Below are 42,120 nucleotides of genomic sequence, written 5' to 3' on the forward strand. Positions count from 1 at the left end.
GGGGCCGCCGGGGCACTCGCGGCATGGGCCACGGGCGCGGCGGGGCGACGGGTCGCGGCGCTCGCACGGAGGGACGACGGGGACCGGGGCGACAGGGGTGGGCACGGCGGCGGACGTGGCGCATGAAGCCGCCGATCATGCGAGGGGTGACGCCTCGGCGACCGGGACATGAACGTTCCGCCTCGGGTGGCCGTCCACGGTGCGGGCTGCCGCGCACACCGCGGGAAAGGCCGGATACGGTGGGAAGACCATGAGCACATCGCGGATCCCCCCCGTCACCGCCGTCCTGGACGACGATGTCCCCACCCTCCTTGTCAAGATCTTCGGCAAGGACCGCCCCGGTATCACCGCCGGGCTCTGCGACACCCTCGCCGCCTACGGCGTGCACATAGTGGACATAGAGCAGGTCGTCACCCGGGGCCGCATCGTGCTGTGCGTCCTGGTCACGGCCCCGACGGCCGATGGCGCCGAGGGTGATCTGCGGGCCACCGTGCATAGCTGGGCGGAGTCGATGCGGCTCCAGGCCGAGATCATCTCCGGCCGGGGCGACAACCGGCCGCGTGGCACCGGCCGGTCGCATGTCACCGTGCTGGGGAATCCACTGACCGCCGAGTCGACCGCCGCCATCGCCTCCCGGATCACCGGCACCGGCGGCAACATCGACCGGATCTTCCGGCTGGCGAAGTATCCGGTGACGGCCGTGGAGTTCGAGGTGTCCGGCGCCGAGACGGAGCCGCTGCGCACCGCACTGGCCGTCGAGGCCGCCGATATCGGCGTCGATGTGGCCGTGGTGGCGTCGGGGCTCCAGCGCCGGGCCCAGCGCCTGGTGGTCATGGACGTGGACTCCACCCTGATCCAGGACGAGGTGATCGAGCTCTTCGCCGCGCATGCGGGCTGTGAGGCCGAGGTCGCCGAGGTCACGGCGCGGGCGATGCGCGGTGAGCTGGACTTCGAGCAGTCGCTGCACGCGCGGGTCGCGCTGCTGGCCGGGATCGACGAGTCCGTGGTGGAGAAGGTGCGCGCCGAGGTCCGGCTGACCCCCGGCGCCCGTACGCTGATCCGCACCCTGAAGCGGCTCGGCTATCAGGTGGGCGTGGTCTCCGGCGGCTTTACGCAGGTCACCGACGATCTCAAGGAGCGGCTGGGGCTGGACTTCGCCTCCGCCAACACCCTGGAGGTCGTGGACGGCAAGCTGACCGGCCGGGTGGTCGGCGAGGTGGTGGACCGGGCGGGCAAGGCCCGGCTGCTGCGGCGCTTCGCGGCCGAGGCGGGGGTGCCGCTGGTGCAGACGGTCGCGATCGGCGACGGGGCCAACGACCTGGACATGCTGAACGCGGCCGGGCTGGGCGTCGCCTTCAACGCCAAGCCGGTGGTCCGGGAGGCCGCGCACACCGCGGTGAACGTGCCGTTCCTCGACACGGTGCTGTATCTGCTGGGCGTGACCCGCGATGAGGTCGAGGCGGCGGACGCGCACGTGGACTGACAGGCCCAGGGCTGACGGGCCCTGGGCTGACGGGCTCAGAGCTGACAGGCCCAGGGCTGACAGGCCCAGGCCCGGAACGCGCACCGGCCCCCGCTCCCCGTACGACGGCGGAGCGGGGGCCGGTGCGCTGAGATCACGCCCGGGAGATCACCCGGGGTCACCCGGGGATCAGCGGAGGGACCCGGGAATCGGGCATCACTCGTGAGGCGCCCAGAAGCCGGCGAGGCGCCCGCAGCCGATCTCGACCGACTTCCACGAGCCGCTGAAGGTCACGACGGCGAACGCGGAGGTGGGGAAGGCACCACGCTCCATCCACTCCCTGGCGCCCTCGTCGGCCTCGCCCGCCAGCGCGTCGGCGAGGCCGTGCATCCCGGGGTTGTGGCCGACGACCAGCAGATCGGTGACATCGTCGCCGGTCTCATTGATCACCTCGATGAGCTGACCGACCGGGGCGTCGTACAGCCGCTCCTCGTAGACGGTCTTGGGGCGGTGCGGCAGCTCGTGGACCACCAGCTTCCAGGTCTCACGGGTGCGCAGCGCGGTGGAGCAGAGGGTGAGTTCGGGGGTGAGACCGGCCTCCGCGATCCGGCGCCCGGCGAGCGGGGCGTCATTGCGGCCGCGCTCCGCGAGCGGGCGCTCATGGTCGGCCACCTGGGGCCAGTCGGCCTTGGCGTGTCGAAGGAGGACAATCCTGCGGGGCACATCGACGCTCATGCGTCCCAGCTTCGCATGAATCGGTGCACGAGGCGCAGGGTGTTGGAACGACCTCGTCAAACGTGAGCACACCCGCGATATGGCGGACACGGCTGATCACCACCGCCTACGGTGGGTCACGGCGCCGCGTCCCCGAAGGTCCGGTGCACCAACTCCACGACCTGCGAGACCGGCCCGGAGACGCCGCTGTCGGCATGGGCGGCGGTGGGCCCGGTGAGCAGGAGCAGCAGCGCCGCGAAGGCGACGGTCGGGAGCACGATGGCCCACCACGGCAGCCGGACGTCCATGCCGCTGTCCACCGGGTGTGCGGGCCGGGTACGGGTGCGGGCGGACATGGGATCGCCTCCGGGTCGCCGAACGTGTCGATGGTTCGACGGTACGGAGCGGGCGGGGCGGCTCCCATCCGGTGAGCCACCCACTTACCCCTGAGCCCAGCCCCCTAGGGGATGGTGGGGCCAGCCCCACCATCCGGTCCCGCGCCGCGGGTCAGGGCGAGGCGAGGCTGGCGACCACGCCGACGATCACGGTGATGCCCAGCATCACGCCGAGGATGATGAGGAGCTTCTTCTGGCCGTCCGGGGGGTTCTCATCGAGCACTGGCATGGCACCAGTCTCCCATCCCCCGTACGCGACCCCGAGCAGCCCCCGTACCCGACACGGATCAGCCTTCGTACGCGGCCCCGATCAGCCCTCGTACGCGAGCCCGATCAGCGCTCATCCTCGAGGGTGCGGTCGCGTCCGGCCAGCACGCCCGCGATGATCTGCGGCACCATGAACCCGGCCATCAGCGCGATGGGCTGTCCCCAGCCGCCGCTGTGCTGGTAGAGCACACCGACCAGCAGCGGGCCCGGGATGGACAGCAGATAGCCGACGGACTGCGCGAAGGCCGACAGCCGGACCACGCCCGCGTGGGTCCTCGTCCGCATGCCGATCATGGTGAGGGCGAGCGGGAAGGCGCAGTTGGCGATGCCGAGCAGCAGGGCCCAGGCCCAGGCTCCCCCGGCCGGGGCCAGCCACAGCCCGGCGTAGCCGGTGAGGCCGAAGACGCCGAGGATGACGACCAGGACGCCCTGGTGCCGCAGCCGGGCGGCGATCCGCGGCAGGACGAAGGCGAGCGGCACACCCATCGCCATCATCACGGCCAGCAGCAGTCCGGAGGTGGAGGCGGAGACCCCCGCGTCCCGGAAGATCTGCGGCATCCAGCCCATGGAGATATACGCGGCGGTGGCCTGGAAGCCGAAGAAGACGGCCATCGCCCAGGCGAGGGGGCTGCGGGTGATGCGGATCGCGGGCCCGTCGGCCGGGGCGGCGGTCTCGGCCGTGGCGACGCTCTCGGCCGTGGCCGGTGGTGCGTCCGCGTCCGTACGGCCCGCCTCCTTACCGCCCGTCTCGCTGCCGGTCGTCCCGGCGCCGTCCGCCCCCGAACCGCCCGTACCGCCGCGGGCGAGGAACAGCCACGCCACCAGCGCCACCGCGGCGAGCAGCGCCCACACCCCGAGCCCGGTCCGCCAGGAGCCGCCCAGCGCGTCGGTCATCGGCACGGTGACCGCCGCGGAGGCGGCCGTGCCCAGCGACAGACCCATCGAGTACAGCCCGGTCATCGAGCCGACCCGGTCCGGGAACCAGCGCTTGACGATCACCGGCATCAGGACGTTGCTCACCGCGATCCCGGCCAGGGCGAGCGCGCTGGCGGCCAGGAACGCCACGGTCCCGCCGGCCATGGGGCGCAGCAGCAGACCGGCGGCGATGGCGGCGAGCCCGGCGCAGACGATGGCCACCGGCCCCCAGCGCCGGGCCAGCCGGGGTGCGGTGAACCCGAAGAGCGCGAAACACGCCGCGGGCACGGAGGTGAGCACTCCGGCGACGGTGCCGCTCATCCCGAGGTCGGCACGGACCTCTTCGAGCAGCGGACCGAGACTGGTGACGGCGGGGCGGAGATTGAGCGCGGCGAGGATGAGCCCTGCCGCCATGACGCGGCCTCGCCAGGGTGAGGCGGCCCGGCGCGGCCCTCCCGGTTCCGCCGGGAGGGCCGCGGAGTCGGCGGAGTCGGCGGTGTCGAGCGTCGCGAGATCGTCAGACGGGGGCGTGTGCATGCCGACCATCATAGAATGATGGGATGAATGCCCGTCCAGTGGTGAGCGACCACCCGGTAACGGCCTGACGGCATCATGGAAGGGCCCGTTCGTTCACCCCGGGCCACATCCGCCCCATGCACAGGAGAGTCATGCCGCTGACCTCGCCCCGGCGCTCCGCCCTCGCCGACCAGGTGATCGCCCAGCTTCGCGCGCAGATCACCTCGGGCGAATGGCCGGTGGGCTCGCGGATCCCCACCGAGCCCGAGCTGGTCGAGCAGTTGGGGGTCGCGCGCAACACCGTGCGGGAGGCCGTACGCGCCCTCGCGCACAACGGGCTGCTGGACATCCGCCAGGGCTCGGGCACCTATGTGCTGGCGACCAGCGAACTGGCCGGGGTGATGCACCGCCGCTTCGCCGCCGCCGACCCCCGTCATGTGGCCGAGCTGCGCAGCGCCCTGGAGACCAAGGCGGCCCAGTTGGCCGCGGAGCGCCGCACCGAGCAGGACCTCAAGCAGCTCGACGCCCAGTTGGACCGGCGCGAGCGGGCCTGGGAGGCGGGCGACCCGGACGCGTTCGTCGAGGCGGACGTCACCTTGCACATGGCGGTCGTCGCCGCCTCGCACAACGATGTGCTGGCGGAGCTGTACGCGGATCTGGGCGCGGTCGTACGGGACTTTCTGCGCGCGGACGTGGACAGCGGGATGGGCCCGGACACGTACGTGGACCACGGACGGCTGGTGGAGGCGATCCGGGAGGGGGACGGGGAGCGGGCGGCGGGCGAGGCCAGCACCCATCCGTTCGGCTGCCGCTTCCGCACGCGCTGAGCGACCGGCGCGTGTGATCAGCGACGCGCATGGGTTCAGCAACGCGCATGGGTTCAGCAACCTGCGCATGGGTTCAGCAACCTGCGAAGGGTTCAGTGACCGGCACGTGGGGTCAGCGCTCGGCATGGTGGCTCACCCAGGCTTTTCCTATCTCCTTCCAGCAGCGCTCGGCGACGTCCACGCGCTGGGCCGGGCCGACCTCCACCGGGCGGGTGTCCATGTCCGGGTCCCACCAGCGGGCGCATTCGACATGCAGTTGCACCCGGTCCGCGTTGGGGTTGGGGTTGAAGCAACTGGCCGTGGCGTGCGAGCCGCGCACCGAGGTATTACAGGCGGCCTCGCGCTTCCGGGGCCGTTCCTGCGCGGCGGAGCTGGAGGCGGCGATGACCAGACCCACCGTGGCGACGAGCAGCAGCGCGGCCACGACACGGCGGGTCGTACGCATGCGGGACCTCCTCGGCCGTGCCGCTGGTGCTGGCGCTCCGGTGAGTCGGTTCGTCGTATGACTCCACAGTGCGTATGCCCACCACCCGGACGCGCGTCCTGCTCCCCCGAACGGGTGAACGCACATGCGGAACGGCCGCCGTCCCGGACCCCCCGTTCGCGGGGGCGGGACGGCGGCCGTCGCGCGCAAACGCCGTGGGCTCAGGCACCCATCATGTGCACACCGCCGTCGACATGCACGATCTCGCCCGTGGTGCGCGGGAACCAGTCGGACAGCAGCGCGACGACGCCGCGCCCGGCCGGCTCCGGGTCGGTCAGATCCCAGCCGATCGGGGCCCGGTGGTTCCACACGTCCGCCAGCTCCTCGAAGCCGGGGATGGACTTCGCGGCCATGGACTTGATCGGCCCGGCGGAGACCAGGTTGCAGCGCACGTTCCGCTCGCCGAGGTCGCGGGCGAGGTAGCGGCTGGTGGACTCCAGCGCGGCCTTGGCCACGCCCATCCAGTCGTACTTCGGCCAGGCGAACTGGGCGTCGAAGGTGAGGCCGACGATCGAGCCGCCGCGCGGCATCACCGGCAGGCAGGCCATGGTCAGCGCCTTGAGGGAGTAGGCCGAGACATGCACGGCGGTGCCGACGTCCTCCCAGCTTCCCTCGAGGAAGTTGAACGCGCCCTGCGGGCCGAAGGCGATGGAGTGCACCACACCGTCGAGGTCGACCCCCTCGCCCAGGTGCTCGCGCACCTTGTCGGCCAGGCCGTCGAGCTGCTCCTGGTTCTGCACGTCCAGCTCGATGACCGGGGCGGGCTTGGGCAGCCGCTTGGCGATCCGCTCGACGAGGGAGACCCGGCCGAAGCCGGTGAGGATGACCTCTGCGCCCTCCTCCTGGGCCAGTTTGGCGGCGTGGAAGGCGATGGACGCCTCGGTGATGACGCCTGTGACCAGGATGCGCTTGCCGGCGAGAATTCCACTCATGACGTTCAGTGACCCATGCCCAATCCGCCGTCGACAGGGATGACGGCTCCAGTGATGTACGCGGCCTCGTCGGAGGCCAGGAAGCGGACCGAGGCGGCGATCTCCTCGGGCTGCGCGTAACGCGCGAGCGGTACCTGCTTCACGATGTTCTCGCGCTGGTCGTCATTGAGCGCGCGCGTCATGTCCGTGTCGACGAAACCGGGCGCGACCACATTGACGGTGATGTTGCGCGAGCCCAGCTCACGGGCGAGGGAGCGGGCGAAGCCCACCAGGCCCGCCTTGGACGCGGCATAGTTCGCCTGACCGGCCGAACCCATCAGCCCGACGACCGACGAGATCAGCACCACGCGCCCCTTACGGGCCCGCAGCATCCCCCGGTTGGCCCGCTTGACCACGCGGAACGTACCGGTGAGGTTGGTCTCGAGGACGGTGGCGAAGTCCTCCTCGGACATCCGCATCAGGAGCTGGTCGCGGGTGACCCCGGCGTTGGCCACCAGGACCTCGACCGCGCCGTGCTTCTCCTCGATCTCCTTGTACGCCTGCTCGACCTGCTCCGGCTCGGTGATGTCGCACTTGACCGCGAGCAAGCCGGCCGGCGGCTCGCCGGACCGATAGGTGATGGCGACCTTGTCGCCAGCATCGGCGAAGGCACGGGCGATGGCGAGGCCGATGCCGCGGTTGCCTCCGGTGACGAGAACCGAGCGGCTCAAGGGACCACCTTCTCTTGTCGATCTCCGTCGACGGCTGTCGACGATGTCTGTCGAGGTCTGACGCGGTCTGACGCGGTCCGTCCATGGACCGCCGGACGTCACGATGCGTGCCGACCCCTACCTCCGCAAACTATCGGTCCCAGGCCGTCGAGGAGGAATCGGGCACCCACAGGGGCTTGTGTCCCTCCCTGTCGACTTCCTACAGAAGCCCAGTGGTCACCGACCTCCGCCGGACTCTGTCCCGGCCGCCCCCTCACCACCGGACGGCCGTGAAGTCGATCGGCCGGGGCCGCAGCAGCCCCGTGCGCTCCGCCAGCGCCCGCAGCCGCCGGGACATCTCGTCGGCGTCCAGATGGCACCGGTCCCCGTGGCCCGGCAGGATCCACTCGCAACGCAGCCGTCCGACCACCCTCGCCAGTGAGGCGGCCAGCTCCTCGATGGAGTGCCAGGTCACGCTCTCCGCCACGGCCAGATCGCCGAGCGCACGCGACCAGTAGATGCTGTCACCGCTGAAGCAGTACCGGTCGTCCGCGAGGTAGAGCACACTGCCCAGAGTGTGGCCCGGCAGCGGATGGGCGGTGACCCCCGGGCCGATCTCCACAGGCTCCAGGCCCCGGATCACCCGGTCCGCGTCGGGTGCCGCGTCCAGGTCGCCCTCGTGGATCCACAGCCGCGCGCCGAAGTGATCGGCGTAGCGACGGCCGTGTGCGGCGTGGTCGCGGTGGGTCAGCAGCACATCGGTGACGGGGCCCGACGCCGCGTAACGCCCGGCCAGCTCCCGGCTCCAGCGCGGCGTGTCGATCATCATCGCCGTGCCGGACGGCCGCGGCAGCAGATAGGAGTTGGCCCCGGCGGTGTGCTGGGAGTTGTGGCCGCAGATCAGTACACCGTCGTCCAGGGCCATGGGGAACGGGTCGAACGCCCGGTCCGGCCGCCCGGACGCCGGGCGGATCGAGCGGGTGGGGCAGGCGAAGACGGCGGCATGCAGGCGCCGGGCCTCCCCCTCGTCGCGCGGTTGACGCACGACCTCCGACCGCCCGCCGACCTCACTGATCAGCTCGGGCGCGAACTGCCGGGCGACATCGCAGTTGGTACAGCGGTCGTCCACGTACCAGTTGTCATGCCAGTCGTCCATGACGGACTCCTTCCGGGAATGCGGCCCCGACCGGGACCGCCCTTCCAGGGATAACCAGTCGCGGACAAAACCGGTAGGCCCTGCCGATCTTGTACTTTCGGGCCGGGACCTATCTGACCGGCCCGAAAGCTCCCGGGCAACCTGTCGCGAAAAGCGTTGACATTTACGGCTCCGACATCTCCCGTGGCCTGCTGCGACCGGCACTCGTCGGGAGCGAAAACGCATTCGCACCACACCGTCTTGCCGACGCCCCGCTCCGCCACCCCCCACTTCGACGCGAGCGCGTCCACGAGCAACAGCCCGCGCCCGCCCTCCGCCTCGTCGTCCCGGTCACGGAGCACCGGGCGCCGCTCGTCACGGGCGTCGGACACCTCGATACGGGCCGAGACGGGGCCGCCCGGCCCTCCGGGCCGGGCGGGGGCTGCACGCTGAGCCGCAGATGGAAGTTCCGGCCGGGCACATGCCCATGGCTCGCGGCGTTCGCCGCGAGTTCGCCCATCTCGAACGTACCGCTAGGGGAATTTTCGCCATTCACGTCACCGAGCGTGGCGAAGCGCACCTAGCCTGACCAGAGGGGCGCCGGGTACGCAGGGTCGCGGCACGGACACACGCGATGCCCGTACGGGAGTCATGCCGTGCCGCCGAGCGGCAGCGGGGCGTTCCTCGGCCGTCTCACGGCCGGGGAGTTCGGCGCGTAACCATCCGTTTTCAGGCCGCCCTGGGCAACCGGGGCGGCCACTGTCGCGTGATCGCACAGAGCGGTGTGGCGGTCACCCGTGGTGTCGTTCCCCTGTGTGAAAATAACCCTCATGTTTGGGGGAGGGGACGGTAGGCCGCCTGGTCAGGGCGGCAAAATAACGCTGGCGGATCTCGTCCGCCAGGAGACCGCCGCGCGGCTGACGGAGCGCGAGAAGTGGGTGGCGCTGCGGACCGCGCGGCTGTACTTCCAGCGCCCGGAGCACCCGGGCTTCCTGATCTCGGAGACCGCCGAAGGCGGCCCGCTGGTCCCGGTCTTCACCTCGCTCGAAGGGCTCGCGCTCTTCGCGGGGGCGTGCGGCTGGGCGTCCACGACGGTCGAGGACCTGGTGGACCTGCTGCCCGAGGGCGTACGGGCGTTGGTGGATCCGCTGGGTGAGCGCCCCTTCCTGCTGGACGCGCGGACGCTGCGCGAGGCGGAGGACCAGGAGGCGGACGAGGACCAGGTGGAGGGGGCCGACGGTGGCGGATCCTGACGCGCGGAATGTGAACCGCGCCCCCAGCGAGGGCGGTGAACACGGCAAATACGGCGGAAACGAAGGCGCCGACGGCTACAAGATCGAGATCGCGTCGGTGAAGGGCCTGATCGCCCCGCTGGAGGAGTCGGTCGTCGGAGCCCGCGCCGTGAAGAACGGCCAGGAGAAGCTGACGGCCTACCTCCAGTACTGCGGCGCGCCCGAACTCCTGGAATCCGGCAAGGGATTCCTCAAGGAGTGGGGCTTCGGCATGGGGGAACTGGCCGATCACGCGGATGCGGTCGTGGAGCGGCTGTACGAGGCCGTGGCCGCTTACATGCTGGCGGATCTGCTGCGGGTGAAGGACTTCTGGCCCTCGGACGAGAACATGGCCAAGCTCCCCTCGGGCGGCGCGGGCAAGTGGTCCTGGGAGCATGTGGGCGCGCCCGAGATGGAGAAGCGCCCGGAGGACACGGCGTTGTCGAAGTTCGCGCGCAAGTTGCAGAGTGAGTACGGGGACGAGTCCTGATGGGCGATCCGGACGCGGGGCGGGCCCCGCAGATACGGATACCGGTGGATGCGCGGCCCAAGGACCTGATCCCCGGCAATCCGGATGACATCGACGACCTGGTGCTGGAGCTGCGCGCGTACGCGGGCGCCTTCCAGGACGGCAAGGACAAGCTGAGGCCGCTGGAGCTGGCGGAGTGGTCGGGCGAGGGCGCGAGTGAGTTCCGTAAGTCGGTCGACCGGCTGCCGAAGGAACTGACCTCGGGCCATGACCAGTTCACCCATGCGGCGAGTGCGCTGGCGGCGTACGCGACCAAGCTGCGGTCGGTGCAGAAGCGCTGTGAGCCGATCATCGAGGACGCGGACGCGGCACGGGCGGCGTCCAAGTCGCACAACACGAAGGTCGAGACGTACAACGACGCGGTGAAGCGCGGCGACGAGCAGTTGCCGGACCGGCCCTCGGAGACCGATCCGGGCATCGCCGCGATGGAGTCGTGTGTCGGTCGGCTGGACAAGCTGATCGAGGAGTTACAGCTCGTCGTCGACGCGTCGAAGAAGAAGATCGACAAGGCGGCGGAGAAGGCTCCCAACAAGCCGAGCAACTGGCACAAGCTCGGCGACAGCTTCAAGGACGGGCTGTGGAAGGTCCACCACGGCATCCTGGGCCTGGGCGAGATCCCCGCCTCGATCGTCAAGGGCGACGGCAAGGGCCTGGCGATGCAGTTGGCCGGTATGGCGGACGGCGCGGCGTACGCGGCCCAGCACCCCAAGGAGTTCGCCAAGGCGGTCACGAACTGGGACATGTGGTCCAAGGACCCGCTGCGCGCGGCGGGCGAGATCACCCCGTCGCTGCTGCTGGCCCTGGCCACAGGCGGTGCGAGCGCGCTGCGCAAGGAGCTCCGGACGGGCCAGACCGCCGCGCAGCGGCTGGCGCTCCGCAAGAGGGACCTGGGCCGGGACGGCGAGGCGTCCCGCCGGGCGGACAGCGACGGCACGCACGACCGGCATACGCACGACAAGGACTGCGAGACCGACCCGGTCGACGTCGCCACCGGCGAGATGGTCATGCCGGCCACGGACGTGTCCCTGCCCGGGGCGCTCCCCCTGGTCCTGGAGCGCACCTTCGTCTCCGGGCACACCTGCGGCGGCTGGTTCGGCCGCACCTGGGCGGCCACGCTCGACCAGCGCCTGGAGCTGGACGCGGACGGGATCGTGTTCGTCACGGCCGACGGCATGGTGCTGCGCTACGGGGTGCCGACGCCCGGCGAGGACACGTATCCGGCGCGGGGCCCGCGCTGGCCGCTGCGCTGGGACGGCGCGGCGGGCGGCACGATGCGGATCGAGATCCCCGAGCGGTCCCGCACGCTGCACTTCACCCCGCTGGGCGGCAACGGCAATGAGCTCCCCCTCGAGGTGATCGAGGACCGCAATGGCCGGTCCATCACGTTCACCTACGACGAGGAGGGCACCCCGCGCGAGGTGGCGCACTCCGGCGGGTATCGCATCGCGATCGACACCGATCCGGAGCTCGCGCGCATCACCGGACTGCGGCTCCTGGGCGTCGGCGCCGCCGAGGGGGGCACCACGCTGGTGTCCTTCGGCTACAACGGCGCGGGCGACCTGACCGAGGTCTTCAACTCCGCCGCCGAGCCGATGCGGTTCACCTACGACGACCAGCACCGCGTCACCTCATGGACCGACCGCAACGGCACCAGCTTCGGGTACGTCTATGACCACCGGGGCCGGGTGCTGCGCACCATCGGCTCGGACGACATGATGACCGGCCGCTTCCACTACGACGAGGCGTCCCGCACCACCGTCTACACGGACTCGCTCGGCCATCGCATCACGTACGTCTTCGACGAGGCGTACCGGACGGTGTCCCGCACCGACGCGCTGGGCCGCACCACCCACACCGAGTGGGCTCCGGGGACGCGCCGCCTGCCGCTGTCGGTGACCGACCCGCTGGGCCACACCACGCGTTACGCGTACGACGACTCCGGCAACCTGATACGCGTCGACCGCCCGGACGGCACGTCGGCCACGGCCACCTACGACGGGGACGGCCGGCCGCTGGAGGTGCGCGAACCGGACGGCGCGGTGTGGCGCCACGCGTACGACGAGCGGGGCAACCGCGTCCGGACGACGGACCCTGCGGGCGCGGAGACGCACTACGCGTATGACGAGTCGGGGAACCTGACCTCGGTCGTCGATCCGCTGGGCCATGCGGTGACGGTGGTGTGCGACGCGGCGGGCCTGCCGGTGGAAATCACCGACGCGCTGGGCAACACGACCACCGTCCGCCGGGGCACCCACGGCCGCATCACCCGCGTCACCGATCCCCTGGGCCATGTCACCCGCCAGGGCTGGACCATCGAGGGCAAGCCCGCCTGGCGCACCCGGCCGGACGGCAGCCGCGAGACCTGGACCTGGGACGCCGAGGGCAACCTCACCGAACACACCGACCCGGCGGGCAACACCACCCGCCACACCCACACCCACTTCGACCTCCCGGCGACGCGTACGGACCCGGACGGGGCGACGTACGCCTTCGCCTACGACACCGAGCTGCGCCTGACGGCGGTGACGAATCCGCAGGGCCGGACGTGGACGTACGCCTATGACGGGTCGGGACAGGTCACCTCCGAAACGGACTTCAACGGCCGCACGCTGAGGTACGAGCACGACGCGGCGGGCCGCCTGATATCCCGGGAGAACGGCGCGGGCGAGGCGCTGGCCTACACGCGTGACGCGCTGGGCCGCACGCTCGCCACACGCACGGCGGACGGCACGGAGACGACGTTCGCGTACGACGCGGCGAGCCGCCTGACGCGGGCGGCGAACCCGGACACCGAGCTGAGCCGTACGTACGACGTGCGGGGCCGGGTCGTGACGGAGACGGTGGGCGACCGTACGACGTCGTACGCATACGACGCGGCGGGCAACCGCACCGAGCGGATCACCCCGAGCGGCCTGCGCTCGACCTGGACCTACGACGCGGCAGGCCGCCCCACGACGCTCACCACGGCGGACAACTCCGTGCACTTCGCGTACGACGCGGCGGGCCGGGAAACGTCCCGCACCTTCGGCGACGACGTGACCCTGGCCCAGGCGTGGGACGCCCTGGACCGCATGACGGGCCAGACCGTCACCGGCCCGGCCAACGCCCTCGTCCAGCACCGGGCGTACGGCTACCGGCCCGACGACCACCTCACCGAAATCCGCGAGCTGACGTCCGGGACCCGCCGCTTCGACCTCGACCCGGTCGGCCGCGTGACGGCGGTCCACGCCCACGGCTGGACCGAGACCTACGCCTACGACGCGGCGGGCAACCTGACGCACGCCACGGCCCCGGCCCACGAGGCGTCCGGCGACCGGGAGTTCACGGGCACGGTGATCCACCGAGCGGGCCGCACCACATACGAACACGACACCCAGGGCCGCCTGACCCGCCGCACCCGCAAACTCCTCAACGGCCAGACCCGCACCTGGACCTACACCTGGAACGCGGAAGACCGCCTCACCAAGGCCACCACCCCCGACGGCGACCACTGGCACTACACCTACGACCCACTGGGCCGCCGCACCGCAAAACAACGCGTCGCGAAGGACGGCACGGCCGCCGACCGAATCGACTTCACCTGGGACGGCACCCGCCTGGCCGAACAGACGGCGGCCGAGGGCCCGACGCTGACCTGGGACTACGCCCCAGAAACCCACCGCCCGATAACCCAGACGGAGCACCGCCCGCCGCGTGAGCCGGTGGAGGAAGCGTCATCGATTCTCCGCCGCCTGACCGACGCGACTGCCCAATCGGAATACGACGCCCGCTTCCACGCCATCATCACCGACCTGGTCGGCACCCCCACCGAACTGGTCTCCCCCGACGGCACCCTCGCCTGGCAACACCGCACCACCCTCTGGGGCACCCCCCTCCCCGCCCCACCCGGCTCAGCCGACTGCCCCCTCCGCTTCCCCGGCCAATACGCCGACCCGGAAACCGGCCTCCACTACAACTACTTCCGCCACTACGACCCAGAAACCGCGCGCTACACCTCGCCCGATCCGTTGGGCCTTGAGCCTTCGCCAAACCACCACGCCTATGTCGAAAGCCCCTTTGCTTGGATCGATCCGCTGGGATTAGCACCGGATTGCCCGGATAAGCTGTCCCGCGGCGAGAAGGTACAAAGAGCCCAAGGGTTGGGCGAACTCAATGAAGCACAACTCAAAAACCTCAAGCGATTCATGAAGGGGAGTCCTGCGGTCGCAGAAATCCCCATCATCAAACAGCTTCCCGATGGGAATGTCGAGTTCAGCTACAAGGTTCCCGGCAGGGTCCCCGGATCCTATGCGGTATACACGAAGGAAGTCGACATCGACGGCAATACGATCAACGCCTACAAGACCACTTGGGATCCAGACGGGAATGTGGTACACGTGAAACCTAAGTAAGTCTCGCAGCACCCACCCCGAAGGAACTCCGTGCATCAACAAGAGGTCCGAAACCTTCTCGATCTGCTTAATCTGAATGGACGCATCGATGACCTGACCGCCGCCGCACAGTCGGCAAGTCGCGGCCAAATCGACGAGGCTGTCTATCTCAATCCAGAAATCGCGATTGCCGCTCTAGCAAAATTCATCGCCGGTGACATCTCGGCGCAGGATCTTATCGACTGGGCGGAGGTTGTGCATTCTTTGGACACCATTGGCGTCACCGAAGAGCATCAGGATTTGCTACTTCAATTCATCTTTGAAATCTCCACTCCAGAGCTATTTGACGAGATCAACGTGGAGACCTGTTCCCGGTGGGTCGGTAGGCTGCAGCGGGCGATTCCGTGACCCTGAAGAGTACTTGCCAGTAAAAGCGACTGCCGCCGCAGGGCCCCAGGCGCGTCGCCGCCTGGAGCCCCGGGCTCCGGGGCAAATACCGCGCCCCGTGTCGTAGCGGCATGGTTCACTGCCGACAGGCAGAACGCTCCGCACACAGACCACAGACACGACGAACACGACTGAAGGGGAGTCGCCCGTGGCGCACGAGATTGATCCGTCCTTCCTCGCGCTGCCGCTGAGGGCGCTCGCCGATGCGGCGCTCGCGCGGGCTCGGGCGCTCGGGGCCGAGCATGCCGACTTCCGGTTCGAGCGGGTGCGCGGTGCCGCATGGCGGTTGCGGGATGGCCGGCCGTCCGGGGCCTCGGACAGCACCGATCTGGGGTATGCGGTGCGGGTGGTGCACGGTGGGGCGTGGGGGTTCGCCTCGGGGGTGGACCTCAGCATGGACGCCGCCGCCCGCGTCGCCTCGCAGGCCGTGGCGATGGCCAAGCTGTCGGCCAAGGTGATCGAGGCCGCGGGCTCCGATGAGCGCGTGGAGCTCGCGCCGGAGCCGGTGCATGCCGACAGGACCTGGGTGTCGTCGTACGAGATCGACCCGTTCGAGGTGCCGGACGCCGACAAGACCGGGCTGCTCGCCGAATGGAGCGACCGGCTGCTGCGGGCCGAGGGGGTCGCGCATGCGGACGCGTCGCTCCTCACCGTCCATGAGAACAAGTTCTACGCGGACACCGCTGGCACCACGACCACCCAGCAGCGCGTCCGGCTCCATCCGCAGCTCACCGCCGTCGCGGTGGACCCGGCGAGCGGGGAGTTCGACTCGATGCGCACGCTGGCCCCGCCGGTCGGGCGCGGCTGGGAGTATCTGACCGGCGGGCCCGGGGCGGGCGGCTGGGACTGGGACGCGGAGTTGGCGCAGATCCCGGAGCTGCTGGCGGAGAAGATGCGTGCGCCGTCCGTCGAGGCCGGGTCGTACGACCTGGTGGTGGACCCGTCCAATCTGTGGCTGACCATCCATGAGTCGATCGGCCACGCCACCGAGCTGGACCGCGCGCTCGGCTACGAGGCGGCGTACGCGGGCACCTCCTTCGCCACCTTCGATCAGCTCGGGTCGCTGAAGTACGGCTCCCAGGTGATGAACGTGACCGGGGACCGGACCGCCGAGCACGGGCTGGCCACCATCGGCTACGACGACGAGGGGGTGGCGGCGCAGTCCTGGGATCTGGTGAAGGACGGCACCCTCGTCGGGTATCAGCTCGACCGCCGGATCGCCCGGCTGACCGGTTTCGAGCGGTCCAACGGCTGCGCGTTCGCCGATTCGCCGGGCCATGTGCCGGTGCAGCGGATGGCGAACGTATCGCTCCAGCCCGCTCCCGGCGGCCCCTCGACGGAGGAGCTGATCGGGGATGTCGAGAACGGTCTGTATCTGGTCGGCGACCGCTCCTGGTCGATCGATATGCAGCGGTACAACTTCCAGTTCACGGCGCAACGGGCGTACCGCATCAGGAACGGCGCGCTCGCCGGGCAGGTGCGCGACTTCGCCTACCAGGCCACCACCACCGACTTCTGGGGTTCGATGACGGCCGTGGGCGGGCCGCAGACGTATGTCCTGGGCGGCGCCTTCAACTGCGGCAAGGCCCAGCCCGGGCAGGTCGCGGCCGTCTCGCACGGCTGCCCGTCGGCGCTGTTCCGCGGCGTCAACATCCTCAACACCACCCAGGAGGCCGGACGATGAGCAGCAAGCCGCATGAAATCGTCGAGCGCGCCCTGGAGCTGTCCCGTGCGGACGGCTGTGTGGTGATCGCGAACGAGAATTCGACGGCCAATCTGCGCTGGGCGGGCAACGCCCTGACGACCAACGGCGTCACCCGTGGCCGCACCCTGACCGTCGTGGCCACCGTGAACGGCGGGCAGGGCACCGCCTCGGGTGTGGTGTCCCGGTCCGCGGTCACCGTCGACGAGCTGGAGCCGCTGGTCCGGGCCGCCGAGGCGGCCGCGCGGGAGGCGGAGCCCGCCGAGGACGCCCAGCCGCTGGTGGAGCGGGACGCGGGTGCGGCGGTCTCCCCCGGCTTCACCGACTCCCCGGCCGTGACCTCCTCCGAGGTGTTCGCCGACTTCGCCCCCGCCCTCGGCGAGTCCTTCGCCCGGGCCCGCGCGGGCGGCCGGGAGCTGTACGGATTCGCCCACCATGAGCTGGTCTCCAGCTATCTGGGCAGCTCCACCGGGCTGCGGCTGCGCCATGACCAGCCGACCGGCACGCTGGAGGTCAACGCCAAATCCCCAGATCGGACGCGGTCGGCCTGGGCCGGGCGGGCCACCCGCGACTTCGCCGATGTGGACCCGGCCGCGATCGACGCCGAGCTCGCCCGGCGGCTCGCCTGGGCCGAGCGGAGGATCGAGCTGCCGGCCGGTCGCTATGAGACGCTGCTGCCCCCGAGCGCGGTGGCGGATCTGCTGATCGACCAGCTCTGGTCGTCCTCGGCGCGGGACGCGGCGGAGGGCCGTACGGTCTTCAGCAAGCCGGGCGGTGGCACCCGGGTCGGCGAGAAGCTGTCCGAGCTGCCCCTCACACTGCGCAGCGACCCGGCCGAGCCGGGGCTCGAGGCGGCGCCGTTCGTGATCGCGCACTCGTCCGGGGATGACGCGTCGGTCTTCGACAACGGTCTGCCGCTGTCCGCCACCGACTGGATCCGCGACGGGGTGCTCCAGAAGCTGATCACCACCCGGCATACGGCCGGGCTCACCGGGCTGCCGCTGGCTCCCCCCGTCGACAACCTGATCGCGGACGCGGGCGGCACCCGCTCGCTGGACGAGATGGTCGCCTCGACCGAGCGGGGGCTGCTGCTGACCTGCCTGTGGTACATCCGCGAGGTCGACCCGGCGACGCTGCTGCTGACCGGGCTGACCAGGGACGGCGTCTACCTCGTGGAGAACGGCGAGGTGGTCGGCGAGGTGAACAATTTCCGGTTCAATGAATCGCCGGTGGATCTGCTCGCCCGCGCCACCGAGGCGGGCCGCACCGAGCGGACATTGGCGCGGGAGTGGAGCGACTACTTCAACCGCGCCGCGGTGCCCGCGCTGCGCATCCCGGACTTCAATATGAGCTCGGTCAGCAAGGGGGTGTGAACGAGCCCAATAGACTGGTCCCCGCCCGATCGATCCAATCCGTATCCGTTTCGTCTATCAACAGGAACGCCATGACACGCCTCGGCGAATCCGTCGCCCGCGCCACCGAGCTCCTCACCCAGGACCTCTCCTCCGACAAGACCGTCGAGCGGCTGCTCGAGGAGACGGGCTCGCGGCGCTATATCGATCTGACGGACCTCTCGCCGGCGGAGCAGGCCGAGCTGATCGCGTCCCGTACGGTCGAGATCCTGCCCGGCGTGGCGGAGCTGGCCAAGCGGATCGAGGAGCGCCGCGGCGCGGGCCGGGGCCTGGGCATCAAGCTGGGCATCGACCCGACGGCCGCCGATGTGCATCTGGGCCATGTGGTGCCGATGATCATCCTCAGCCGCTTCCAGCGCATGGGGCATGACGTCACCCTGCTCATCGGCGACTTCACGGCCAAGATCGGCGACCCGTCGGGCCGTACGGCGGAGCGCCCGCCGCTGACCGACGAGGACATCGCCCGCAACCTCGCGGGCTACCAGGACCAGGTCCGGCCCTTCTTCGACTTCGAGAAGGTCAGCCTCCGGCAGAACAGCGAGTGGCTGGCGCCGTACACCTTCCCCGAGCTGCTGGGGCTGCTCTCCCAGGTGCCGGTCTCCCAGTTGCTCCAGCGCGAGGACTTCCGCAACCGGCTGGCCGCCGGTTCGGGGCTCACCATGTCCGAGCTGCTCTACCCGATCGCGCAGGCCCTCGACTCGGTGGCGCTGGAGTGCGATGTGGAGCTGGGCGGCGCGGATCAGCTCCTCAATCTTCAGATGGGCCGCAAGCTGATGGAGCTGCGCGGGCAGCGGCCGCAGTTGGTGGTCACCATGCCGCTGATCGAGGGCACGGACGGCACCGGCGCCAAGATGTCCAAGTCCAAGGGCAACTATGTCGCGCTGTCCGCGACCGCCGACGATGTCTTCGGCAAGATCATGTCGATTCCGGACCGGCTGATGAAGCCGTACCTGGAGGCATGGACCGAGTGGACGGACGCGGAGATCGCCGCCGCCACCACCCGGGTGGAAGACCGGTCGCTGCACCCGATGGATCTGAAGAAGGTCCTGGCGGGTGAGGTCGTGGCGGCGCTGTACGGCGTCGAGAAGGCGATGGCGGCCCGGGCGGGCTTCGTCGCCCAGTTCTCCAAGAAGAGCTTCACCGATGTCGAGACGCTGCCGGTGGTCGACGCCGGGGAGCACGGCGCCGAGTCCATCGCGACGGTGCTGAGCAAGGTGCTGGAGTTCCAGCCCAGCGCCTCGGCCGCCCGCCGGGTCGCCAAGCAGAACGGTCTGCGGCTGGTGATCGAGACCGAGGGTGGCCAGGAGTCGGTGGTGCTGCCCGAGGCCCAGGCGGTGCGCCCGCTGGCCGAGGTGGTCGCGGAGACGCTGACGTCCTCCGGGGTGACGGCGGGCTCCGGCACGGTCTATCTCAAGGCCGGGCGGAAGATCGCCCAGGTGCGCGGGGTGTAACCCGCCCATCTCGCCGCTGGACGAGAGCGGCGGCCGGTGCGCGTCCACCACGCGCGCCGGCCGCCGCCGTATCCGTAACCCCGGCGCACACCATCACCGTCGTTCAGGCCCGCTCGCGTCGGCCGCCGCGGATGGAGTGCCACAGCGGGGTGCCCAGGGCCACGATCCCCACCGCGAACGCCAACTGGAGCAGATGCCGGATCCAGTCGAAGCCCCCGGTGGTCCTGACCCCGATCCAGCCGGCCACCGCGTTGCCCAGCATGCCGCCGAGGATGCCGTAGATGCAGGTCAGCCAGAGTGGAATGGCCTGTTTGCCGGGGAGAATCGCCCGGGCGATCACACCCAGGATCAAACCCACGACGATCGCCCATAGCCAGTTCATGTCGCCTCCCTGACACGCGGCGAAGGGATGCACGGGAGATGCACATCCCCTCCAGTGTTCGACCACTTCGGGTACGGCGCACGCCGGAGGGCCGGTACGCCTTCTGGCGCACCCCGGACAGCACCCGTCAGGGCGCCCCGGTCTCGAACCGACAGCAGACGCGGCGTAACGTTGAGTACGTCCCAGAGCGGGGGAAGCCCGCTCGGCGATCAGGTGGTGGAACGTGATGCGGAAGCATGGCGATGCGGAGGTCTTCCGGATCACCGGAGCCCGGCAGGGGCTGGCCGATGATGTCCGCGGCCGGCAGCGCCGCTATGTGATCTCGATGTCGGTGCGGACCCTCGCGGTCGTGCTGGCGGCGGTGTTGTGGAACGTGGAGCGCCATGTGGCCATCGTGGCCCTGGTGCTGGGCGTGGTGCTGCCCTATATCGCGGTGGTGATCGCCAACGCGGGCCGGGAGAACTCCACTTCGCTGCCCACCACCTTCATCCCGACCCCGCCCCGCCCTATGCTGATCGCCGGGCGCGGTGAGGAGCCGGCCGATTCCCGCCGGGCGGAATCCGTCCCGGAGGACGTCGGACATATCAGCGAGCCTGGACGGGGCGAGCGGGGCTGACCTGCCACGTTTCCGTAAGCTCAAGAAAACCTCAGATCAATAGTGCAGTACCGGTGCACCGGGCCCCATCCCTCGTGACATACTGCGTACGCGCTCCGCATCCCCCGTCGGAGCGACGGACCGACGCCGGGCGGCTCCCCCCGTGGCTGCCCGGCGTCGCCATGTCCGCCGGGCCTTCCGTAGAGTCTGCGGTGTGAACACCCGCGAGACCTCCGCCGAGACCGACGCCGTGATCTGTTCCGCCAAGGGCTGCCGCGCCCCGGCCGTATGGGTGCTGGCCTGGAACAATCCCAAGATTCACACCCCGGAGCGGCGCAAGACCTGGCTGGCCTGCGAGGAGCACCGCGAGTATCTGTCGGAGTTCCTCGGGATGCGGGGCTTCCTCAAGGACGTGGTGACGCTGGCGGAGTGGTCGGCCACCGAACACTGACCGCGGCCACTCCCCCGCCCCTGATCACCACCCCTGATCACCGCCCCCGCGAACGGTCAGCCGCCGATCGCCGACATCGGGCGGTCGGGCTGGAGGAACGACGGGTCGTCGAGCCCGGATCCGGCCTTCTTGCCCCACATCGCCAGCTTCCACCGCCGGGCGATCTCCTCGTCCGGGGCGCCGGAGCGCAGCGCTCCGCGCAGATCGGACTCCTCGCGCGCGAACAGGCAGGTGCGCACCTGTCCGTCGGCGGTGAGCCGGGTGCGGTCGCAGGCCCGGCAGAAGGGGCGGGTGACCGAGGCGATGACGCCGACCCGGGCCGGGCCGCCGTCGACCAGCCAGCGCTCGGCGGGCGCGGAGCCGCGCTCCTCCTCTTCCTCGGCGGTGAGGGTGAAGCGGGTGCGCAGGCTCGTCAGGATGTCCCCGGCGGTGATCATGCCGTCGCGCTTCCAGCCGTGCTGGGCGTCGAGCGGCATCTGCTCGATGAAGCGGAGTTCATAGTCGTTCTCCAGGGCCCAGGCGAGCAGATCGGGCGCCTCGTCGTCGTTGAGCCCGGGCATCAGCACGGTGTTGACCTTCACCGGGGTGAGCCCGGCGGTGCGCGCCGCGTCGAGGCCGCGCAGCACATCGTCATGGCGCTTGCGCCGGGTCAGGGCCTGAAAGACCTCCGGGCGCAGGGTGTCGAGCGAGACATTGACCCGGTCCAGGCCCGCCTCGCGCAGGGCCTGGGCGGTGCGCTGCAACCCGATGCCGTTGGTGGTGAGCGACATCTGGGGGCGCGGGGCGAGGGCCGCGCAGCGCTCCACGATGCCGACCAGACCGGGGCGCAGCAGCGGCTCACCGCCGGTGAAGCGGACCTCGGTGACCCCCAGCTCGGTGACGGCGATCCCGATCAGCCGGACTATCTCGTCGTCGGTGAGCAGATCCGGTTTGGCGAGCCACTGGAGACCCTCTTCCGGCATGCAATAGGTGCAACGCAGATTGCAGCGGTCGGTCAGAGAGACCCGCAGGTCGGTGGCTACGCGACCATAGGTGTCGATCAGCATGGTGCGGCCCCTCCACGGTTGACATCGCGTGCGCTGTGGTCAATTGTCCCGCAGCGTACGCGACGGGTGTGACAGGGAGGGGCCGCGCGGGTGGTCGGGGCGGATCAGTGGGCGCCGTGGCCGGTGAGCGAGCGGACCTCCAGCTCGGCGTATTTGTCCTTGTCCGGCTGCTCCTTGGAGACGAGGGTGCCCAGCCAGCCGAGCAGGAAGCCCAGCGGGATGGAGATCAGTCCGGGGTTCTCCAGCGGGAACCAGTGGAAGTCCACGTCCGGGAACATCGAGGTCTCCTTGCCCGAGACGACGGGCGAGAAGAGCACCAGGAAGACCGAGGAGATCAGTCCGCCGTAGATGGACCACAGCGCGCCCTGGGTGGTGAAGCGCTTCCAGAACAGGCTGTAGAGGATGGTCGGGAGGTTTGCGGAGGCGGCGACCGCGAAGGCGAGCGCCACGAGTCCGGCGACGTTGAGATCTCGTGCGAACACCCCGAGGACGACGGCGACGGTGCCGATGCCGACGGTGGCCCAGCGCGCCGCCGAGATCTCCTCCTTCTGCGTCGCCTTGCCCTTACGGATGACATTGGCGTACAGGTCGTGGGCGAAGGAGGACGAGGAGGCGAGGGTGAGTCCGGCGACCACGGCGAGGATCGTCGCGAACGCCACCGCGGAGATCACCGCGAGCAGGATCGCGCCGCCCGTGGAGTCCGGTCCGCCGCCGATCTCCTCGGCGAGCAGCGGGGCCGCGGTGTTGCCGGATTTGTTGGAGGCGATGATGGCGTCGCGGTCCAGCAGGGCGGCGGCGCCGAAGCCCAGCGCGATGGTCATCAGGTAGAAGACGCCGATGATGCCGATGGCCCAGTTGACCGACTTACGGGCGGCCTGGGCGGTGGGCACGGTGTAGAAGCGGATCAGGATGTGCGGCAGTCCCGCGGTGCCCAGGACCAGTGCGATGCCGAGGGAGATGAAGTCGAGCTTGGTGGTGGCGTTGAGCCCGTACTTCAGCCCCGGCTCCAGGAACGACTCTCCGATGCCGCTGTTCTTGGCCGCCTCGCCCAGCAGGTCGGAGATGTTGAAGTTGAACTTCAGCAGCACCAGGAAGGTGATCAGCAGGGTGCCCGCGATCAGCAGCACGGCCTTGACCATCTGCACCCAGGTGGTGCCCTTCATGCCGCCGATGGTGACGTAGAGCATCATCACGACGCCGACGAGGACGACGATGAGGATCTTCCCGGCCTCGCTGGTGATGCCCAGCAGCAGGGAGACCAGCACACCGGCGCCCGCCATCTGCGCCAGCAGATAGAAGATCGAGACGACGATGGTGGAGACGCCCGCGGCGGTGCGCACCGGGCGCTGGCGCATCCGGTAGGCGAGCACGTCGCCCATCGTGTAGCGCCCGGAGTTGCGCAGCGGCTCGGCGACCAGCAGCAGGGCGACCAGCCAGGCGACGAGGAACCCGATCGAGTACAGGAAGCCGTCGTAGCCGGAGAGCGCGATGGCGCCGGCGATGCCGAGGAAGGACGCGGCGGACATGTAGTCGCCGGAGATGGCGAGGCCGTTCTGGAAGCCGGAGAACTGGCGGCCGCCGGCGTAGAAGTCGTTGGCGTCCTTGGTCTGCCGGCCCGCCCAGACGGTGATGCCGAGGGTGGCCAGGACGAAGACCGCGAAGAGCGTGATGATCAGCGGCCGGTTGTCCGAGGCGCTCTCGGCCGCGAGCTGCTGGAAGCTCATGAACGCTCCTCCATACGGGACTTGATCGCCTCGGCGCGGGGGTCGAGCTTGGTGGCGGCGTGCCGGGAGTACCACCAGGCGATGAGGAAGGTCGTCAGGAACTGGGCGAGCCCGAACACCAACGCCACGTTGACATGGCCGACGACCTTGGCGCCCATGAAGTCGCCCGCGTAGTTGGACAGCAGCACATAGAGCAGGTACCAGCTCACGAACGCGATGGTGAGCGGGAAGGCGAACGAGCGGTGGGCACCGCGCAGTTCACCGAACTCCGCGCTCGCTTGCACCTCGGCGTAGGAAGAACGGACTTGTTGCCGTTGATCGTCGGGGCGATCATCGGCCGGGGCGGTATCCACGGTCTCTCCTGGTGAGTGGGTCCGACGGGGATGCGTACGGCGGCGGAGGTGATCCAGATCACGCATGGTAGGGCGACGCCGACCCGCTACGACAGAGGCCGGTTGATTGAAAGACGGATACAACTCCGCGGGGAGGATCGGCTCCGGGTACTGTGGCGGGTTTTCTTCCGGAATGCATTGATGTCCGACCTTGATCAGCGATAGCTTCCTTCGTCATGTACCCGCCCAGAGGCCAACGGCGTCCGGGCGGCCCGTACGGATGAAGTGGAGACCCCATGGCTCATCTGAGATCGGCCCCTCCAAGACCCGGGCGGCGGGCTTTTGACGGCCCGTCGGCCTCGCACCACCCCATCGCCACTCCCCGCCGCCTCTGCCCCGGTCTCGCGGCGTCCCGGGGCATCGAGGCGGCGTGCGGGATCCGCGCCCCGAGGGCGCGCACATTCGCTTGTGCGGATGACCCCGGCCGTACCCCGGCCGTTGACGCGGCCCGCCGGGCCGCCGCCCGCGCCCGGGGGCTCCACGTCCCCCGAGTGGCGCGCTGAGCGCGCGTCCGCGCCCCCGGTCCGGAACGCTGTCCATCCAGCCCGGTCCGTCCGCCCAGAGCCTCCTCACCCCATCGAGAGAACCGGAGTACCCATGACGCCGCGCCGCACCTCCCTGCCGCTGCGCACCGCCGCGATACCCGCCGCCATGGCGCTCACCACCGCGCTGGCCTTCCTGCCCACCACCGCCACCGCTCTCGGACGGGACGGCCACGCCGCCGCGGCCACCGCGGCCGACGGTCCGTCCCTGAGCTATGTCGTCAACACCCGCCCGGGGCAGGACCCGTCCCGGATCCGCAAGGCCATCGCCCAGGCCGGCGGCACGGTCGTGGTGTCGTACGACCGGATCGGCGTCATCGTCGTCCACTCCGCCAACCCGGACTTCGCCAAGAGCGTCCGTAAGGTCCGCGGCGTGGCCTCCGCCGGTAACACCCGCACCGCCCCGCTGCCCGCCCAGTCCACCGACGACATCGATACGCCGAAGCTGCTGAGCGAGAAGGAGCGGCAGGCGGTGGCGGCGAAGGCCAAGGCCGGGCAGGACCCGCTGGAGCCGCTGCAATGGGATCTGCCGGCGATCAAGGCGGACAAGGCGCATGAGAAGAGCCTGGGCAGCCGGAATGTCACCGTCGGGGTCATCGACACCGGTGTGGACGACACCCACCCCGACCTGGCGCCGAACTTCGACCGTAAGGCGTCCGTCAACTGTGTGACGGGCAAGCCGGACACCACCGACGGCGCCTGGCGGCCGACCGCGCAGGAGTCCCCGCACGGCACCCATGTCGCGGGCGAGATCGCCGCCGCGAAGAACGGCATCGGCGTCACCGGTGTGGCCCCGGGCGTCAAGGTCTCCGGTATCAAGGTGTCCACGACGGCCGGGTCCTTCTACACCGAGGCGGTCGTCTGCGGCTTCATCTGGGCCGCCGAGCACGGCGTGGACGTCACCAACAACAGCTATTACACCGACCCGTGGTACTTCAACTGCACCACCGACCCGGACCAGAAGGCCCTGGTCGAGGCGGTGCGCCGGGCCTCGTCGTATGCGGAGCGCAAGGGCGTGGTCAATGTGGCCGCGGCGGGCAACGAGAACTACGACCTGACCTCGGACACCATCACCGACCCCTCCAGCCCCAACGACAGCACCCCCGGTGACCGGGAGGTGGACCCGAGCGTCTGCCTGGACATCCCGACCCAGTTGCCGGGTGTTGTCACGGTCGCCTCGACCGGCGCCAAGAACCTCAAGTCCTCGTTCTCCAACTACGGCCTCGGAGTCATCGACATCGCGGCCCCCGGCGGCGACAGCACCATCTACCAGAAGCCGGAGCCCCCGGCCACCAGCGGCCTGATCTACAACACGCTGCCGGGCGGGAAGTACGGCTACATGGCGGGCACCTCGATGGCCTCGCCGCATGTCGCCGGTGTCGCGGCGCTCGTCAAGAGCACCCATCCGCACGCCTCTCCCGCGATGGTCAAGGCGCTGCTGAAGGCCGAGGCCGATGACCTCGCCTGCCCGACGCCGTACGACATCGACGGCGACGGCACGGTCGACGCGGTGTGCGAGGGCGGCAAGCGCTACAACGGCTTCTACGGCGCCGGGCTCGCGGACGCCCTGGACGCCGTCGAGAAGTGACCGGCTGACACAATGAGCGGGCCGCCGGGGCGGATCAGCCACCCGGCGGCCCGTGCGCATCCCCCCTGTAGTGGCGAGAGGATCCCGTTCCCGTGCACCACGACGCCTCCTGGGGACCGCTGCCCTCGCGGTCGGCCTTCTGGCTGCTGATCCGGTTCGTACTGACCGTGCTGCTGCTTCCGCTGTGGTGGGCGCTGATCGTGGTGATCTTCCTCGGCTTCATCGCCTTCGGGATCGTGGCCGAGATCCTTACGGTCATCCCCGGGTTCGAGAAGGGCTTCCTCGGCCTGATCGACAAGTTCGGGGACAGCGTGGCGGTGTGGCCCGCCTGGTGCGTGACGCTCCCGGAGCTGCGGCACGAGGGCGACGCGGCCTTCTACCGGGCCCGGGTCGACAACCGCATCGCCGTCTGGACCAGCAAGGAGCTGGCCGCCCAGAAGGCGAAGAAGGCCCCGCCGCCGGGCCCGCACGACGTCGCCGTGCGCGAGTACCGGGGTGTGGGTGCGGGCTATGTCATCGAGGCGGCACGGGCCCGGGGCTGGGAGCTGAGCCATGACCGCCCCTCGGACCCGCTGCGGGTGGTCCGGCTGAGGCGGCTGCCCGTCACGGCCTGACGAGGACGAGCGCAGGCTGTGCCCGTTCCAGCCCACGAGCGCTCCTTACAGCCCGACGGGCGCCGGTTGTGGCCCGGGGCGCGGGACCGCGTCGCGCGTCGCTCCCGCCATCAGCAGCCACTGGGCGCCGATATAGGTGGCCATGATCCAGAACTGGGGCACCGGCGGCCGTGGCCAGTCGGCGAGCCCGGCCGCGATCAGGGTGTCGGAGAGCATGAACAGCGCCCCGCCGAGCCCGGTCCAGGGGCCCGCCCCGAGCGCGGCCAGCGCCATGACCGTCAGCAGCAGGCTGTAGCCCGCGACGGGAAGCCGCAGATGCGAGGCGAGGCCGGACCACAGCAGCGCCACCGTGCCCAGCCACGCGGCCCCGTACCCGGCGGCCACCCAGGGCGCCGTACGAGGCCACCCGGCGCGAGTGGACAGGGGGCCCCGCTCGGCGCGGCCGAACAGAGCGCCCCGCCCGGTACGGGTGAACAGCGCCAGATAGCAGAGGTGCCCGGCCGCGAAGCACCCCATTCCGGCCAGGAACGCGGTCTCACCGCCGATCTGGAGCAGCACATCGCCGCCACAGCCGCACACCAGCGCGGCGGGGAGCGGCCACGGTCCGCCGCGCACCAGGGCCCACACGGCGAGGACGGGCATCAGGGCGGGCTTGGTGGCGTGGACGACGGTGGTGGCGTCCACGAGCAGCGCGCCCAGGTGAACGGCGGTCAGCAGCGCGAAGAGGGCGGGCAGAGCCCTCGTCGCGCGCCCGGCGGCGGCCGTCACCGCACGCTCTCGCCGACGGGCTCCCGCGGCCCGGCCTCCGCGGCCGACCCGGCCCCCGTAGCCGCCCCGGCATCCGTAGCCGCCCCGGCGTCCGTAGCCGCCCCGGCGTCCGTAGCCGACTCCGCCTCCCTGGCCGCCCCTTGCTCCGGGACCGACCCGGCCTCTGGGACCGCCCCCGCCTCCGGGACCGGCCCGGGCTGCCAGCCCGGCCCCCGGAAGACCCGGCCCGCCCGCTCCCGCCAGCCCCGCGCCGCCGCGATGTCGCGGGCGATGGCCGCGTACTCATGCGTGGCCACCCGCAGCGGGTTGTAGGTGTCGATGTTCTTCGTCAGGCCGTAGACGGGCCGCTCGATCTCGGGGACGAACGACCCGAAGAGCCGGTCCCAGACGATGAGGATGCCCCCGAAGTTGCGGTCCAGATAGCCGCCTTGGGAGGCGTGGTGGACGCGGTGGTGCGAGGGGGTGTTGAAGACGAACTCGATCGGGCGCGGCAGGGTGCCGATCCGCTCGGTGTGGATCCAGAACTGGTAGACGAGGTTCACCGACGAGCAGAACGCCACCGCCGCGGGGTGCACCCCGAGCGCGATCATCGGCACGTAGAACGGCCACACGGTCAGGCTGGTCCAGGGCTGCCGCAGGGCGGTGGTGAAGTTGAAGTTGCGGCTGGAGTGGTGCACCACATGGCACGCCCACAGGATGCGGATGACATGGTGCCCGCGGTGCGACCAGTAGTAGAAGAAGTCCTGGGCGAGCAGCATCAGCGGCAGGGTCCACCACAGCACCGGGACGCGCAATGGGGTGAGTTCGTAGCTGGCGGCGTAGATCGCCACAATCGGGATCTTCCACACCAGGTCGAAGACGAGGCTCCCGAGCCCCATGGTGACGCTGGTCGCGGCGTCCTTCGCCGCGTAGCCCTCGGCATCGTCGTCGGGATGGAAGCGGTAGCTCACCATCTCCACGACGGTGAGCAGGACAAAGGCCGGTATCGACCACAGCACGGCATTGGGCAGGTGCGGCATGTCCGCAACATAGAACCGCTCGTAAGGCCGCCGCTAGGGGTAGTTACCAACAAGTATGGTAGATGAGCTGTCAACAACAGAGCGGCTACCGCTTCAATGCCCATGCCTACGGGCTCGATCCGGCCATGATCGACACCGATGTGCCCCATGACTACGCCGGGCACCGGGACGGCTCCTTCGACGCGGACGGCATCACCGCCAAGCTCAAGGCGGTTCGCCGGCAAGGACCTGTCCGCGGTGCGCCCGGCCGAGGACAAGTCCCTGGCGGACACCCGGATTACCGGGCCCTGGACCATCGATCCGCGACTGGCCCTGTCCGAGCTCTGACCCGCCGCCCGGCCCCGACGCCCCGTCAGCCTCTGGGCCCCGCCTGCCCGACCGGCCCGCCGGTCAGGGTTGTCGGCGGCGGCCCGTATCCTCATTGACCATGCTCGAAGACCCCACGACAGCCGCACCGCACCCCGCACCGCCGTCCTCCTGGCCGGCCACCTATCCGCAGGGTTACGCGGTCGTCGACGTGGAGACCACCGGCCTGGCCCGCGACGACCGGATCGTCTCCGCGGCGGTCTATCAGCTCGACGCCCGGGGCACGGTGCAGGACCACTGGTACACCCTGGTCAATCCGCAGCGCGACCCCGGCCCGGTGTGGATCCACGGCCTCACCGAGGAGGTGCTCGAGGGTGCCCCGCGCTTCCCCGAGATCGCCGGGGAGCTGGCCGAGCGCCTGGCCGACCGCGTCCTGGTCGCGCACAACGCCGCCTTCGACTGGTCGATGATCGCCCGGGAGTACGCCCGCTCCAAGAGCGCCGCGCCCGTGCGGCAGCGGCTGTGCACCATCGCCCTCTCCAAGGAGCTGGGCCTGCCGCTGCCCAACCACAAGCTGGAGACCCTCGCCGCGCACTACGGAGTGGTCCAGCACCGCGCCCACCACGCCCTGGACGACGCGCGGGTGCTCGCCGAGACCTTCCGGCCCAGCCTCCACCGGGCCGCCGAGACCGGGCTGCGGCTGCCGCTGCTGGCCTGCCAGCCGCTCACCGAGTGGTCCGACGGCCCGGCGATCGGCCGCCAGCGCTCGTACCGGCAGACCTGGCGCCCCAGCCGCAAGCGTCCCGCCTGCCCCTACCCCAACCCCGGGCGGTACGAGCCGGGCGGGCAGTTGGTCCAGGGCATGCGGGTGGCGTTCTCCGGGGACACCTCCGTCGACCGCGAGCTGCTGGAGGACCGGGCGATCGAGGCCGGGCTGCACGTGGCCACCAGCGTCTCCCGGCTCACCAGCGTGCTGGTCACCAATGACCCCGACTCGCCCACGTCCAAGACCGCCAAGGCCCGCTCCTTCGGCACGCCCGTGATCGACGAGGCGGCCTTTATGCAGCTCCTCCAGGACGTCACCCCAGCGCCGCCGACAAACAGGTGAAGTCGGCGCGACGCGCCCGGCCGCCGCTCGCCCGCCGCCGCGCGGGCCCGCACGCTGAGGCGCATGGCACGTTGTGAGGTATGCGGAAACGATTACCGGATGACATTCGAGGTGCACGCGCAGGGCAATGTGCACGTCTTCGACTGTTTCCAGTGCGCCATCCACCGCATGGCGCCCACCTGCGAGCACTGCAATGCCCCGATCATCGGGCAGGGCGTGGAGGCGGACGGCCAGTTCTTCTGCTGTGCGCACTGCGCCCGGGCGGAAGGGAAGGTGGGCATCGTCGACCATGTGTGAACCCGGCCACCTGCGTGGATTGTGCCTGGGCCGCCCCCAGCGGCCGAGGGACAATCCACGCCGAGTAGGGTCAACCATGTGTACCGCTTCCTGTTGACCCGGCAGTGGGTGATCCTCACACTTATCGCCCTGGCGCTGATCCCGACGATGATCAGGCTGGGCTTCTGGCAGTTGCACCGCCATGAGCACCGGGTCGCGCAGAACCAGCTCATCGGGGACAGCCTCGCCGCCCCCGCCGTGGCCGTCGACAAGCTCACCTCCCCCGGCCGTACGGTGGCCCGCGACAACACCTGGCGCACGGTGACCGCCACCGGCACCTATGACACCGCCCATGAGGTCGTCGTCCGCCAGCGCACCGGCTCCGACGAGCAGTCCATCGGCTACTTCGTCCTCACCCCGCTGCTGCTCCCGGACGACCGCGCGGTCCTGGTCAACCGGGGCTGGATCCCGGCCGGTACCGACCTCACCGTCTTCCCCAAGGTCCCCGCCGCCCCCTCCGGCAAGGTCACCGTCACCGGCCGGCTGATGCCCGACGAGACCACCGGCAACAGCGGCATCAAGGACAAGCAGGGGCTGCCGCCCCGCCAGGTCTCGCTGATCAACAGCGAGCAGCGGGCGAAGTCGCTGGGCCGGCCCGTCCTCGGCGGCTATATCGAGCTCACCTCGTCCTCCCCCAAGGGCGACAAGCAGCCCCAGCCGGTCCCCGCGCCCAACCACAGCGACATCGGCCCGCATATGGCGTACGCCGTCCAGTGGTGGCTGTTCTCCGCCGGTGTGCCCATCGGCTGGGTCGTCCTGGCCCGCCGCGAACGCCGGGACCGCATCGCCGAGGCCGCCAAGGCGGCGGCCACCCCGGAGAAGGTCCCCGCCGCGGCCACGGCGGAGTGAGCGCCGTCCGGGCCTAGGATCCGCCTTCCGGGGGAAGGCGCCCGGACATGGCCCAGCACATCGACGACTACGCCCTCATCGGTGACCACCAGACGGCGGCCCTGATCAGCCGCCATGGCTCGATCGACTGGCTGTGCCTGCCCCGCTTCGACTCACCGGCCTGCTTCGCCGCGCTCCTCGGCGGCCCTGACAACGGCCACTGGCGGCTCGCCCCCAAGGGCGCGGGCGCCTGCACCCGCCGCGGCTACCTCGACGACTCCCTCGTCCTGGAGTCGGTCTGGGAGACGGAGACCGGCACGGTCAAGGTCATCGACTTCATGCCGCAGCGCGATCGCGCCCCCGATGTCGTCCGCATCGTCGAGGGCGTCTCCGGCAGCGTCGAGATGCTCGGCGTCCTCCGGCTGCGCTTCGACTACGGCCGGATCGTCCCCTGGATGCGCCGCACCGACGGCCACCGGATCGCGGTCGCCGGACCGGACTCCGTATGGCTGCGCTCGGAACCCGAGGTCCACACCTACGGCAAGGACTTCAGCACCCGCTCCGAGTTCACCGTCTCGGCCGGGGACCGGGTGGCCTTCGTCCTCACCTGGCACCCCTCGCACGAGCCCCGCCCCCGGCTCATCGACCCGTACGACGCCCTCCGCTCCAGCCTCGCGGACTGGCGCGACTGGGCCGCCCGCTGCCGCTACCAGGGCCCGCACCGGGACGCCGTCATCCGCTCCCTGATCACCCTCAAGGCGCTCACCTACGCCCCGAGCGGCGGCATCGTCGCGGCCCCCACCACCTCGCTGCCCGAACGGCTCGGCGGGGTCCGCAACTGGGACTACCGCTACTGCTGGCTGCGCGACTCCACCCTCACCCTCAACGCCCTGCTCCGCGCCGGCTACCACGAGGAGGCCGCCGCCTGGCGCGACTGGCTGCTTCGCGCGATCGCCGGCGACCCGGCCGAACTCCAGATCATGTACGGCCTCGGGGGCGAACGCCGGCTCCATGAGCATGAGCTGCCCTGGCTGGAGGGGTACGAGCACTCCACCCCCGTCCGGGTCGGCAACGGCGCGGTCGACCAGCGCCAGCTCGACGTCTACGGCGAGGTGCTCGACACCCTCCACCTCGCCCGCGCCGCCGGGCTGCCCGCCGAACCGCACGCCTGGAAGATCCAGACCGCCCTCATGGACTTCCTGGAATCCGCCTGGCGCGACCCCGACGAGGGGCTGTGGGAGGTCCGCGGGCCCCGCCGCCACTTCGTCCACTCCAAGGTCATGGCCTGGGTGGCCGCCGACCGCGCCGTCCGCGCCATGGAAGCCGCCCCCGAGCTGAGCGGCGACGCGAACCGCTGGCGCGCCATGCGCGACGCCGTCCACCGCGAGGTCTGCGAAAAGGGCTACGACCCCGAGCGGTCCACCTTCACCCAGTCCTACGGCTCCCCCGAGCTGGACGCCGCGACCCTGCTCATCCCCCGCGTCGGCTTCCTCCCCGCCACCGACCCCCGCGTCATCGGCACCATCGACGCGGTCCGCCGCGAGCTCAGCGAGGACGGCCTGATCCGCCGCTACACCGCCGCCGACGGTATGGACGGCCTCCCCGGCTCCGAGGGCGCCTTCCTCGCCTGCTCCTTCTGGCTCGCCGACGCCCTCCACCTGGCCGGCCGCCACAAGGACGCCCGCGCCCTCTTCGATCGCCTCCTCGCGCTGCGCAACGACGTCGGGCTGCTCGCCGAGGAGTACGACCCGGCGACCGGCCGGCAACTCGGCAACTTCCCCCAGGCGTTCAGCCATATCGGGCTCGTCGGGACCGCCCTCACCCTCGCGGAGCGGCCCAGGGCAGACTGAGCCCATGGATCTTGGACTCAAAGACCGGGTGTACATCGTCACCGGAGCCACCCGCGGGCTGGGCCTCGCCGCCGCCCGTGAGCTGATCGCCGACGGTGCGAAGGCCGTCATCACCGGCCGCGACGCCGATACGGCGGCAGCCGTCGCCGCCGACCTCGGCCCGAACGCGGTCGGCGTCGCCGCCGACAACTCCGACCCCGAGACCGCGGCCCGGCTCATCGCCACCGCCCGCGAGCGCTTCGGTGGCTTCGACGGCGTCCTCATCAGCGTCGGCGGCCCGCCGGCCGGGCTGACGGCCGACATCACCGACGCCCAGTGGCAGGCCGCCTTCGACTCCGTCTTCCTCGGCGCCGTCCGCTTCGCCCGTACGGCCGCCGAGCAGCTCCCCTCCGGCGGCGTGATCGGCTTCGTCCTCTCCGGCTCCGTCCGCGAACCGATCCCCGGCCTCACCGTCTCCAACGGCCTGCGGCCCGGCCTCGCCGGTTTCGCCAAGTCCCTCTCCCTCGAGGTCGGCCCCCGCGGCATCCGCGTCGTGGGCCTCCTCCCCGCCCGCATCGACACCGACCGCGTCCGCGAACTCGACGCCCTCTCCGGCGACGCGGATGCCTCACGGGAGCGGAACGCGGCGGCGATTCCGCTGCGGCGGTATGGGACGCCCTCGGAATTCGGCAAGGCCGCGGCCTTTCTGCTCTCGCCTGCGGCGTCGTATCTCACCGGGCTGATGCTGCCGGTGGATGGTGGGGCTCTGCACAACTTCTGAGCCCCGCGCGACGTCAATGTGCGGCTGCCCCGCGCGAGGTGGGGCTCCGCCCAGACCTGGCCCCGGCCAGACGCCGAGTGCGGACCATGGGCGCCTCCGGCGGAAGGTCCCCACCCCGCCCCTCCCCGAAACCATGGGGCTCCGCCCCGGACCCCGCTCCTCAAACTCCCCCAGCTACCGCTGGGAGGTGCCCCCTGAGGGGCTGAATTCACGCCCCCGGGACGGACAGGCGGCCCGTGCCACCGAGGCGTGGACGCCGACGAGGCGGGAGCCAGCGACCCCGGGCCGAACGCGGGGCCGAGAGGCACCCTGGGCCACCGGCGGGTAGCCGCGAGACGGCGGGAGGGGGCGGGGTCGCAGGGGTGGTGTCCTGGACGCTTACGTGTATTTGTGGCGCCAATCCCCGGCCCACCCAACGCCCCCGGTCAATGGCGCCGTAAATATACGGTCCAGGGCGCCGCCCCGGAGGCCCCGCACCCGCCACCCACCACCGGACCCACCGCGCACAGCAACCACGACCGCACCCGCACCCGCGGAACGCGCACCCGCACCCGCACCCGCACCCGCACCCAGCGGAACGCACACCCAGCGGAACCCGCCAGACCTACCGCGCCCGTTCCGCCCCGTGCCGGGCCACCCTCAGGCGGACCTCCGCCGGGAGTTGGTCCAGGCCCGCCGAGGTCCGGGCGCGCTCCAGAGCCTCCGCCCGTAGCGCTTCCAGTGTCAGCGTCGGTTCGGCGCGCGGCTCCAGTACCAGGCCCATCCGGGCCTCCGGCGTGGTCCGTCGGCCTCGTAGCAGGACGTGGGCCCGCTCCACGCCGTCCAGCGACTCCGCGTCCGCCAGGAGCGCCGCCTCCAGGGCCCGACCCCGCAGCAGGGCGCCCTCGCCGTCGCCCGTCTCCACCAGCACCTCCTGAAGCCGACGCCGCCGCAACTGCACCAGGAACCAGCACAACGCGAGCACGAACAGCACCGCCAGCGCCGCGATGACGGCCGGCCACCACCATCCGGCGTCCCGCCACCGCGTCCGATCCGCCCGGCTCAGCAGCACATCGCCCCGCCCGTCGAACGGCGGCCACCCGGCCAGGATCACCGCGCCCACCCCGGCCAGCATCAGCCCCACGGCCCCCAGCAGCACCCGGTTGACGACCCTCAGCATGGCGCGCTCACCCCTTCGACTTCGCCGACCGCCGGACACGGACGGACAGGGCGGGCCGTCGGGCCAGGCCCAGTTGCCGGATGCCCTCGTGGAGGGCGGCGTCCAGATCCGCCCGTACCTCGTCAAGGTCACGGAAGTGGGCCAGCGCGCGGGCCCTGACCCGCCGACGGCCGACGTCCACGCGGGCGGACCGCACACCGGGCACCTCCATCGCCCGGTCCCGCAGCACCAGCCCCGCCGAGGCCCGGTCGATCCCCGCCCGTACGGCGCCCCCGGTCCCGACCCCGGCGCCCGCATCCACGCCCTTCCCCGGCCCCGCCTCCGCCTCAGTCCCGGTCCCAGTCCCAGTCCCGGTCCCGGTCTCCGGCGGACGCATCGGGAGCAGCCCACGCAGCCCCGGCGCCAGCGCCAGGACCACCATCAACACCCCCAGCGCGGCCAACAGCGCCGCCCCGCCCATGATCCACGCATCGTCCAGCGGCCGTGCGGCGAATTCATCGGCGAGCCATTCCCGCCATCGCATGGCGGGCCGACCCGAGCGCACGGCCGCCACGTCGTACAGCAGCAGCCCGCTGACGGCGGCGATGACCAGGGCGACGATCCCGGCCGGTACCCGCCGCACGGACCAGAAGCGCCTCATCCGCACGGGCGGATCGCCGTCCCGCGCGCCGGTCCCCGCCCTCCCGCCGTACGCCGACGCCGAGGTGGACTGACGCATCTTCTGGTCCGCGTTCATCGCACCCTGTCCCTCCCCCGACGCACCCTCCGCTCCGGGTGCTCCCACTGCGGCATATGCAGTCGTTCGACCGTCACCACGACCTCGGGCACCTCCATGCCCGTCAACTCGCCTACCCGTTCGATCACATGACGACGCACCGCACCGCAGTGCGCGCCGATGTCCGAGGGATAGCCCAGCTCGACGGCGACCCGGACGCGCGCGACGTCCCCGCGCACCACGGCGACCGCGTGCGGCGGCGCGGCGGCGGCATCGGTAGGGCCGACGTCCGCGGTATCCACGACGTCCGCTACATCCGCAGCCGCAGCCGCACCCGCACCCGCCGCGCCGGTCCCGTCCACCCGCAACGCCTCCTGCGCCGCCTGCGAGGCGATCTTCGCGACGACCCGGTCCGCGATCCGCGTCGCGCCCCGCTCACCCGGCTCGACCACGGCGCGTCCTTACTGTCGTCATGGCCCCCACTGTCGTCATGGCCCCCGCCGTCGCCACAGCCCCTGCCGTCGTCGAAGTGTTCACCGTGGCCGTCCGTCATCACGGCCACGGGAACGGAAGAAGTCGCCCGGTTCCAGATCACCGTCCAGGAATCGGCCAACGATGAACCCGACGGCGCCCAACGCCGCCACCAGCAGAAAGGCCCCGAAACCACCGAAGTAACCGGCGAAAGCCAGCGCCATCCCCGCGATCATCCCGACCACGGCCATGCTCATCCTGTGCTCCCCTGCTGGAGCCAACCGGAACCGCTGCCGGCCTACTGGAGCCGCGGCTCCGGCGATTCCTCTTCCTCGTCCGGCAACTTCACATCGCTGACCGCGATATTGACCTCGACCACTTCAAGGCCGGTCATCCGCTCGACCGCCGCGATCACGTTCTCCCGCACGGCCCGCGCGACATCGGCGATGGAGACGCCGTAGTCCACGACGATCTCCAGGTCGAGGGCCGTCTGTACCTCTCCCACCTCCGCCTTCACCCCACGGGCGACCGACCGGGTGCCGGGCACCCGGTCCCGTACGACTCCGAAGGTTCGCGCGAGGCCGCCGCCCATCGCATGGACGCCGACCACATCACGGGCCGCCATCCCCGCGATCTTCTCGACGACGCCATCGGCGATGGTGGTGCGCCCCCGCGAGCCGGGGTCGCCTCCGCCGCGCCGGGGCCGGTCGGTGGCGGCCGGGGCGATGCCGCCCCTGGCGCCCAGGGTCCTCGGGGTGCCCGCGGCGGGCTCCGTGGCGGGGTTCTCGGGTCGGTTCCGTGGTGCGGTCTCGGACATCACCGATCGTCCCTTCCGAGGCGAAGAGCAGTCGAAGAGGTTTCCGCTCGCTCTACAGCCAACCTTAAAGGGGCCTTCCCCGAACCGCTTCGGAGATGCGGCACTCGCGCGATCGATGCGGCAGGCTGTGAGCACACGGCAGGCCGAGACCAGTAGGGCTCGGTCCCGTCCGGCGCCAAGGGGTGACACGGTGGTCACAGACCGGCTCGCGCAGACCGTGAGGGAGCAGCTTCGGCTCGGACGGCTGCTGCCCCTGGGCGGGCGGGAGGACGGCTCCTGGATCACCGAACACGCGGCGGGCGAGGTGCTCCGGCGGGCCGCCGACCAGGTCCCCGACGTACGCCTGGGAGCGCTTCGGATCGCGCCCGCCGACCCCGACACCGACCCCGACACCGCCGCGACGCCCGCGGTACCGCCCCCGCCGAGCGCGCTGCCGCCGGGGACGCTGTGCATCGCGGCGGAGTGCGGGGCGACGCTGGAGGAACCGCTTCCGGTGACGGCGGACCGGCTGCGCGACGCACTCCTCGACGCGGCGACGGACCGGCTGGGCCTCCTGGTGGAGGCGGTGGACGTACGGGTGACGGACGTGCTGGACGAACTCCCGGCCCCGCCCCCGGCTCCCGCGGCCCCGCGGCCTCAAAACCAGCCCCAGCCACCACCACGGCCGACGTCGGCCGAACGCCCCGACCCGGACCCCGCCGCCGCGACCGCAGCGTCCGTGCCCGGCGTCGCCCGGCTCGCGTCGGTGCTGGGATCGCCCCGGCCCGTGCGGACCGAGGGCTCGCACATCCGGATCGAGCTGGCGGTGGCGGCCGATCACCGCGCCGTGGATGTGGCGCGGGCGGTGCGAACGGCGGTGGCACGGAGCGCCCCGGGCCCCGGAGACCAGCCGCCCACGGTGGCCGTCCTGGTCACCGCCGTGGACCCCTGACCACAGCCCTGGCCGGCAACGTCGCCGCAAGCCGAACCGGCCGTTCACCTCTCGGCGCTGTACTTCCGCAGCCCCTCGACCGTGCGCTCCAGCTCCGCGACCCGGTCGGCCAACTGCTCGGTCCGCGCCTCGAGCCGGCAGTTCTTGCGGTGCATCTCCAGGAACACATTGACCTTCGTCCGCAGCAGCCAGGGGTCGAAGGGTTTGGTGAGGAAGTCGGCGGCGCCGATCGCATAGCCCCGGTAGGCGTAGTCGGAGTCGGCGTCGGTCCCGGTCAGCAGGATGATCGGGACGTCCTTGGTCTGGTCGAGCCGCTTGATGTTGGCGGCGGTCTCGAAGCCGTCCATGCCAGGCATCAGCACATCCAGCAGAACGACGGCGAAGTCCTGCCGCAGCATCGCCTTCAGCGCCTCCTCACCGGAGCGGGCGCGGACGAGCTGCTGATCGAGCGGGCCGAGGACGGCCTCCAGCGCGATCAGGTTCTCTTCCATGTCGTCAACGATGAGGATTCCGGCCTTATCGCATGCGGTCGTCATCACTCCCCCTGCCTCGGCCTCGGCGGACCGGTCTCGTCGGGCGCGCTCCCCTCCCGGCCGGCGCCCCCACCGTCATCCGCACCGCCATCCTCGACACCGCCCGGCACACCGAGCGACGCATCGTCGAAGGCGTCACCACCAGACCCAACGGCGTCACCAGACCCAACGGCGTCACCGCCAACCACAGCAGCGTCATCACCGGCCACGGCAGCGTCATCACCCGACGCCTCAGCGTCCCCGCTCCCCGCCTCCCCCACCGGATCGAGCACCTCGATGATCGCCGATATCAGCCGGTCGACATCCACGGGCTTGGGGACATAGCCGTTCGCGCCGCTGTCGATGGCCTTCTCCCGGTCGCCGGGCATGACCTTCGCGGTCAGGGCGAGGATCGGCACATCGGCGAGCCGGGGCGTGCTCCGGATGGCCCGGATCGTCTCGTACCCATCCATCTCGGGCATCATCACGTCCATCAGGACCAGCGAGACATCGGGGTTGCGATGGAGAACCTCCAGCCCCTCGCGGCCGTTCTCCGCGTACTTCACCGTCATGCCGACCCGGCCCAGCACATGGGTGAGCGCGAAGACGTTCCGTATGTCGTCGTCGACGATCAGGATGCGGCGGCCGTCCAGCACCCGGCCGGGGCGTCCGCGCTGCCACTCCTTGAGCTGGGTGGCCCCCGGCCAGCCGTCTTCGTGGTCCTCGGTCTCGTCTCCGTCCTCGGTCTCGGCCCCGCCGCTCAGGGCCCGGGCGGCGACCAGGCTGTCCGCCTCGCCGAAGATCCCGCTGGGGGCGTGGTCGGTGGTGTCCGGCAGCGCCTCGTCCGGGGCGGGGGCCGCCGCCGGGACGGTGGAGCCGGTGGCCCTGGGGTCCGAGGGGTCGGGCGCCGGGGCGACGCCGCTGTAGTGGACGGGGACGTAGAGGGTGAAGCGGGAGCCGACGCCCAGTTCGCTCTCGGCCACGATCCGGCCGCCGAGCATTCCGGCGATCTCCCGGCTGATGGACAGGCCGAGGCCGGTGCCGCCGTACTTGCGGCTGGTCGTGCCGTCGGACTGCTGGAACGCCTCGAAGATCACCGGCAGCTTCTCCGGCGGGATGCCGATACCGGTGTCGGTGACGGCGAAGGCGATCACGGCGTCCGCGGACCGCAGCGCCTCCTCCTCGAACCGCGCTCCCGGGGTGCGCTCGACGCGCAGCGTCACCCCGCCCGAGGAGGTGAACTTCAGGGCGTTGGAGAGCAGATTGCGCAGAATCTGCTGGAGCCGCTGCTCATCGGAGAACATCTCGCGCGGTACGTCCTCGCCGACGGCGATCTCGAACGACAGCCCCCGGTCGACGGCCAGCGGCCGGAACGTGGCGTTCACATAGTCCAGGATCTTGACCAGCGGCAGCTTCCTCGGCCGGACGTCCATCCGGCCCGCCTCGATCTTCGACAGATCCAGGACATCGTTGATCAGTTGGAGCAGATCGGAGCCGGAGCGGTGGATGGTGGCGGCGAACTGCACCTCCTGGGGGGACAGCCGCCCTTCGGGGTTGTCGGCGAGCAGCCGGGCCAGGATGAGCAGCGAGTTCAGCGGGGTGCGCAGCTCATGCGACATATTGGCGAGGAACTCGGACTTGTACTGGGAGGCGGTCGCCAGCAGCGCGGCCTTCTCCTCCATCTCCGCGTTGGAGCGCTGGAGCTCGTTCGAGCGCTGGCGCAGCTCGGTGGTGAGCCGCTGGGACTCGGAGAGCAGCGACTCGGTGCGGGCGTTGGCGATGATGGTGTTGATCGAGACGCCGATGGTGTTCACGAACTGGTCGATGAAGGCCAGGTGGACCTCGCTGAACCGGCTGAACGAGGCCAGTTCGATCACTCCGAGCACCTGGTCCTCGTAGAGGATCGGCAGGATGACCACGCTGGCCGGAAGCGCCGAGCCCAGCCCGGAGTTGATGGCGAGGTAGTCGGGCGGGACGTCGTTGATGAGGATCCGCTTCTTCCCCACCGCCGCCTGGGCGACCAGCCCGCGGCCCGGTGGGCCGGTCCGCGGGGTCTGGCCGTCGCCCCCGACCGCGTCCTGATCGGTGCCGTATCCGGCGATGAGCTCGAGTCCCTCACCGGGCTTGGCACCGGCCGCGCTCAGGAAGAACGCCCCGAACTGAGCGTTGACCAGCGGGGTCAGCTCGCTCAGGATCAGATCGGCGACCTCGACCAGATCGCGGTGGCCCTGCATCAGGGAGGCGATACGGGCCAGGTTGGACTCCAGCCAGTCCTTGGCGCGGGTGGTCTCGCGGAGGTTGGCGACCATCAGGTTGACGTTGTTCTTCAGCGCCGCGACCTCGCCCTGCGCCTCGACCGAGATGGAACCGGACATATCACCCTGGGCGACGGCGGAGGCGACCTCGGCGATCGCGCGCACCTGGGTGGTCAGGTTGAGGGCGAGCTCATTGACGCCGGTGGTCAGCCGCTTCCAGGTGCCGTAGACGCCCTCGACCCGGGCCTGGCCGCCCAGCCGGCCCTCGCTGCCGACCTCGCGGGCCACCCGGGTCACCTCGTCGGAGAACGAGGAGAGCGTGTCGACCATGGTGTTGATGGTGGTCTTCAGCTCGAGGATCTCACCGCGCGCGTCCACGTCGATCTTCTTGCTCAGATCGCCCTCGGCCACGGCGGTGGCGACCTGGGCGATATTGCGGACCTGCGAGGTCAGGTTGGACGCCATGAAGTTGACGTTGTCCGTAAGGTCCTTCCAGACCCCGGATACGCCCGGCACTCCGGCCCGGCCGCCGAGCTGGCCCTCGGTGCCCACCTCGCGCGCCACCCGGGTGACCTCGTCGGCGAACGAGCGCAACTGCTGGACCATGGTGTTCACGGTCTCCTTGAGCTCCAGGATCTCGCCCCGGGCATCGACCGTGATCTTCTTCGAGAGATCGCCGTTGGCGACCGCCGTGGTGACCTGGGCGATATTGCGGACCTGGGAGGTCAGGTTCAGGGCCATGGAGTTGACGTTCTCCGTAAGGTCCTTCCAGACCCCGGATACGCCCCTGACCTGGGCCTGGCCGCCGAGGTTGCCCTCGGTGCCGACCTCGCGGGCCACCCGGGTCACCTCGTCGGCGAAGGACGACAGCCGGTCCACCATGGTGTTGATCGTCGACTTCAGCTCCAGGATCTCGCCCTTCGCCTCGACCGTGATCGTCTTGCTCAGATCACCCTCGGCCACGGCGGTGGCGACCTGGGCGATATTGCGGACCTGCGAGGTCAGGTTGTCGGCCATGAAGTTGACGTTCTCCGTAAGGTCCTTCCAGACCCCGGATACGCCCCTGACCTGAGCCCGGCCGCCCAGCTCACCCTCGGTGCCCACCTCGCGGGCCACCCGCGTCACCTCGTCGGCGAAGGCGGAGAGCTGGTCGACCATGGTGTTGATCGTCGACTTGAGCTGGAGGATCTCGCCCCTCGCATCCACGGTGATCTTCTGCGAGAGATCGCCGTTGGCGACGGCCGTGGTGACCTGGGCGATATTGCGGACCTGCGAGGTCAGGTTGGACGCCATGAAGTTGACGCTGTCCGTAAGGTCCTTCCAGACCCCGGAGACACCCCTGACCTGAGCCCGGCCGCCCAGCTCGCCCTCGGTGCCCACCTCGCGCGCCACCCGCGTCACCTCGTCGGCGAACGCCCCGAGCTGGTCGACCA

At 70.7% G+C, this 42,120-nt stretch carries 40 protein-coding genes; 19 read left to right on the forward strand and 21 right to left on the reverse strand.

Translation table 11 applies throughout. The features are described 5' to 3' along the window. Positions 1–250: 250 nt before the first annotated feature. Entirely contained in the window at positions 251–1,483 is a 1,233-nt protein-coding gene (gene serB / locus KN815_RS12640; protein ID WP_216341880.1) for a phosphoserine phosphatase SerB, read from the forward strand. Positions 1,484–1,678: 195 nt separating this feature from the next. Here serB and KN815_RS12645 read toward each other — a convergent pair whose 3' ends face one another. The 4 genes from KN815_RS12645 to KN815_RS12655 form a co-directional block, all read right to left on the reverse strand. After that, positions 1,679–2,197 (reverse strand): SixA phosphatase family protein, encoded by a 519-nt coding sequence (locus tag KN815_RS12645; protein WP_216341881.1) that lies wholly within the window; start codon positions 2,195–2,197, stop codon positions 1,679–1,681. Positions 2,198–2,313: 116 nt separating this feature from the next. Further along, a complete protein-coding gene (locus KN815_RS12650) occupies positions 2,314–2,532 on the reverse strand; it encodes a hypothetical protein (protein ID WP_216341882.1) in 219 nt (72 codons plus the stop codon). A gap of 151 nt (positions 2,533–2,683) precedes the next feature. After that, positions 2,684–2,800 (reverse strand): SGM_5486 family transporter-associated protein, encoded by a 117-nt coding sequence (locus KN815_RS50225; protein ID WP_253208927.1) that lies wholly within the window; start codon positions 2,798–2,800, stop codon positions 2,684–2,686. 104 nt (positions 2,801–2,904) lie between these two features. Next, positions 2,905–4,290, reverse strand: coding sequence for a CynX/NimT family MFS transporter (locus KN815_RS12655; RefSeq protein WP_372458331.1), 1,386 nt, complete (start codon positions 4,288–4,290; stop codon positions 2,905–2,907). A gap of 131 nt (positions 4,291–4,421) precedes the next feature. Here KN815_RS12655 and KN815_RS12660 point away from each other — a divergent pair, with 131 nt between their 5' ends. After that, the gene (locus tag KN815_RS12660) at positions 4,422–5,096 is read left to right on the forward strand and encodes a FadR/GntR family transcriptional regulator (RefSeq protein WP_216341883.1); all 675 of its coding nucleotides are present in this window, start codon (positions 4,422–4,424) and stop codon (positions 5,094–5,096) included. Between the two features lie 112 nt (positions 5,097–5,208). Here KN815_RS12660 and KN815_RS12665 read toward each other — a convergent pair whose 3' ends face one another. From KN815_RS12665 to KN815_RS12680, 4 genes are all read right to left on the reverse strand, one after another. Then, positions 5,209–5,541: a hypothetical protein gene (locus KN815_RS12665; RefSeq protein ID WP_216341884.1), complete on the reverse strand. Its 333-nt coding sequence runs from the start codon at positions 5,539–5,541 to the stop codon at positions 5,209–5,211. Positions 5,542–5,741: 200 nt separating this feature from the next. Beyond that, positions 5,742–6,512: an enoyl-ACP reductase FabI gene (fabI, locus tag KN815_RS12670; protein ID WP_216341885.1), complete on the reverse strand. Its 771-nt coding sequence runs from the start codon at positions 6,510–6,512 to the stop codon at positions 5,742–5,744. Between the two features lie 5 nt (positions 6,513–6,517). Further along, a complete protein-coding gene (fabG, locus tag KN815_RS12675) occupies positions 6,518–7,222 on the reverse strand; it encodes a 3-oxoacyl-[acyl-carrier-protein] reductase (protein ID WP_216341886.1) in 705 nt (234 codons plus the stop codon). Between the two features lie 253 nt (positions 7,223–7,475). Next, on the reverse strand, positions 7,476–8,357 hold the full coding sequence (locus KN815_RS12680; RefSeq protein WP_216341887.1) for a 4Fe-4S domain-containing protein: 882 nt from the start codon (positions 8,355–8,357) through the stop codon (positions 7,476–7,478). Positions 8,358–9,166: 809 nt separating this feature from the next. On the opposite strand from KN815_RS12680, the gene KN815_RS12685 reads away from it, so the two are divergent. The 7 genes from KN815_RS12685 to tyrS all read left to right on the forward strand — a co-directional run bounded on the left by KN815_RS12685 (position 9,167) and on the right by tyrS (position 19,518). After that, positions 9,167–9,589 carry an SseB family protein gene (locus KN815_RS12685; protein ID WP_253208930.1) on the forward strand — a complete coding sequence of 141 codons (423 nt, stop codon included), beginning with the start codon at positions 9,167–9,169 and terminating at the stop codon, positions 9,587–9,589. Next, a complete protein-coding gene (locus tag KN815_RS12690; protein ID WP_216341888.1) occupies positions 9,576–10,097 on the forward strand; it encodes a hypothetical protein in 522 nt (173 codons plus the stop codon). The genes KN815_RS12685 and KN815_RS12690 overlap by 14 nt, the downstream gene beginning before the upstream one ends. Continuing rightward, a complete protein-coding gene (locus tag KN815_RS12695) occupies positions 10,097–14,527 on the forward strand; it encodes a putative T7SS-secreted protein (protein ID WP_253208928.1) in 4,431 nt (1,476 codons plus the stop codon). Before KN815_RS12690 ends, KN815_RS12695 begins: the two co-directional genes overlap by 1 nt. Positions 14,528–14,557: 30 nt before the next feature. Beyond that, positions 14,558–14,914 carry a hypothetical protein gene (locus KN815_RS12700; RefSeq protein ID WP_216341916.1) on the forward strand — a complete coding sequence of 119 codons (357 nt, stop codon included), beginning with the start codon at positions 14,558–14,560 and terminating at the stop codon, positions 14,912–14,914. Between the two features lie 187 nt (positions 14,915–15,101). Beyond that, positions 15,102–16,637, forward strand: coding sequence for a TldD/PmbA family protein (locus KN815_RS12705; protein WP_216341889.1), 1,536 nt, complete (start codon positions 15,102–15,104; stop codon positions 16,635–16,637). After that, positions 16,634–18,028 (forward strand): metallopeptidase TldD-related protein, encoded by a 1,395-nt coding sequence (locus KN815_RS12710; RefSeq protein WP_216341890.1) that lies wholly within the window; start codon positions 16,634–16,636, stop codon positions 18,026–18,028. The genes KN815_RS12705 and KN815_RS12710 overlap by 4 nt, the downstream gene beginning before the upstream one ends. Before the next feature lie 71 nt (positions 18,029–18,099). Then, complete coding sequence (gene tyrS, locus KN815_RS12715; RefSeq protein ID WP_216341891.1) at positions 18,100–19,518, forward strand: tyrosine--tRNA ligase; 1,419 nt, start codon at positions 18,100–18,102, stop codon at positions 19,516–19,518. A gap of 103 nt (positions 19,519–19,621) precedes the next feature. Here the strand turns inward: tyrS and KN815_RS12720 are convergent, their stop codons facing one another. Further along, on the reverse strand, positions 19,622–19,900 hold the full coding sequence (locus KN815_RS12720; protein WP_216341892.1) for a GlsB/YeaQ/YmgE family stress response membrane protein: 279 nt from the start codon (positions 19,898–19,900) through the stop codon (positions 19,622–19,624). Positions 19,901–20,126: 226 nt separating this feature from the next. On the opposite strand from KN815_RS12720, the gene KN815_RS12725 reads away from it, so the two are divergent. Further along, positions 20,127–20,516 (forward strand): DUF3099 domain-containing protein, encoded by a 390-nt coding sequence (locus KN815_RS12725; RefSeq protein WP_216341914.1) that lies wholly within the window; start codon positions 20,127–20,129, stop codon positions 20,514–20,516. A gap of 193 nt (positions 20,517–20,709) precedes the next feature. Then, a complete protein-coding gene (locus KN815_RS12730; RefSeq protein WP_216341893.1) occupies positions 20,710–20,946 on the forward strand; it encodes a hypothetical protein in 237 nt (78 codons plus the stop codon). Positions 20,947–21,002: 56 nt separating this feature from the next. Here the strand turns inward: KN815_RS12730 and moaA are convergent, their stop codons facing one another. From moaA to KN815_RS12745, 3 genes are all read right to left on the reverse strand, one after another. Then, positions 21,003–21,992 carry a GTP 3',8-cyclase MoaA gene (gene moaA, locus KN815_RS12735; protein ID WP_216341894.1) on the reverse strand — a complete coding sequence of 330 codons (990 nt, stop codon included), beginning with the start codon at positions 21,990–21,992 and terminating at the stop codon, positions 21,003–21,005. Between the two features lie 104 nt (positions 21,993–22,096). Beyond that, on the reverse strand, positions 22,097–23,716 hold the full coding sequence (locus KN815_RS12740; RefSeq protein ID WP_216341895.1) for a monocarboxylic acid transporter: 1,620 nt from the start codon (positions 23,714–23,716) through the stop codon (positions 22,097–22,099). After that, positions 23,713–24,069, reverse strand: a complete 357-nt coding sequence (locus KN815_RS12745; RefSeq protein ID WP_216341896.1) for a DUF485 domain-containing protein — start codon at positions 24,067–24,069, stop codon at positions 23,713–23,715. Before KN815_RS12745 ends, KN815_RS12740 begins: the two co-directional genes overlap by 4 nt. Before the next feature lie 636 nt (positions 24,070–24,705). On the opposite strand from KN815_RS12745, the gene KN815_RS12750 reads away from it, so the two are divergent. Next, positions 24,706–26,238, forward strand: coding sequence for a S8 family peptidase (locus KN815_RS12750; protein WP_253208929.1), 1,533 nt, complete (start codon positions 24,706–24,708; stop codon positions 26,236–26,238). 92 nt (positions 26,239–26,330) lie between these two features. Continuing rightward, the gene (locus tag KN815_RS12755; RefSeq protein WP_216341897.1) at positions 26,331–26,852 is read left to right on the forward strand and encodes a hypothetical protein; all 522 of its coding nucleotides are present in this window, start codon (positions 26,331–26,333) and stop codon (positions 26,850–26,852) included. A gap of 45 nt (positions 26,853–26,897) precedes the next feature. Here KN815_RS12755 and KN815_RS12760 read toward each other — a convergent pair whose 3' ends face one another. Continuing rightward, positions 26,898–27,620: a lysoplasmalogenase gene (locus KN815_RS12760; protein ID WP_216341898.1), complete on the reverse strand. Its 723-nt coding sequence runs from the start codon at positions 27,618–27,620 to the stop codon at positions 26,898–26,900. After that, positions 27,617–28,639: a sterol desaturase family protein gene (locus KN815_RS12765; RefSeq protein ID WP_216341899.1), complete on the reverse strand. Its 1,023-nt coding sequence runs from the start codon at positions 28,637–28,639 to the stop codon at positions 27,617–27,619. Before KN815_RS12765 ends, KN815_RS12760 begins: the two co-directional genes overlap by 4 nt. Positions 28,640–29,066: 427 nt before the next feature. Between KN815_RS12765 and KN815_RS12770 the strand changes: the two genes are divergently transcribed. The 5 genes from KN815_RS12770 to KN815_RS12790 all read left to right on the forward strand — a co-directional run bounded on the left by KN815_RS12770 (position 29,067) and on the right by KN815_RS12790 (position 33,827). Continuing rightward, entirely contained in the window at positions 29,067–30,053 is a 987-nt protein-coding gene (locus KN815_RS12770) for a DEDDh family exonuclease (protein WP_216341900.1), read from the forward strand. A gap of 63 nt (positions 30,054–30,116) precedes the next feature. Then, positions 30,117–30,350 carry a metallothionein gene (locus KN815_RS12775; protein WP_216341901.1) on the forward strand — a complete coding sequence of 78 codons (234 nt, stop codon included), beginning with the start codon at positions 30,117–30,119 and terminating at the stop codon, positions 30,348–30,350. Positions 30,351–30,428: 78 nt separating this feature from the next. Beyond that, on the forward strand, positions 30,429–31,238 hold the full coding sequence (locus KN815_RS12780) for an SURF1 family cytochrome oxidase biogenesis protein (protein ID WP_216341902.1): 810 nt from the start codon (positions 30,429–30,431) through the stop codon (positions 31,236–31,238). A 47-nt stretch (positions 31,239–31,285) separates the two neighbouring features. Further along, on the forward strand, positions 31,286–33,067 hold the full coding sequence (locus KN815_RS12785; RefSeq protein ID WP_216341903.1) for a glycoside hydrolase family 15 protein: 1,782 nt from the start codon (positions 31,286–31,288) through the stop codon (positions 33,065–33,067). 4 nt (positions 33,068–33,071) lie between these two features. After that, on the forward strand, positions 33,072–33,827 hold the full coding sequence (locus KN815_RS12790) for an SDR family oxidoreductase (protein WP_216341904.1): 756 nt from the start codon (positions 33,072–33,074) through the stop codon (positions 33,825–33,827). A gap of 604 nt (positions 33,828–34,431) precedes the next feature. On the opposite strand, the gene amaP is transcribed toward KN815_RS12790, so the two are convergent. The 5 genes from amaP to KN815_RS12815 all read right to left on the reverse strand — a co-directional run bounded on the left by amaP (position 34,432) and on the right by KN815_RS12815 (position 36,989). Continuing rightward, positions 34,432–34,986, reverse strand: coding sequence for an alkaline shock response membrane anchor protein AmaP (amaP, locus tag KN815_RS12795; RefSeq protein WP_216341905.1), 555 nt, complete (start codon positions 34,984–34,986; stop codon positions 34,432–34,434). 7 nt (positions 34,987–34,993) lie between these two features. Further along, positions 34,994–35,722 carry a DUF6286 domain-containing protein gene (locus KN815_RS12800; protein WP_216341906.1) on the reverse strand — a complete coding sequence of 243 codons (729 nt, stop codon included), beginning with the start codon at positions 35,720–35,722 and terminating at the stop codon, positions 34,994–34,996. After that, positions 35,719–36,153 carry an Asp23/Gls24 family envelope stress response protein gene (locus KN815_RS12805; RefSeq protein WP_216341907.1) on the reverse strand — a complete coding sequence of 145 codons (435 nt, stop codon included), beginning with the start codon at positions 36,151–36,153 and terminating at the stop codon, positions 35,719–35,721. The genes KN815_RS12800 and KN815_RS12805 overlap by 4 nt, the downstream gene beginning before the upstream one ends. 81 nt (positions 36,154–36,234) lie before the next feature. Continuing rightward, entirely contained in the window at positions 36,235–36,429 is a 195-nt protein-coding gene (locus KN815_RS12810; protein WP_078640735.1) for a hypothetical protein, read from the reverse strand. 41 nt (positions 36,430–36,470) lie between these two features. Further along, entirely contained in the window at positions 36,471–36,989 is a 519-nt protein-coding gene (locus KN815_RS12815; RefSeq protein ID WP_216341908.1) for an Asp23/Gls24 family envelope stress response protein, read from the reverse strand. Between the two features lie 190 nt (positions 36,990–37,179). Between KN815_RS12815 and KN815_RS12820 the strand changes: the two genes are divergently transcribed. Then, on the forward strand, positions 37,180–37,920 hold the full coding sequence (locus KN815_RS12820) for a nucleopolyhedrovirus P10 family protein (protein ID WP_216341909.1): 741 nt from the start codon (positions 37,180–37,182) through the stop codon (positions 37,918–37,920). A gap of 44 nt (positions 37,921–37,964) precedes the next feature. Here KN815_RS12820 and KN815_RS12825 read toward each other — a convergent pair whose 3' ends face one another. Both KN815_RS12825 and KN815_RS12830 read right to left on the reverse strand, forming a co-directional pair. Beyond that, positions 37,965–38,456: a response regulator gene (locus KN815_RS12825; protein ID WP_216341910.1), complete on the reverse strand. Its 492-nt coding sequence runs from the start codon at positions 38,454–38,456 to the stop codon at positions 37,965–37,967. Then, positions 38,456–42,120: HAMP domain-containing protein (locus KN815_RS12830; protein WP_216341911.1), on the reverse strand; the 3,665-nt coding region annotated here is incomplete at its 5' end. The genes KN815_RS12825 and KN815_RS12830, both read right to left, overlap by 1 nt.

Source organism: Streptomyces niphimycinicus, assembly GCF_018883605.1.
Lineage (GTDB): Bacteria > Actinomycetota > Actinomycetes > Streptomycetales > Streptomycetaceae > Streptomyces > Streptomyces niphimycinicus.

Excerpts from the sequence above, each read along its gene's own strand:
- KN815_RS12645 (WP_216341881.1), bottom strand. The coding sequence starts at position 2,197 with ATGAGCGTCGATGTGCCCCGCAGGATTGTCCTCCTTCGACACGCCAAG.
- KN815_RS12790 (WP_216341904.1), top strand. The coding sequence starts at position 33,072 with ATGGATCTTGGACTCAAAGACCGGGTGTACATCGTCACCGGAGCCACC.
- KN815_RS12695 (WP_253208928.1), top strand. The coding sequence starts at position 10,097 with ATGGGCGATCCGGACGCGGGGCGGGCCCCGCAGATACGGATACCGGTG.
- KN815_RS12660 (WP_216341883.1), top strand. The coding sequence starts at position 4,422 with ATGCCGCTGACCTCGCCCCGGCGCTCCGCCCTCGCCGACCAGGTGATC.
- KN815_RS12810 (WP_078640735.1), bottom strand. The coding sequence starts at position 36,429 with ATGAGCATGGCCGTGGTCGGGATGATCGCGGGGATGGCGCTGGCTTTC.
- KN815_RS12725 (WP_216341914.1), top strand. The coding sequence starts at position 20,127 with ATGCGGAAGCATGGCGATGCGGAGGTCTTCCGGATCACCGGAGCCCGG.
- KN815_RS12750 (WP_253208929.1), top strand. The coding sequence starts at position 24,706 with ATGACGCCGCGCCGCACCTCCCTGCCGCTGCGCACCGCCGCGATACCC.
- KN815_RS12800 (WP_216341906.1), bottom strand. The coding sequence starts at position 35,722 with ATGAACGCGGACCAGAAGATGCGTCAGTCCACCTCGGCGTCGGCGTAC.
- KN815_RS50225 (WP_253208927.1), bottom strand. The coding sequence starts at position 2,800 with ATGCCAGTGCTCGATGAGAACCCCCCGGACGGCCAGAAGAAGCTCCTC.
- tyrS (WP_216341891.1), top strand. The coding sequence starts at position 18,100 with ATGACACGCCTCGGCGAATCCGTCGCCCGCGCCACCGAGCTCCTCACC.
- moaA (WP_216341894.1), bottom strand. The coding sequence starts at position 21,992 with ATGCTGATCGACACCTATGGTCGCGTAGCCACCGACCTGCGGGTCTCT.
- amaP (WP_216341905.1), bottom strand. The coding sequence starts at position 34,986 with ATGCTGAGGGTCGTCAACCGGGTGCTGCTGGGGGCCGTGGGGCTGATG.
- serB (WP_216341880.1), top strand. The coding sequence starts at position 251 with ATGAGCACATCGCGGATCCCCCCCGTCACCGCCGTCCTGGACGACGAT.
- KN815_RS12785 (WP_216341903.1), top strand. The coding sequence starts at position 31,286 with ATGGCCCAGCACATCGACGACTACGCCCTCATCGGTGACCACCAGACG.
- KN815_RS12770 (WP_216341900.1), top strand. The coding sequence starts at position 29,067 with ATGCTCGAAGACCCCACGACAGCCGCACCGCACCCCGCACCGCCGTCC.
- KN815_RS12825 (WP_216341910.1), bottom strand. The coding sequence starts at position 38,456 with ATGACGACCGCATGCGATAAGGCCGGAATCCTCATCGTTGACGACATG.
- KN815_RS12655 (WP_372458331.1), bottom strand. The coding sequence starts at position 4,290 with ATGCACACGCCCCCGTCTGACGATCTCGCGACGCTCGACACCGCCGAC.
- KN815_RS12740 (WP_216341895.1), bottom strand. The coding sequence starts at position 23,716 with ATGAGCTTCCAGCAGCTCGCGGCCGAGAGCGCCTCGGACAACCGGCCG.
- KN815_RS12680 (WP_216341887.1), bottom strand. The coding sequence starts at position 8,357 with ATGGACGACTGGCATGACAACTGGTACGTGGACGACCGCTGTACCAAC.
- KN815_RS12665 (WP_216341884.1), bottom strand. The coding sequence starts at position 5,541 with ATGCGTACGACCCGCCGTGTCGTGGCCGCGCTGCTGCTCGTCGCCACG.
- KN815_RS12650 (WP_216341882.1), bottom strand. The coding sequence starts at position 2,532 with ATGTCCGCCCGCACCCGTACCCGGCCCGCACACCCGGTGGACAGCGGC.
- KN815_RS12710 (WP_216341890.1), top strand. The coding sequence starts at position 16,634 with ATGAGCAGCAAGCCGCATGAAATCGTCGAGCGCGCCCTGGAGCTGTCC.
- KN815_RS12815 (WP_216341908.1), bottom strand. The coding sequence starts at position 36,989 with ATGTCCGAGACCGCACCACGGAACCGACCCGAGAACCCCGCCACGGAG.
- KN815_RS12720 (WP_216341892.1), bottom strand. The coding sequence starts at position 19,900 with ATGAACTGGCTATGGGCGATCGTCGTGGGTTTGATCCTGGGTGTGATC.
- KN815_RS12775 (WP_216341901.1), top strand. The coding sequence starts at position 30,117 with ATGGCACGTTGTGAGGTATGCGGAAACGATTACCGGATGACATTCGAG.
- KN815_RS12685 (WP_253208930.1), top strand. The coding sequence starts at position 9,167 with ATGTTTGGGGGAGGGGACGGTAGGCCGCCTGGTCAGGGCGGCAAAATA.
- KN815_RS12765 (WP_216341899.1), bottom strand. The coding sequence starts at position 28,639 with ATGCCGCACCTGCCCAATGCCGTGCTGTGGTCGATACCGGCCTTTGTC.
- fabI (WP_216341885.1), bottom strand. The coding sequence starts at position 6,512 with ATGAGTGGAATTCTCGCCGGCAAGCGCATCCTGGTCACAGGCGTCATC.